At 59.8% G+C, this 57,310-nt stretch carries 52 protein-coding genes and 1 tRNA gene (1 of these 53 cut by a window edge); 28 read left to right on the forward strand and 25 right to left on the reverse strand.

Annotation, left to right across the window (positions count from 1 at the left end; genetic code table 11):
* Both O8B93_RS17880 and O8B93_RS17885 read right to left on the reverse strand, forming a co-directional pair.
* The coding region (locus O8B93_RS17880; RefSeq protein WP_269711271.1) for a hypothetical protein at positions 1-258 on the reverse strand (258 nt) is incomplete at its 3' end.
* A 142-nt stretch (positions 259-400) separates the two neighbouring features.
* Positions 401-1,639, reverse strand: coding sequence for an AI-2E family transporter (locus tag O8B93_RS17885; RefSeq protein WP_269711272.1), 1,239 nt, complete (start codon positions 1,637-1,639; stop codon positions 401-403).
* 230 nt (positions 1,640-1,869) lie between these two features.
* On the opposite strand from O8B93_RS17885, the gene O8B93_RS17890 reads away from it, so the two are divergent.
* Positions 1,870-3,603: an ABC transporter ATP-binding protein gene (locus O8B93_RS17890; RefSeq protein WP_269711273.1), complete on the forward strand. Its 1,734-nt coding sequence runs from the start codon at positions 1,870-1,872 to the stop codon at positions 3,601-3,603.
* Positions 3,604-3,618: 15 nt separating this feature from the next.
* Here O8B93_RS17890 and O8B93_RS17895 read toward each other — a convergent pair whose 3' ends face one another.
* Positions 3,619-3,846 carry a hypothetical protein gene (locus O8B93_RS17895; protein ID WP_173987046.1) on the reverse strand — a complete coding sequence of 76 codons (228 nt, stop codon included), beginning with the start codon at positions 3,844-3,846 and terminating at the stop codon, positions 3,619-3,621.
* Positions 3,847-4,046: 200 nt separating this feature from the next.
* Positions 4,047-4,412, reverse strand: a complete 366-nt coding sequence (locus tag O8B93_RS17900) for a VOC family protein (protein ID WP_269711274.1) — start codon at positions 4,410-4,412, stop codon at positions 4,047-4,049.
* A 280-nt stretch (positions 4,413-4,692) separates the two neighbouring features.
* Here O8B93_RS17900 and O8B93_RS17905 point away from each other — a divergent pair, with 280 nt between their 5' ends.
* Positions 4,693-6,018 carry an Nramp family divalent metal transporter gene (locus O8B93_RS17905; protein ID WP_269711275.1) on the forward strand — a complete coding sequence of 442 codons (1,326 nt, stop codon included), beginning with the start codon at positions 4,693-4,695 and terminating at the stop codon, positions 6,016-6,018.
* A 6-nt stretch (positions 6,019-6,024) separates the two neighbouring features.
* On the opposite strand, the gene O8B93_RS17910 is transcribed toward O8B93_RS17905, so the two are convergent.
* The 6 genes from O8B93_RS17910 to O8B93_RS17935 all read right to left on the reverse strand — a co-directional run bounded on the left by O8B93_RS17910 (position 6,025) and on the right by O8B93_RS17935 (position 14,383).
* Positions 6,025-6,312 (reverse strand): helix-turn-helix domain-containing protein, encoded by a 288-nt coding sequence (locus O8B93_RS17910; protein ID WP_269711276.1) that lies wholly within the window; start codon positions 6,310-6,312, stop codon positions 6,025-6,027.
* Positions 6,313-6,347: 35 nt separating this feature from the next.
* A complete protein-coding gene (locus tag O8B93_RS17915; RefSeq protein WP_269711277.1) occupies positions 6,348-7,013 on the reverse strand; it encodes an ImmA/IrrE family metallo-endopeptidase in 666 nt (221 codons plus the stop codon).
* Between the two features lie 337 nt (positions 7,014-7,350).
* Entirely contained in the window at positions 7,351-11,169 is a 3,819-nt protein-coding gene (locus O8B93_RS17920; protein ID WP_269711279.1) for a vitamin B12-dependent ribonucleotide reductase, read from the reverse strand.
* A gap of 677 nt (positions 11,170-11,846) precedes the next feature.
* Positions 11,847-12,344, reverse strand: a complete 498-nt coding sequence (gpt, locus tag O8B93_RS17925; RefSeq protein WP_080790571.1) for a xanthine phosphoribosyltransferase — start codon at positions 12,342-12,344, stop codon at positions 11,847-11,849.
* 300 nt (positions 12,345-12,644) lie between these two features.
* Positions 12,645-13,490, reverse strand: coding sequence for a universal stress protein (locus O8B93_RS17930; RefSeq protein ID WP_269711280.1), 846 nt, complete (start codon positions 13,488-13,490; stop codon positions 12,645-12,647).
* Between the two features lie 101 nt (positions 13,491-13,591).
* Positions 13,592-14,383: a competence/damage-inducible protein A gene (locus O8B93_RS17935; RefSeq protein WP_269711281.1), complete on the reverse strand. Its 792-nt coding sequence runs from the start codon at positions 14,381-14,383 to the stop codon at positions 13,592-13,594.
* A gap of 277 nt (positions 14,384-14,660) precedes the next feature.
* Here O8B93_RS17935 and wrbA point away from each other — a divergent pair, with 277 nt between their 5' ends.
* The gene (gene wrbA / locus O8B93_RS17940; protein WP_269711282.1) at positions 14,661-15,260 is read left to right on the forward strand and encodes an NAD(P)H:quinone oxidoreductase type IV; all 600 of its coding nucleotides are present in this window, start codon (positions 14,661-14,663) and stop codon (positions 15,258-15,260) included.
* 493 nt (positions 15,261-15,753) lie between these two features.
* Here the strand turns inward: wrbA and O8B93_RS17945 are convergent, their stop codons facing one another.
* Both O8B93_RS17945 and O8B93_RS17950 read right to left on the reverse strand, forming a co-directional pair.
* Positions 15,754-15,999 carry a DUF982 domain-containing protein gene (locus O8B93_RS17945; RefSeq protein ID WP_003495620.1) on the reverse strand — a complete coding sequence of 82 codons (246 nt, stop codon included), beginning with the start codon at positions 15,997-15,999 and terminating at the stop codon, positions 15,754-15,756.
* Between the two features lie 94 nt (positions 16,000-16,093).
* Complete coding sequence (locus O8B93_RS17950) at positions 16,094-16,399, reverse strand: hypothetical protein (RefSeq protein WP_269711283.1); 306 nt, start codon at positions 16,397-16,399, stop codon at positions 16,094-16,096.
* A 718-nt stretch (positions 16,400-17,117) separates the two neighbouring features.
* Between O8B93_RS17950 and O8B93_RS17955 the strand changes: the two genes are divergently transcribed.
* The 6 genes from O8B93_RS17955 (at position 17,118) to O8B93_RS17980 (ending at position 23,181) form a co-directional block, all read left to right on the forward strand.
* Positions 17,118-17,270, forward strand: a complete 153-nt coding sequence (locus O8B93_RS17955; RefSeq protein ID WP_080824959.1) for a DUF3309 family protein — start codon at positions 17,118-17,120, stop codon at positions 17,268-17,270.
* Positions 17,271-17,510: 240 nt separating this feature from the next.
* A tRNA-Cys gene (locus O8B93_RS17960) sits at positions 17,511-17,584 on the forward strand.
* A 75-nt stretch (positions 17,585-17,659) separates the two neighbouring features.
* Positions 17,660-17,872 carry a hypothetical protein gene (locus tag O8B93_RS17965; protein ID WP_269711285.1) on the forward strand — a complete coding sequence of 71 codons (213 nt, stop codon included), beginning with the start codon at positions 17,660-17,662 and terminating at the stop codon, positions 17,870-17,872.
* 184 nt (positions 17,873-18,056) lie between these two features.
* Positions 18,057-18,728 (forward strand): protein-L-isoaspartate O-methyltransferase family protein, encoded by a 672-nt coding sequence (locus O8B93_RS17970; RefSeq protein WP_269711286.1) that lies wholly within the window; start codon positions 18,057-18,059, stop codon positions 18,726-18,728.
* Between the two features lie 389 nt (positions 18,729-19,117).
* Positions 19,118-20,119, forward strand: coding sequence for a cell division protein PopZ (gene popZ / locus O8B93_RS17975; RefSeq protein WP_269711287.1), 1,002 nt, complete (start codon positions 19,118-19,120; stop codon positions 20,117-20,119).
* A gap of 218 nt (positions 20,120-20,337) precedes the next feature.
* Positions 20,338-23,181, forward strand: coding sequence for a valine--tRNA ligase (locus O8B93_RS17980; protein WP_269711288.1), 2,844 nt, complete (start codon positions 20,338-20,340; stop codon positions 23,179-23,181).
* A gap of 9 nt (positions 23,182-23,190) precedes the next feature.
* Here O8B93_RS17980 and O8B93_RS17985 read toward each other — a convergent pair whose 3' ends face one another.
* Positions 23,191-23,418 carry a hypothetical protein gene (locus tag O8B93_RS17985; protein ID WP_269711289.1) on the reverse strand — a complete coding sequence of 76 codons (228 nt, stop codon included), beginning with the start codon at positions 23,416-23,418 and terminating at the stop codon, positions 23,191-23,193.
* 216 nt (positions 23,419-23,634) lie between these two features.
* On the opposite strand from O8B93_RS17985, the gene O8B93_RS17990 reads away from it, so the two are divergent.
* The 3 genes from O8B93_RS17990 (at position 23,635) to exoR (ending at position 26,282) form a co-directional block, all read left to right on the forward strand.
* Entirely contained in the window at positions 23,635-24,924 is a 1,290-nt protein-coding gene (locus tag O8B93_RS17990) for an OmpP1/FadL family transporter (protein ID WP_269711290.1), read from the forward strand.
* A 268-nt stretch (positions 24,925-25,192) separates the two neighbouring features.
* A complete protein-coding gene (locus O8B93_RS17995; RefSeq protein WP_269711291.1) occupies positions 25,193-25,501 on the forward strand; it encodes a hypothetical protein in 309 nt (102 codons plus the stop codon).
* On the forward strand, positions 25,488-26,282 hold the full coding sequence (gene exoR / locus O8B93_RS18000) for an exopolysaccharide production regulator ExoR (RefSeq protein WP_269711292.1): 795 nt from the start codon (positions 25,488-25,490) through the stop codon (positions 26,280-26,282). The genes O8B93_RS17995 and exoR overlap by 14 nt, the downstream gene beginning before the upstream one ends.
* 58 nt (positions 26,283-26,340) lie before the next feature.
* Here the strand turns inward: exoR and xth are convergent, their stop codons facing one another.
* On the reverse strand, positions 26,341-27,138 hold the full coding sequence (gene xth, locus O8B93_RS18005) for an exodeoxyribonuclease III (RefSeq protein ID WP_269711293.1): 798 nt from the start codon (positions 27,136-27,138) through the stop codon (positions 26,341-26,343).
* Positions 27,139-27,450: 312 nt separating this feature from the next.
* Positions 27,451-27,783, reverse strand: a complete 333-nt coding sequence (gene erpA, locus O8B93_RS18010) for an iron-sulfur cluster insertion protein ErpA (protein ID WP_269711295.1) — start codon at positions 27,781-27,783, stop codon at positions 27,451-27,453.
* 214 nt (positions 27,784-27,997) lie between these two features.
* On the opposite strand from erpA, the gene O8B93_RS18015 reads away from it, so the two are divergent.
* From O8B93_RS18015 to O8B93_RS18075, 13 genes are all read left to right on the forward strand, one after another.
* Entirely contained in the window at positions 27,998-29,215 is a 1,218-nt protein-coding gene (locus O8B93_RS18015; RefSeq protein ID WP_269711296.1) for a deoxyguanosinetriphosphate triphosphohydrolase, read from the forward strand.
* A 75-nt stretch (positions 29,216-29,290) separates the two neighbouring features.
* On the forward strand, positions 29,291-31,048 hold the full coding sequence (gene argS / locus O8B93_RS18020) for an arginine--tRNA ligase (RefSeq protein ID WP_269711297.1): 1,758 nt from the start codon (positions 29,291-29,293) through the stop codon (positions 31,046-31,048).
* A gap of 66 nt (positions 31,049-31,114) precedes the next feature.
* Positions 31,115-34,141 (forward strand): SPOR domain-containing protein, encoded by a 3,027-nt coding sequence (locus O8B93_RS18025; protein ID WP_269711298.1) that lies wholly within the window; start codon positions 31,115-31,117, stop codon positions 34,139-34,141.
* Between the two features lie 242 nt (positions 34,142-34,383).
* Positions 34,384-35,400 carry a beta-N-acetylhexosaminidase gene (nagZ, locus tag O8B93_RS18030; protein ID WP_269711300.1) on the forward strand — a complete coding sequence of 339 codons (1,017 nt, stop codon included), beginning with the start codon at positions 34,384-34,386 and terminating at the stop codon, positions 35,398-35,400.
* A gap of 55 nt (positions 35,401-35,455) precedes the next feature.
* Complete coding sequence (locus O8B93_RS18035; RefSeq protein WP_142840015.1) at positions 35,456-36,304, forward strand: segregation and condensation protein A; 849 nt, start codon at positions 35,456-35,458, stop codon at positions 36,302-36,304.
* Positions 36,294-37,028: an SMC-Scp complex subunit ScpB gene (gene scpB, locus O8B93_RS18040; protein ID WP_269711301.1), complete on the forward strand. Its 735-nt coding sequence runs from the start codon at positions 36,294-36,296 to the stop codon at positions 37,026-37,028. The genes O8B93_RS18035 and scpB overlap by 11 nt, the downstream gene beginning before the upstream one ends.
* A 130-nt stretch (positions 37,029-37,158) precedes the next feature.
* Complete coding sequence (locus O8B93_RS18045; RefSeq protein WP_269711302.1) at positions 37,159-37,371, forward strand: twin-arginine translocase TatA/TatE family subunit; 213 nt, start codon at positions 37,159-37,161, stop codon at positions 37,369-37,371.
* A 53-nt stretch (positions 37,372-37,424) separates the two neighbouring features.
* Entirely contained in the window at positions 37,425-38,165 is a 741-nt protein-coding gene (tatB, locus tag O8B93_RS18050) for a Sec-independent protein translocase protein TatB (protein ID WP_269711304.1), read from the forward strand.
* A complete protein-coding gene (gene tatC / locus O8B93_RS18055; RefSeq protein WP_269711306.1) occupies positions 38,162-38,965 on the forward strand; it encodes a twin-arginine translocase subunit TatC in 804 nt (267 codons plus the stop codon). The genes tatB and tatC overlap by 4 nt, the downstream gene beginning before the upstream one ends.
* Before the next feature lie 99 nt (positions 38,966-39,064).
* On the forward strand, positions 39,065-40,348 hold the full coding sequence (serS, locus tag O8B93_RS18060) for a serine--tRNA ligase (protein WP_269711307.1): 1,284 nt from the start codon (positions 39,065-39,067) through the stop codon (positions 40,346-40,348).
* 212 nt (positions 40,349-40,560) lie between these two features.
* Positions 40,561-41,331 (forward strand): 5'/3'-nucleotidase SurE, encoded by a 771-nt coding sequence (gene surE, locus O8B93_RS18065; RefSeq protein WP_045023902.1) that lies wholly within the window; start codon positions 40,561-40,563, stop codon positions 41,329-41,331.
* A complete protein-coding gene (locus tag O8B93_RS18070; protein WP_269711308.1) occupies positions 41,328-41,981 on the forward strand; it encodes a protein-L-isoaspartate(D-aspartate) O-methyltransferase in 654 nt (217 codons plus the stop codon). The genes surE and O8B93_RS18070 overlap by 4 nt, the downstream gene beginning before the upstream one ends.
* A 345-nt stretch (positions 41,982-42,326) precedes the next feature.
* Complete coding sequence (locus tag O8B93_RS18075) at positions 42,327-43,895, forward strand: peptidoglycan DD-metalloendopeptidase family protein (RefSeq protein WP_269711310.1); 1,569 nt, start codon at positions 42,327-42,329, stop codon at positions 43,893-43,895.
* 259 nt (positions 43,896-44,154) lie between these two features.
* Here O8B93_RS18075 and mobB read toward each other — a convergent pair whose 3' ends face one another.
* The 5 genes from mobB to moaA all read right to left on the reverse strand — a co-directional run bounded on the left by mobB (position 44,155) and on the right by moaA (position 48,706).
* Positions 44,155-44,670: a molybdopterin-guanine dinucleotide biosynthesis protein B gene (gene mobB / locus O8B93_RS18080; RefSeq protein ID WP_269711311.1), complete on the reverse strand. Its 516-nt coding sequence runs from the start codon at positions 44,668-44,670 to the stop codon at positions 44,155-44,157.
* On the reverse strand, positions 44,667-45,323 hold the full coding sequence (gene mobA / locus O8B93_RS18085) for a molybdenum cofactor guanylyltransferase MobA (protein WP_269711312.1): 657 nt from the start codon (positions 45,321-45,323) through the stop codon (positions 44,667-44,669). Before mobA ends, mobB begins: the two co-directional genes overlap by 4 nt.
* Complete coding sequence (locus O8B93_RS18090; protein WP_269711314.1) at positions 45,320-46,519, reverse strand: multidrug effflux MFS transporter; 1,200 nt, start codon at positions 46,517-46,519, stop codon at positions 45,320-45,322. The genes mobA and O8B93_RS18090 overlap by 4 nt, the downstream gene beginning before the upstream one ends.
* A 1-nt stretch (position 46,520) precedes the next feature.
* Positions 46,521-47,489: a DMT family transporter gene (locus O8B93_RS18095; protein WP_269711315.1), complete on the reverse strand. Its 969-nt coding sequence runs from the start codon at positions 47,487-47,489 to the stop codon at positions 46,521-46,523.
* A 167-nt stretch (positions 47,490-47,656) separates the two neighbouring features.
* Positions 47,657-48,706, reverse strand: a complete 1,050-nt coding sequence (moaA, locus tag O8B93_RS18100) for a GTP 3',8-cyclase MoaA (protein ID WP_269711316.1) — start codon at positions 48,704-48,706, stop codon at positions 47,657-47,659.
* A gap of 132 nt (positions 48,707-48,838) precedes the next feature.
* On the opposite strand from moaA, the gene O8B93_RS18105 reads away from it, so the two are divergent.
* The 3 genes from O8B93_RS18105 (at position 48,839) to O8B93_RS18115 (ending at position 51,965) form a co-directional block, all read left to right on the forward strand.
* Positions 48,839-49,207 (forward strand): gamma-butyrobetaine hydroxylase family protein, encoded by a 369-nt coding sequence (locus O8B93_RS18105; protein ID WP_269711317.1) that lies wholly within the window; start codon positions 48,839-48,841, stop codon positions 49,205-49,207.
* Positions 49,208-49,495: 288 nt separating this feature from the next.
* The gene (locus O8B93_RS18110) at positions 49,496-51,307 is read left to right on the forward strand and encodes a monovalent cation:proton antiporter-2 (CPA2) family protein (RefSeq protein WP_269711318.1); all 1,812 of its coding nucleotides are present in this window, start codon (positions 49,496-49,498) and stop codon (positions 51,305-51,307) included.
* Positions 51,308-51,356: 49 nt separating this feature from the next.
* Positions 51,357-51,965 carry a pyridoxamine 5'-phosphate oxidase family protein gene (locus tag O8B93_RS18115; protein ID WP_269711423.1) on the forward strand — a complete coding sequence of 203 codons (609 nt, stop codon included), beginning with the start codon at positions 51,357-51,359 and terminating at the stop codon, positions 51,963-51,965.
* A gap of 209 nt (positions 51,966-52,174) precedes the next feature.
* On the opposite strand, the gene O8B93_RS18120 is transcribed toward O8B93_RS18115, so the two are convergent.
* The 5 genes from O8B93_RS18120 to trpD form a co-directional block, all read right to left on the reverse strand.
* The gene (locus O8B93_RS18120; RefSeq protein ID WP_269711319.1) at positions 52,175-53,245 is read right to left on the reverse strand and encodes a GGDEF domain-containing protein; all 1,071 of its coding nucleotides are present in this window, start codon (positions 53,243-53,245) and stop codon (positions 52,175-52,177) included.
* Between the two features lie 501 nt (positions 53,246-53,746).
* Positions 53,747-54,964, reverse strand: a complete 1,218-nt coding sequence (locus tag O8B93_RS18125; protein WP_269711320.1) for a molybdopterin molybdotransferase MoeA — start codon at positions 54,962-54,964, stop codon at positions 53,747-53,749.
* Positions 54,965-55,456 carry a cyclic pyranopterin monophosphate synthase MoaC gene (gene moaC, locus O8B93_RS18130; RefSeq protein WP_269711322.1) on the reverse strand — a complete coding sequence of 164 codons (492 nt, stop codon included), beginning with the start codon at positions 55,454-55,456 and terminating at the stop codon, positions 54,965-54,967.
* Between the two features lie 7 nt (positions 55,457-55,463).
* A complete protein-coding gene (gene trpC / locus O8B93_RS18135; protein WP_269711323.1) occupies positions 55,464-56,279 on the reverse strand; it encodes an indole-3-glycerol phosphate synthase TrpC in 816 nt (271 codons plus the stop codon).
* A gap of 10 nt (positions 56,280-56,289) precedes the next feature.
* A protein-coding gene (trpD, locus tag O8B93_RS18140) for an anthranilate phosphoribosyltransferase (protein ID WP_269711325.1) crosses the window boundary here: on the reverse strand, positions 56,290-57,310 show its 3' portion. It continues 8 nt past the right edge of the window; only the last 1,021 of its 1,029 coding nucleotides appear in the window; its start codon lies beyond the right edge, outside the window — the gene reads right to left on this strand; it ends in the stop codon at positions 56,290-56,292.

Genomic DNA, 57,310 nt, shown 5'->3' on the forward strand with positions numbered 1-57,310 from the left:
CGGGGCCAGCGCCATATCCAAGGCGGTCGAAAGCGTGTGCGCGATGCCCTCTACATGGCAGCCCTTGTCGCTTATAGAATGAGATCGCCATTCGCATGCCTCATTCAAACCATGCAGGCCAAAGGCAAACCGTTCAAGGTCATGATCATCGCCATCGCCCGCAAACTGCTCGTTATCGCAAACGCCATTCTCAGAGACAAAACCACCTTCAGAACAACTTGAAACAACACGGATCAATACAGTTGCCAGTGCGATCAAGTCTTTGATCGCGGAAGACTCTTAATACGGCGCAGACGCGCCGTGAGCTGGATGCCGGATCAGGTCCGGCTGACGGTAGAGTGGATTGAGATTGGCGTGTATCCGGTGTTCCAGGAAACGCCCTTCACACCGGTTTCACCAATCAAAACGCCGCTTTCCGATACGCCGTTGTTTCGTCGCTGTCGTCCGGACGCGAAACAGCCTCCGCGGCGGGATCGTTTTGCGTGGGCGGCGGCGGTGGAGCCTCAGTGCTGACGGCAGCGGAAATTTCCACTTCACGTACCCATTCGCGCCAGATTGCGACCAGCAGGGCCATCAGCACCGGTCCGATGAAAAGGCCGAGGAAACCCATGGTCTTGACGCCGCCGACGAGGCCGAAAAACGTCGGCAGGAAGGGCAGCTTGATCGGTCCGCCAACGAGCTTCGGGCGGATGGTCTTGTCGACGATGAAAAGCTCGACCGAACCCCAGACGAACAGCGCCAGCCCGTGGGCGGGAGAGCCGCTGGCAACCAGATAGATCGACACCAGCGTGAAAGAGAGCGGCGCGCCGCCCGGAATGAGGGCCATGACGCCGGTGAGCACGCCGAGCGTGACGGGCGAGGGCACGCCCGCGATCCAGTAGGCGATGCCGAGGATGATGCCTTCGCCGATGGCGATCAGCGTCATGCCGGTCACGGTGGAGCTGATGGTGGCGGGCACGACGCGGGAAATGCGTTCCCAGCGCGTCGGCAGGATACGCTCACCCACGAGATCGATCTGGCGGGTGAAGCCGGCGCCGTTGCGATAAACGAAGAACAGCGCGATCAGCATGAACAGCAGGGTCAGCACGAGGTGGAAGGCGCCGTTGCCGGCGGCGAGGATCGCCCGGTAGATATTGCCGATATTGGCGCCGCTGACGAGCTGGATCACTTCGCCGATGGCGCCCGGCGTGCCGATATATTTCACCCATTGCTCGCCGAGCCAGGAGCCCACGCCTGGCAGCGCTGCAATCCAGTCCGGCACGGGGGCGCCCGCCTTGTTGACATGCACCGCCCAGCCGAACCATTCGCGGATTTCGGTTGCCGTATAGGAGGCGGCGATGAAGATCGGCACCACGAGGAAGGCGATGATGAGGATGATGGCGATGGTAGCGCCGAGCGTGGTGTTGCCGCCCACCTGCCGCAAAAGCCGTGTGTAGACCGGCCAACTGGCGAAACCGATGACGAGGGCGGCCAGAACCGGAACCAGAAAGCCGTTGAAGAAATAGATGCCGGCAAGGACGACCAGAAGGAGCAGCCAGCGCGCAGCCGAGATGGGCGGGATCAGGGCGATCCGCGTCGGGCTGGCGGGACCAAGCCATCTCGGCTCGCCATTCTGCTTACGGCTATCAATATTACTCACGGCAGGCTCTTTCTCGCATTCTCCCCCAAAGGGGTGCATTCACTCTGTCACACCGATACATATAAGTGCAATATAATCGGATCACATTACCGTTGTGTGTGTATTGTGTAGGCTATTGAAGGATTTTGGTAAAAATAGAACATCGGTCTTGGCGCGCGCATTGAAATATGACAATTAAACTCCCGTTTTCCGCGGCGTCAGATTGCCGCGCCCGATCTCCAGGTCATGCCATGCTTCGCCGTTTCTTCGCCTATTACCGCCCCTATCGCGGTCTGTTCATTCTCGATTTTTCCTGCGCGGTCCTGTCGGGCGTGCTCGAACTCGGTTTTCCGATGGCGGTGAAGGCCTTTGTCGACGTGCTTCTGCCGGGCGGTGAATGGGGTATCATTCTGGCGGCGTCTGTCGGGTTGCTCGTCATCTATGTACTGAACACCGGGCTGATGGCGACCGTCACCTACTGGGGACACATGCTCGGCATCAATATCGAGACCGACATGCGGCGTCTGGCCTTCGATCATCTGCAGAAACTTTCCTTCCGTTATTTCGATAATCAGAAGACCGGCCATCTGGTCGGGCGGCTGACCAAGGATCTGGAGGAGATCGGCGAGGTGGCCCATCACGGCCCCGAGGACCTCTTCATCGCCATCATGACCTTCATCGGCGCTTTCCTGCTGATGATGTCGGTCAATGTGCAACTGGCGCTCATCACCGCCGCGGTCGTGCCGGTCACCGCCTGGGTGACCAGCCGTTATGGTGGCCGCATGACGCAGAATTTTCGCGCGCTTTATGGCCGGGTGGGGGATTTCAACGCCCGTATCGAGGAAAATGTCGGCGGCATGCGGGTGGTGCAGGCCTTCGCCAATGAAGACCATGAACGCTCGCTGTTCGAGAAGGACAACCAGAAATACCGCCGCACCAAGCTGGATGCCTACAAGATCATGGCGGCCAGCACCTCGCTCAGCTATATGAGCATGCGTCTGACGCAGATGATCGTGATGATCTGCGGCGCCTGGTTCGTGCTGACGGGCAGCCTGACGGAAGGCGGCTTCGTCGGTTTCCTGCTGCTGGTCGGTGTGTTTTTCCGCCCGGTGGAAAAGATCAATTCTGTCATCGAGACCTATCCGAAGGGCATTGCCGGTTTCCGCCGCTTCACCGAACTTCTGGATACCGCGCCTGATATCGTCGATGCGCCTGACGCCATCGACGCGCCGGCTCTGTCAGGCGCCATCGAATATCGCCATGTCGGTTTCGGTTATGCCGAGGGCAAACGGGTTCTCGACAATATCGACCTGAAGATCAGCGCCGGCGAGACCGTGGCCTTTGTCGGCCCTTCCGGTGCGGGCAAGACCACGCTCTGCTCGTTGCTGCCGCGCTTTTACGATGTCACCAGCGGTTCAATCACCATCGATGGCATCGATATCAGGAAAATGAAGCTCGCTTCGCTGCGCAACCAGATCGGTATCGTGCAGCAGGATGTCTTCCTGTTCGGCGGCACGATCCGCGAGAATATCGAATATGGCCGGCTTGGCGCATCCGACGAGGAGATCATGGATGCGGCACGGCGCGCACGGCTGGATGGTGTCATCGAGGCCATGCCGCTCGGGCTCGACACCGTCATCGGCGAACGCGGGGTCAAATTGTCCGGCGGGCAGAAGCAGCGTCTTGCCATAGCCCGCATGTTCCTCAAGAACCCGCCGATCCTCATTCTGGATGAGGCGACCTCGGCGCTCGACACGGAAACCGAACGGGCGATCCAGCAATCTCTGACGGAACTTGCCAAGGGCCGCACGACGCTCGTCATCGCCCACCGGCTGGCGACGATCCGCGATGCTTCGCGCATCGTGGTGGTGGATCAGACCGGTATTGCCGAGACCGGCGCCCATGCCGAGCTTCTGGCCGCCAAGGGCCATTACAGCCGGTTGCATGAGGCGCAGTTCAGCGGGCATCTCGCGGGCCTGAGTTAACGGCTACGTTTGCGCCTATCCGCCGTTTTCCGCGGCCTGTTCCTCCACGATGCCGGGGTTCGGCTCCGGCTTGCCGGGATGGCTGGTGACGAGGTAACCCATGGCCACCGCCGCGGCGACGATGAACAGCAGTACGATGCCGCTGATCGTCATCAGCCAGTCGCGCGGCCTTCGGTGCGCCATGATATATCTGGGCCATCGGCTCGGATGGTTCACCAGGCTGAATTTATGGCCGTGTCGCATGAACTTCCCCGGTTATTGAATTGCTTTCTGATCATTCAACGCGGGCAGGTTCGCAGCCGTTCCGAAATGGCCGGGCAGGGGTGATGACAAGGCCGTGAGGGGTTGCCTCTGCGTGGCCAAAGATTGACGTCAAAGGCCGGGCGCATGGAAACCGGAATGCTGCCCCGGTAGTTCCGCAATTGGCAGCGGAAACAGTCTGATCAGGTGGACTGTACGGCGATGCGATTTCCCTCGCTGTCGGAAATTTCCGCGACGAAGAGACTGTCATCGACCGGTGTCTTGGGAAACAGAATCTCGCCACCTTGCCGCAGGGCTCGCTCAAGGACAGCATCGATGTCCTTCACGCCAAGATAGATGATCGCCCCGTCTTTCGTCGGAACATAGGTCTCCCCCTCGGCGAGCGCGCCGCTGGCTCCATCTTCACCTTCCTTGAAGGGGAAATAAGCCATCCTGTTGTCGTGTATCGTAACGATCTCCGCAAAATTCACGTCAAAAACGGCGCTGTAGAAACCCATCGCTCTTTCAAGATCAAGCACGGGAATTTCGACATGGGCAATCAGGTTCACGCGGCTGCTCCTGCAATATGTCTGGAGTGTATCGAGTGTCTGTGTACACGGCAGGACATTGCTTCTGTCAATGGCCAGACGGATCATGCCGGAGGGGGCGGCGTAAAACCCGGCCGTACGGATCACATTTGAGCTCGCCCATTGTGCTGCGATGCTCGTCGGCAAAATGCTTGGCAAGGTCTTGCGGGATCACCGGGCCCAAAAGCGTGCTTGCCAGCCCATCGTGTTTATGCGAATGATTTGCAATTGCAGTAATTTGATTTCCATGAAAGCACAGAAGATGGACAAGCCAGTCTTTGGATGGCGGCGGAATGGCGATGATCTCTCGCTGTCCGACGTTCACAGTTCGATCCGCATCAAGCCGGATGCCAGCACGTTTCGCCGGGCCATGGCCTTTTTCGGCCCCGGCTATCTCGTCGCGGTCGGTTATATGGATCCCGGGAACTGGGCGACATCGCTCGCCGGCGGCTCCAAATTCGGCTACACGCTGCTGACCGTCGCGCTGGTCTCGAACATCATGGCGATTGTGCTGCAGTCACTCTGCGCTCGTCTTGCGATCGCATCCGGCCGCGATCTCGCCCAGGCCTGCCGCGATGCCTATCCGAAACCCGTGGCCTTGGTGCTGTGGCTGCTCGCGGAAATCGCCATCATCGCTACCGACATTGCCGAGGTGATCGGCACGGCCATCGGCCTCAACCTGATCTTCGGCATTCCGCTGGAACTCGGTGTCCTCATCACCGCGCTCGATGTGTTCCTGATTCTTTATCTGCAGAAGCTCGGTTTCCGCTGGGTAGAGGCACTGGTCATCACGCTGCTTGGCGTCATCGCCGTGTGTTTCGCCATTCAGGTGGCGCTGGCCGACCCTGATTGGGGGCAGGTGATCCTTGGGTTTGCGCCGACGACTGACATCGTCACCAATCCGGACATGCTGTATCTGGCACTCGGCATTCTGGGTGCGACTGTCATGCCGCATAATCTCTATCTGCATTCGGGCATCGTACAGACCCGCGAAATCGGCCCCACCATTGCCGAAAAACGCGAGGCGCTGAAATTCGCGACGCTCGATTCCACCATTGCGCTGATGTTCGCCCTGCTCATCAACGCCTCGATTCTCATCCTCGCAGCGGCGACCTTCAACAAGGCGGGGCAGACCAATGTCGCCGAACTCGGCGAAGCGCATAATCTGCTTGCGCCGCTGCTCGGCCTTGCCATTGCGCCGACGCTGTTCGGCGTGGCGCTTCTGTGCTGCGGCATCAACTCCACTGTCACGGCAACGCTCGCCGGCCAGATCGTGATGGAGGGTTTCCTCAAGATGCGGCTCGCCCCCTGGCTGCGCCGCCTGATCACCCGCGCCATCGCCATCGTTCCCGCCGCCGGCGTCACCATCTTTTATGGCGACAGCGGCACGGGCGAATTGCTGATCCTGACGCAGGTGGTGCTCAGCCTGCAACTCTCCTTCGCCGTCTTCCCGCTTGTCATGTTCACCGCCGACAAGGCCAAGATGGGTGAGTTGCGCTCGCCGCTCTGGCTATCGGCCTTTGCGTGGCTGATCGCGGTGGTGATTGCGGCGCTGAATGTGAAGTTGCTGGTGGATTTTATGGGGTGAGGTGGATCAGGCCGCGCCTTTACGGAGCGCGGCGGCCGTTCCTTCCGGATCGACGGCGATGACTTTCAGATAGGCGCGGGCCGGTTGATCTGGCTCGCTGCGGCCCTGTTCCCAATCGCGCAGGGTGCCGAGCGGAATATGATAACGGACGGAAAACTCCTCCTGCGTCAGCTTCAGCGCCCGGCGGATGATTTTGATGCGTGGCATTCTGGGGGCCGAGGCGAGCTGTTCGGCGGAAAGCGGTAGATTATCAGGGTCGGCCAGCGCATTGGCCTGCGCTTCATCGTCGGTCATGGCGTTCATATAAAAATAATCAGTTTTGAACGTCGTTATGCAAAAAAGCTCAATTGCGCCTCTCCTTCAGGTGCAAGTAATGGTGACTTTTTATAAATAGATTTTATCAATTTATTGACAGCTCTGACATCAAATATATTTCCTCGCCTTCGAATACTTTTTAATCTATTCAAAACGAATGCAGCCTGCCGAGGGGACATATTATATTTTTTGCTAATTTCAGTCTCTGGGGTGGAGCCATCAATTTGTGAAAGCGGTATCAGTAGAAGTATCGCAAATGTGTCCGCTTGCCACTCCGCGCTGTGAAAATTTTCTGTGTCACGAATCTGCTTTTTATAGCCGTCAAATGTGAAATGTTTTGTTTCGAAGCCCTTGTTGTGATGCAGAAGTACATGACCGAATTCGTGGGCGAGTATTTTTCTTGCATAAAAAAGTCCACCCACAGCATCGTTGTAGACGCTTTCAGCGACAACAATACATTTAGAGTCTTCAGTAACAAACGCTTTGCTGCCACTCATAGCGTCGTCATTTTCTATAAAAAGATAGAAGTCTGGAATTATCCGCAGGACATCAATTTCGAGGAATTTGATTATATCTAAATGCTGATCGTCGCTAATATCACAGATGGAACGCGTAGCTTTTGCAAGCGCGTTAACGGTTGTTGCTGATAAGCCAGTCGAAATAAAAATATCGCGTGCCATTAAAGCCTCCGGAATGGGAGAACATTCTCTGTGCTAGGTGTGCCGTTTAAGATATCCTCTTCAATAGCTAGTCTCACTTCGGCAGATGAAAGCCCCAAAATCCCCGTAACTCTGCAAATATACTCTTCAGATGGTCTACGTTTTCCGGATTCGACGTCTGAAACATATTTCACTGAAACATATTTGACTGAAACTACAAGTTTTCTGACCATCTCAGGCCTTGTCATGTGCATCCGAGCTCGGCCATGTTTGCATAGCTCTCCAAACTGGGTAAGTTCAAAGTTGCTTGACGTCATCATGGCCGATCTCCGGTTCCGATTTTAGCGCGTTAACTTTCTCAGCTGCAACCGCTCGTCGCACCGCAAGTATCGCACTTCTCGCAAGTGCCATTCCGCACCATCGTGAAGTTCTGGCATTCCGAGCACATATTGCCCGTATAGCCCTGTGCAATCGAGCGCATGCGGCGTTCGTTTTCCACCTTCTTGGCTTCCGTCTTGGCCGAAGCCGCATCGGCGGCGGCCTTGTCGGAGAAGAGGGCGGTTGCCGTCTGCTGGGATTCCTGAACGACTTCGTCGATCACTTCCTCGGCGATTTCTTCGGCCAGTTCCTTGGCGCGCTCTTCATAGTCCCGCTTGAAGGAGACGATTTCAGAGGTTGCGATGGAGACCGTCGGTTCCAGCTTGCGGGCGGCGGAGCCTGCAAAGGAGGTGACGTTGACTGATGCGCGGGCGGGGGCTGCCGTTGCCGAGCCCTTCGGTTCAGCAGCGGAGCGATCACCTTCATTGCTGGAAACCAATGTCGGCTTGTAACCGCGGGTCCACCCGGTGGAGAGCAGGTTGGTCTTGCCTTCCTGGATGCCCTTGCCGAGCGCCGTGTTGGAGAAGTCGGACGTATCGACATGGGCCAGATCATGGCGGCCGAGATAGGAGACGGCGAGTTCGCGGAAGACGTAGTCGAGTATCGACGTGGCGTTCTTGATCGCGTCGTTGCCCTGCACCATGCCGGCCGGTTCGAACTTGGTGAAGGTGAAGGCCTCCACATATTCTTCCAGCGGCACGCCATATTGCAGGCCGAGCGAAATGGCGATGGCGAAGTTGTTCATCATCGCACGGAAGGCAGCGCCTTCCTTGTGCATGTCGATGAAGATTTCGCCGATGCGGCCGTCACCGAATTCGCCGGTGCGCAGATAGACCTTGTGACCGCCGACCGTTGCCTTCTGGGTGTAACCCTGACGGCGGTTCGGCAGCTTTTCACGCTCGCGCGAGACACGTTCGATGACGCGCTCGACGATCTTTTCGGTGATCGTCACGGCCTGCTGGGCGAGCGGCTGCTGGATCAGTTCTTCAACGAAGTCTTCGTCATCCTCGTCTTCCACCAGCGAAGCGTTGAGCGGCTGGGAAAGCTTGGAACCATCGCGGTAAAGGGCGTTGGCTTTCAGCGCCAGCTTCCAGGAGAGCATGTAGGCTGCGCCGCAATCTTCCACCGTCGCATCATTCGGCATGTTGATCGTCTTGGAGATCGCACCCGAGATGAAGGGCTGTGCCGCCGCCATCATGCGGATATGCGATTCGACCGAGAGATAACGCTTGCCAATCTTGCCGCAGGGGTTGGCGCAATCGAACACGGCCAAGTGCTCGTTCTTCAGGAACGGTGCGCCTTCCAGCGTCATCGCGCCGCAGACGTGAACGTTCGCCGCTTCGATGTCCTTCTTGCCGAAGCCGAGATGCTCCAGCAGGTTGAAGCTCATGTCGGACAGCTGCTCGTCGGAAACCTTCAGCGTGCCCTTCAGGAAGTCGGCACCCAGCGTCCACTGGTTGAAGACGAACTTGATGTCGAAGGCGCTTTTCAGCGCGGCGTTGACGGCTTCGATCTTCTCATCGGTGAAGCCCTTGGCCTTCAGCGTCGAGGGGTTGATGGCCGGCGCCTGGTTGAGATTGCCATGGCCGACGGCATAGGCTTCGATCTCGGCGATCTGGCTTTCGGAATAGCCGAGCGAACGCAGCGCATCCGGAACGGCGCGGTTGATGATCTTGAAATAACCGCCGCCGGCGAGCTTCTTGAACTTCACCAGCGCGAAGTCGGGCTCGATGCCGGTCGTGTCGCAATCCATCACGAGGCCGATCGTGCCTGTCGGCGCGATAACGGTGGTCTGGGCGTTGCGGTAACCGTGCTTTTCACCAAGCTCCAGCGCTTTGTCCCAGGCGGCGACCGCATGGGCAACGAGATCCTGATCCGAGCAATCGGCATGGATGAGCGCGACCGGGTTCACCGACAGGCCCTCATAACCATCCGACAGGCCATGGGCGGCGCGGCGGTGGTTGCGGATGACGCGCAACATGTTGTCGCGGTTCGGTGCAAAGCTCGGGAAGGGGCCAAGCTCGCCAGCCATTTCGGCCGATGTTGCGTAGGAAACGCCGGTCATGATCGCGGTCAGCGCACCGGCAATGGCACGGCCCTCATCGCTGTCATAGGGAATGCCCGACGACATCAGGAGGCCGCCGATATTGGCATAACCGAGGCCGAGCGTGCGGTATTCGTAGGAGCGTTCGGCAATCTGGCGCGACGGGAACTGCGCCATCATCACGGAGACTTCGAGCACGACGGTCCACAGGCGGACGGCATGTTCGTAATCGGCGATATCGATGCGCTTCGTCTTGGCATCCTTGAACTGAAGCAGGTTCAGCGAGGCAAGGTTGCAGGCCGTGTCGTCAAGGAACATATATTCCGAGCACGGGTTCGACGCACGGATCGGGCCTTCGGCCGGCGAGGTGTGCCAGTCGTTCATGGTGGTGTTGAAGTGCAGGCCCGGATCGGCTGATGCCCAGGCGGCATGGGAAATCTTTTCCCAGAGATCGCGGGCCTTCAGCGTCTTCATGACCTTGCCGTCCTTGCGGGCGGTGAGGTTCCAGTCGCCGTCATTCTCGACAGCGCGCAGGAAGTCATCCTTCAGCGAGACGGAGTTGTTGGAGTTCTGGCCCGAAACCGTGAGGTAGGCTTCAGAATCCCAATCCGTGTCGTAGGTCTTGAACTGGATGTCCTTGTAACCCTGCTGCGCGAACTGGATGACGCGCTTGACGTAGTTTTCCGGCACCATGTCCTTCTTGGCAGCGCGGATTTCGCGCTTCAGGGCAGGGTTCTTGGCCGGGTCGAAGCAATCACCATTGTCAGCCTCGCAATTGACGCAGGCCTTCATGATGGCCTTGAGGTGCTTGGCGACGATCTTGGAGCCGGTCACGAGCGCGGCAACCTTCTGCTCCTCGTTCACCTTCCAGTCGATATAGGCTTCGATATCAGGGTGGTCGGCGTCAACGACGACCATCTTCGCTGCACGGCGGGTCGTGCCGCCGGACTTGATGGCGCCGGCTGCGCGGTCGCCGATCTTGAGGAAGCTCATCAGGCCTGACGATTTGCCGCCGCCGGAAAGCTTTTCGCCTTCGCCACGCAGATAAGAGAAGTTGGAGCCGGTGCCGGAGCCATATTTGAACAGGCGGGCTTCACGCACCCAGAGATCCATGATGCCGCCTTCATTGACCAGATCGTCTTCAACAGACTGGATGAAGCAGGCATGTGGCTGCGGATGTTCGTAAGCGGATTTGGACTTGGTCAGCTTGCCGGTGAAGGGGTCGACATAGAAGTGGCCCTGACCGGGACCATCGATGCCATAGGCCCAATGCAGGCCGGTGTTGAACCATTGCGGGCTGTTCGGCGCAACGCGCTGGGTCGCCAGCATGTAGGCAAGCTCATCCTTGAAGGCGGACGCATCTTCTTCGGACGAGAAATATTTGCCCTTCCAGCCCCAATAGGCCCACGTGCCGGCCAGACGGTCGAAAACCTGACGCGCATCGGTCTCGGAGCCGTAACGCTCACTCTCGGGGAGGTCTTTCAAGGCCTTTTCATCGGCAACCGAACGCCACAGGAAGGAAGGAACGTCGTTTTCCTCAACCTTCTTAAGCAGCTTCGGCACGCCGGCCTTGCGGAAATATTTCTGCGCCAGAACGTCGGTCGCGACCTGGCTGAACTGCGCGGGAACGTCGATATCCGCCAGACGGAACACGATGGATCCATCCGGGTTCTTGATTTCACTGACGGCCTTGCGGAATTCGATTTCCGCATAAGACGATTGGCCGGGCTTCGTGAAGCGGCGTTCAATGCGCATGGTTTCCTGTCCTCGTCCATTGGGCGCCCGTTGAAGGGCGCAAAAATCCGGTCCAGCCGTGCGATGCCTTCGCGCAGCCGGGTGTTGCCGATCTGTAAGGGATGTTCATCCTTGGATGCGATCCCTGTATCTCGTGGCTTATTCGGCTGCAAGCATAGTTTGGAATACTAAATATAGTATCAACAGCTTCCTGCCGCCAGTCCCCGCGTCATGTTTTTGGCGGTTTCTGCAGGGCGCACAAAACCCACCGGCAAACCGCCCCCTCATGGTCGGGACGCCGCTCTGGATCTGCGCGCTGAAGATGGAGAAGAACCGGCCTCGTTACTTTCCGGTCCGTTGCCGCCGCAACATAAGTGTCACTTTCCTCTCGTGACACAGATTCGTCAAGACATAGATTGAAACGCATTTTTAACCACAAGATATTGTGTGGAGTGCCTGTGGAAAACGGGGATAGGAAAAGCGAGTAGAAAAATCAGTGACTTGGCGGGAAAATTTGAAGCTTGCGCGAGGCTGGTTTCCGCAACGGAAAGGCAAAACCCAGCATTTCCGGGGTGAGGCATAATGGCGACACTGCGGTTTTTCCGTGTTTTCCGCAGCTGTTAAAAAAGACGTTTCTCCACAAAAAACCGCCCACGAAGGGGCGGCTTTTCATGTGCGATTTTGAATGACGGCAGCAATCAGCCGCGCGATCCCTTGGCGATCGGCTCCTGATAGGTGAAGCCCATGTCCCAGGGGAAATAGATCCAGGTGTCCTGGCTGACTTCGGTGACGAAGGTGTCAATGGTCGGCACGCCCTTCGGCTTGGCGTAAACGCAGGCGAAATGCGCTTTCGGCAACATTTCGCGCACTTCCAGCGCTGTCTTGCCGGTGTCGGTGAGGTCGTCGACGACAAGCACGCCTTCGCCGGCATCGGCCGTCAGTTCCGGGGCCACGCCTTTCAGAAGAACCGTGTCGCCCTGGTTGACGTAGTCATGACGCGTGGCGATGCAGACCGTGTCGATCATGCGGATGTTCAGTTCGCGGGAAATGATCGCCGCCGGAACGAGGCCGCCGCGGGTGATGCAGACGATCGCCCGGAACTCTTTGTCGAGGCCGGCAAGGCGCCATGCAAGCGCGCGGGCATCACGGTGGAACTGGTCCCAGGAGACGGGAAAGGCTTTATCGGGAAGGGACATGTCGTCTACCATCTGGTCAAAATTGTCGATGGCTTTGGCTAATAGCCGCAAGACCGGCAAAAAGGCAAGTGTTCCGCGTAAAGGTGAGAGCGAGAGATCGCCGCTTGTTTCTTCTCCCCGCCGGGGAGAAGGTGGCCCGAAGGGTCGGATGAGGGGGCAACGTTGCCGTATCTCACTACCCTTGCCCCCTCATCCCGCTGCCGCGGACTTCTCTCCGGCGGGGAGAAGAAACAAGCGGCATGCGCTCGTGGAATGCGGGATGCGGAGGGTATTGCGGCACTATTTGCGCCGCATCCATTTTCAACGCGAAAGCAGTGTCATCGCCGTCATGGAATCGAGCAGCGTGCGGGTGACGCCGCCGAACAGCAGTTCCCACCAGCGGGAATGGCCATAAGCGCCCATGACCAGAAGGTCGATGCTGTTGTCGGACAGGCGGTTCTCGATGGCGGCCTGCGGCGAAAGCCCGGCGATCTTTTCCTGCGAGGTGACCGTGACATTCACGCCGTGGCGGGCAAGCGTGGCGGCGAGTTCGGCACCGGCAAGGCCCGCAGACTGTGTTTCGCTTTCGGACTGGTCGACGGAGAAAATCTCGACGCTGTCGGCCGCTTTCAGGAAGGGCAGGGCATCGAAGGTGGCGCGTGTCGCCTCGCGTGAGCCGTTCCAGGCGATCAGGACGCGTTTGATCGGTTTGGCAACGGTCAGCACATGCGGCACGAGGAGAACGGGGCGGCCGCTTTCATAAAGGAAACCATCAATATCCGAGCGGCTGTCCGACAGGGCCGAAGAGTTGCTCTGGCGGGCGACGACGAGATCGGCGCAGCGGGCGCTGTCAATGGCGGAGGCGGAAGCGTAACCCACCGACGTGACGAAGCTGCGCCATTCATGCGAGATGCCATTGGCCGAGAGCGTGCGCTCGAAGAGCGTGCCGACATCGGTGGTTTCCTTGTGCGCCACGTCCTGCAGCGCCTGCACGGTGGCGGGATCGGGAATTTCCATCGGCGCGACGAGCGGAACGGCGGCGAGCGTTTCCATGTGCAGGCCGATCACATGCGAGGAAAATTGGTCGGCAAGGCTCACCACGAATTCGCCGAGCTTCTGCGTGTTCGAAACATTGTCGACCACTGCCAGTATCGTTTTGTAACCCATTTCTCTCTCCTCGGTGACATCTGGTTTCTGTGGGGAGAATGGCCGTCTTTGCCGATGGCCACCTTGATTTTGGTCAACTCCACGCCTTTGAAACTTCTGTCTCAGGCGGTTGCATCGCCCTTGCTTGCGGCCAGTTGCTTCTCCTGGCCGATCGCTTCAATCATGGCCGCCACCGCCTCGGCTGCCGCCTTCAGCACGCCGGCGTCGCGGGCGCGCACAACGATTTCGGTCGAAAAACGCTGCCCGTCATATTTCGGATAGGAGCCGATGCTGGTTTCGGGATGCGCCTTCTGGATGGCCGTCAGCGGCGTGCCGATATCGCCTTCGCCGTAGGGCGAGCGCACCGCCTGCGACATGACCTTCGCGCCGGTGCGCAGGGTCGGCAAGACATTGTCGAGCATGGCCTGGAATACCTGCGGCACGCCGGCCATGACATAAACATTGCCGATGACGAAGCCGGGAGCGACGGAAACGGGGTTGGCGATATGGGCGGCCCCTTTCGGCATGCGTGCCATGCGCTTGCGGGCCTCGGTGAATTCCATCTCGCGGACACGATACATGTCGCCAAGCAGGCGCAGCGCCTCGGCATCGTGTTCGCAGGGCAGACCGAATGCCGCAGAGACCGCATCCGCGGTGATGTCGTCATGGGTCGGGCCGATGCCGCCCGAGGTGAAGACATAATCATAACGGCTGCGCAGGGCGTTCAGCGCCTCGACGATCTGCTCTTCCTCGTCGGCGACGATGCGCACTTCCTTGAGGTCAATCCCGGACATGGTGAGCACATCCGCGAGGTGCCCGATATTCTTGTCCTTGGTGCGGCCCGACAGCAGCTCGTCGCCGATGGCAAGCATGGCGGCGGTGACAACGGAGGAGGTGGAGGAGGGATTGGACATGGGTGCACTCGTCATCTGTTTTGTCAGACGTTAGTCCCGCGCCCGGGGAATGCAAAGCGGTTTTGAAAAAATGTCTTTTAGCAAACGGTTGACGTTCCGGCTTTCCGTTCACTTATCGTGAACAGTGCGTATGCCAATCCCCGGCTGGCGGGACCAGGGTCCGTCAGCTACGTTTCCTTCAGATTTAGTTGACGGGTCAACGCCGATGATCATCGAGTTTTTGAAGAAGCTTCTGGCCGGTACGCCGGAAACAGTTCCAGCAAAGGAAACGAAGAGAATGACGAAGGTTCTGGTACTTTATTACTCCTCTTACGGCCATATCGAGACAATGGCCTATGCTGTCGCCGAAGGCGTGAAGTCCACCGGCGCGGAAGCCGTGGTCAAGCGTGTTCCCGAACTGGTTCCGGAAGAGGTCGCCAAGGCCTCGCACTTCAAGCTGGATCAGCCGGCTCCCGTGGCGACCGTGGACGAACTGGCCGAATACGACGCCATCATCGTCGGCGCCGGCACGCGCTTCGGCACGGTTGCCTCGCAGATGCGCAATTTCTGGGACCAGACCGGCGGCCTATGGTTCAGCGGCAAGCTGGTGGGTAAGGTCGGCTCGGCTTTCACCTCGTCCGCCACGCAGCATGGCGGCCAGGAATCGACCATTCTCGGTTTCATTCCCACCTTCCTGCATCACGGCATGGCCGTTGTCGGTCTGCCCTATGCCTTCCAGGGCCAGATGGGTGTCGATGAAATCAAGGGCGGTTCGCCTTATGGCGCTTCCACCATCACCGATGGTGACGGCTCGCGTCAGCCTTCCGCAATCGAGCTGGAAGCCGCGCGGTTCCAAGGCGCTCATGTAGCGAAGATCGCCGCCAAACTTTCTGCCTGAGCACAATAAAATAAAAAAAGAAATGCGGCCCAAAAGGCCGCATTTTCTTATTCAGGCGACTTCTAACCGCCAGACATGATTGATGGAGTAGTCGCTAGGGTCAGATCGGCAGATTGACCATAAAAAGGCAGCTTACCACAACGAAGCCGATCATCGAAATTTCGAGAAAACTGTTCAGACCGTCACGCATTTCAATCCTCCTTGTGATTGGCGAAAAGAGAACGGACAGAGCTTCCACGAGTTCCATAACAGCAAAATGAAATTTAGGGATTTTTAAGGCGCTGCTGGCTTACGGCGGCAGGTAGGTCATCCCGTGACGACGAAAGCGACCACCAGATGGCCGAGAATGCCGATGGCGAGGCAGGAGAGGAGGAAAATGAACAGGGCTTTTTTCATGTTTGCGGAAGCTTCCATCTGTTTTTATCCCTCGAACCCGTTGTCTTGACGTTTTTGCACCATAGAGCGCATTTCCCGGCCGAATGACCCGATGTCCTCAGGCCTTGATGTCGAGACCAGCCTCGATTGCGGCGGCGATGAAGGCCTTGCGCGCATCCTCAGGCTTTTTTTTGCCGGCATCGACGGCGGCGCAGACCAGCAGCGCCTTGTCCAGCGCATCGCCGTCTTCTATCGGCCAATCCTCGATCAAGGCCCAGGATGCCGCCTGCGTGGTCTCGATGCTCGTATAGTCGCCCGGCGTTTCAAACGCGATCAGAACGGGTTTTTGCCAGCGCGTGTTCATCGCCTATCCATATTGGTTGTTGCGCCCGGCTCTAAACGAAGCGGAAAGGATGCGCAATCCCGCTCCCGGCCCGTTTCTCGCCATTGCGGTGCGGTCAGTCGTCGCGCCCGAACAGCCATTCGCGAATGATGCGGCGGTCGATGAGTTCCAGCGAACGGTCAGGCGCGATGCGATAGGTCTCCACCGCCCTGGTGCTGCCATCGATGCGGAAATCATGGGTGAAGGTGCTGCCGATCGGCGATTTCGTCAGCTTGGTGCGCGGCTGGCCCCTATAGATGATGCTGCCGGGGATGGGTTCGACATAGGGTGCAGGTCCGGGATAGGTGCCCGGTCCGGCGGTCGTGCATCCTGAAAGTGCCAGCGAAAGCGTGATAGCAGCCGATGATAGGAGCGTTTTCATCCTGTCCTCCGAAGTGCGTCTGTAAAAACGATATGGAGGCGCAGCGGTTCCCCTCGGGCGGAAAGATCGGGCACAATGCGTCCCGTCTATTTGCCTTTTGGATTCTGAATGTCGCGCGCGACCCAGCGGAAAAAAGCGTAGACGAGGAGGCCGAAGATGAAAAGCGGGATGAGGTTCGCAAAACCGGACATATGATTCTCGTTTCTCCCTCCCGGTCCGGGGTCTAGCCGGAGTGAAACCGGCAAGGCAAGGGGAGCGCATATCACCATCGGTAAAATATCCGTGTGGCTGCTCAGAGGATTTGGGAGGGGCGGGAGAGATCCGGCGCACTGCCAGTAATGCCAGATCTCTCCGTCTCCCGCCAATTTCAGGGTACGGGGGACTGCTTTTACTATGACGGACAACGGCCAATCGACATAGGCCGAGAAATCACCTCGAATAATTCGCTGCCGTGGCCAACCCGCCGGCAGCCGGTTGCCTGAACCGAAATCCGGAAGGACTGCGCCATCCGGCACCGAATATTCTTATCCGGCAAAGTATCTTATGCGGCGGGCGGCGGGAGTACGATCTACCATATCATGTGCAGTGATGGCTTAACCCTTTGAAACAGCTGGGATGAGTTGTGCAGGATAGGTCGCGGCGAGGGGCGTGCAATGGAACTTTTCTTAGGCTGTATCATTGAAGCAGACAGACACATGCTAACAGTGGAGGGTTACACATGCTCGGCACCATCCTCGTCATCCTGCTCATCCTGTTCCTGATCGGCGCGCTGCCAAGCTGGGGATATCATAATTACGGTTATGGTCCGTCGGGCGGCCTCGGACTGGTTCTGGTCATCGTCCTTATCCTCGTCCTCATCGGGCGGATCTGATCGATCACCCCAAGGCAATACGTCATGCCCGCATCGTCGCAAACGCGCCGCATGCGGGCATTGTTTCTTCTGAAATAGGAGGAACATACAAAAAACCACGCAATCTTAAGCGCTTAGGGAATGGGTCCATTCATTGTGCCCCTACGGTTCGAAAAAACATCACATTCAGAACGAAGCCTCTTGCGCCCAAAATGGATTCGTTCTAAATGCCCGCCATCGCTTGAATAAAAGAGCGTGTGAGGCCTCGTGGCGGAGTGGTGACGCAGAGGACTGCAAATCCTTGTACCCCGGTTCAATTCCGGGCGAGGCCTCCAAATTTCTCTCACCATCGTCATCATACCATATCTGCGCTCCGTAGATCATGCGGCCGCACGCCGTTTTCAGCCAGAATGCAGGAGGAGAGCGTGGATCAGGGTCAGCCGGACAATGCGGGCAACGATAGGAAGCGAAGGCTCTGGCCATGGCTGCTTCTCGGTGTCGTTACTATTCTGGCGATCTATGCCTATGTGACGACGGTCCAGATGATCGAGGACATGGCGCGGCTCTGGAGCGATCTCGTTCAGCTTTTCTGGTGGATCATGCCGGATATTCCCGCCTCCTGACGACGTATTTCCTGCCAATCGCGAGAAATTTGCATCACCCGCCCGTGCTTTTTGGGATCGCAGCCCATGAGCGCGCTTGAAAGCGCAGCGTCTGGCAATTATGAGATTGTTTTAACGGTCGGCTGCATCTTCCGACTTCGGGCTGGTTTCCAGCCCCTATCCTTGAAATTGAGGCGATAAGGACATGATGGATTTCGAAACCGCACGCGCCAATATGGTCGACAGCCAGTTGCGCACGACCGACGTGACGTCGCATTCCGTGCTGAAGGCGTTTTTGAGCGTGCCGCGGGAGGCATTCGTGCCGGCGGGTGTGCGGCAGATTGCCTATGCGGATGAGGATCTGCAGATCTGTCCGGCGCGCGACGGTCGCCCGGCCCGTTATGTCATGAAGGCCTCGCCGCTGGCGAAGCTTTTGCAGCTTGCCGCCCTCTCCAAGGAAGAGGTGGTGCTGGAAGTCGGTGGTGGCTCCGGTTATGCGGCTGCCATCCTGTCCCAGCTTGCCGGTTCGGTGGTTTCGCTCGAAAGCGACGAAGCACTTGCCGCACAGGCGACCGAGACGCTCGCATTGCTCGGTTATGACAATGTCGCTGTCGTGACCGGCGATCTTGCCAAGGGTTATGCGGGCGAAGCGCCCTATGACCTGATTTTCATCAATGGCTCGGTCGAGGAAGTGCCGGCGGCGCTGACCGACCAGTTGCGTGATGGCGGACGTCTTGTCGTCGTTGTCGGATATGGCAATGCCGCCAAGGCCACGGTCTATCGCCGCGATGGCAACAGCACATCTGCTGCAAGCTCTTTCAACGCCTCGGTCAAGCCCGTTCCGGGTTTCGCTAAGGCGGCCGAGTTCGTTTTCTGATCCGTAAGCGATCGTTTTCTTTTGAGGGCCGGGGTGGATTTTTCACCCCGGCTTTTTTGCGGCCGGAGTTTTGGAAAAGTGTGTCGTCGCCCGCCGTTTCACAAAGCTGTGCATCACCGTGAAACTTGTCGAATCAGTGATTTAGTTCCTGACCATGCTGCCCTAGACTAAGGGTGATTCGGGGTGTGCGTATTTCTGCCCCGCATGACCCTGCAACAGGCACGGCAAAAACGCCCGGCGGTTTTGACCAAACTGTTTCAGAGCATCGGCACGACAATCGGCTTCGGTTGTCATGGGCGCGATGTAAGAATTGAACAGGTGCGAAGCGCCATGTCCGGTATCCCGAGGGATACGGCCTGAGCGCTCAAGAGTGGAAACCGGGGATTGATATGGCTCAGCCAAGTGTCGCGCGTGAACCGTCCATGGAAGAGATTCTGGCGTCTATCCGCCGGATCATCGAAAGCAACGAGACCGGACCTGCCGGTACGTTTTCCGGACAGTTGCCGCCGGTCTATGACGATGAGGACGAGGCTTCCGGGGAAGCGGCCTTCGCAGCGGAGCCCGTGAGCCCGCCGGCGCGCGTTCCCCCCGCCGCAAACCAGGCCTATGCTGCGCGCCCGGTGCCGGATTTTTCACCGGCTTTTGAAGCGGCAGCGGTTGAACGGCAGGAAAGCCAGGCCGAAAAGACCATGTCGCTTGCCGATGTCGCCGCCCGTGTGCGCGCCGCCGCAGACCGAAACGCCGCCATGGGGCCGCAGGCCTTCGCAGCACAGGCGCAACAGCGCGCGGCCGAGACCGCAGCACCGGTTGCCGCTGTATTGAATGTTTCGCAGCCTTCGGCCGTGCCGTCGCCTGAACGCGCCGCGCCGCAGCGCCCGACGGATGTTCGCCCGCTGATGGCCGCCGTGGCTGCCACAAGCGCTGTCGAGCCGCCGGCATCTTTCGCCGCCGAGGATCGTGCGGCTGCCGCCGCCATCGAAAATGCGCCTTTGGCCGAGAGCCGTTTCGAGCAGCTTTCGCTGCGCGGCGCCATCGATACGCCGGTGACGGCGGAACGTTTCGACATCGCGCTCGAACCTGTCGTCGAAAAGTCGATCTTCGATCTGCGTGAGCCGGAAGCGCCGGGTGAGACGGACGCAAAAGACGGCGTGGACATTGCGGACGGCCTGTCGCTCAATCTGCTTTCCGCCGCCGCCGGTGCTCAGATCGCCCGGTCCTTCAGCGAGCTGGCGGAGGTTTTCGACGGCGTCGAGCGGCGTTCGATTGAAGATATGGCTGCCGATATGCTGCGCCCGATGTTGCAGGACTGGCTGGAAGACAATCTTCCGACGCTGGTGGAGCGCCTCGTGCGTGAGGAAATCGAGCGCGTCGCGCGCGGCTCGCGCCGCTAAGGCCCTCCCGTCCGCGGGCGACAATCGCCGCCGATGCGAGGAAACAGGAGCCGCTCCGGCACAGGAGCGGCTTTTTTGTTGAAGATGAAGGTGTTATCGGGGCATAGTCATCCGTGGGTCCACTCAATGGTTGGCGCCCGGGTTGGTTTCTGTTGACTCTCTCCCGTCCATCCTTATTTAAAAAATCCACACAAGAACTCTAAAATTCAGGTCAGGAAATGCTCGAAAAGACCTACGATTCCGCATCCGTCGAACCGAAGATCGCCAAAGCCTGGGACGAGGCTGATGCTTTTCGTGCCGGCGCCAACGCCAAGCCGGGCGCGGAAACCTTCACCATCGTCATCCCGCCGCCGAATGTGACCGGCTCCCTGCATATGGGCCACGCACTCAACAACACGTTGCAGGATATATTGGTCCGCTTCGAGCGCATGCGCGGCAAGGACGTGTTGTGGCAGCCGGGCATGGACCATGCCGGCATCGCCACGCAGATGGTCGTCGAGCGCAAGCTGATGGAAAACCAGCTGCCGGGCCGCCGCGAGATGGGCCGCGAGGCCTTCGTGGAGAAGGTCTGGGAATGGAAAGCCGAATCCGGCGGTCTGATCTTCAACCAGCTGAAACGTCTCGGCGCCTCCTGCGACTGGTCGCGTGAGCGCTTCACCATGGATGAAGGTCTGTCCGAGGCCGTTCTCGAAGTCTTCGTCACGCTCTACAAGCAGAACCTGATTTACAAGGCCAAGCGCCTGGTCAACTGGGACCCCAAGCTCCAGACTGCGATTTCCGACATGGAAGTCGAACAGATCGAGGTCAAGGGTAACCTCTGGCATTTCCGCTATCCGCTGGAAAAGGGCGTGACCTATGAGTACCCCGTCGCGTTTGATGCCGACGGCACGCCCACCGAGTTCGAAACGCGCGATTACATCGTCGTCGCCACGACGCGTCCGGAAACCATGCTCGGCGATACCGGCGTTGCGGTGAACCCGGAAGACGAGCGTTACAAGGGCATCGTCGGCAAGCATGTCATCCTGCCGATCGTCGGCCGCAAGATCCCGATCGTTGCCGATGATTATGCCGATCCGACGGCCGGTACGGGTGCGGTGAAGATCACGCCTGCGCATGACTTCAACGATTTCGAAGTCGGCAAGCGTTGCGGCCTGCGCGCCATCAACGTCATGAATATCGATGGTACGATCTCCATCAAGGACAACGAGGATTTCCTCGAAGGCCTCAATCATCCGGCAGCCCTGCATGGCGCATGGGATCGTCTGGAGGGGCAGGACCGCTTTACCGCCCGCAAGATCATCGTCGAAATCTTCGAGGAAGCCGGGCTGCTCGACAAGATCGAGCCGCACAGGCATGTGGTGCCGCATGGTGACCGCGGCGGCGTGCCGATCGAGCCGCGGCTGACCGACCAGTGGTGGGTGGACAACAAGACGCTCGCACAGCCGGCAATCGCCTCAGTGCGCGAAGGCCGCACCAATTTCGTGCCGAAGAACTGGGAAAACACCTACTTCCAGTGGATGGAAAACATCCAGCCCTGGTGCATTTCGCGGCAATTGTGGTGGGGACACCAGATTCCGGCATGGTACGGCCCGGACGGGCAGGTCTTTGTTGAAAAGACCGAGGAAGAGGCGCTGCAGGCGGCCATCCAGCATTACATCGCCCATGAAGGTCCGTGGAAGGCCTGGGTTGAAGAGAAGCTCGAGAACTTCGCACCGGGCGAAATCCTGACGCGCGATGAAGACGTGCTCGATACCTGGTTCTCGTCGGCGCTCTGGCCGTTCTCGACGCTTGGTTGGCCCGAGCAGACGCCGGAACTGGCGCGCTATTATCCGACCAATGTGCTGGTCACCGGCTTCGACATCATCCCGTTCTGGGTGGTGAGGATGATGCAGATGGGCCTGCATTTCATGAAGGACGACGCCGGCAATCCGGTCGAACCCTTCAGCACGGTCTATATCCACGCGCTGGTTCGCGACAAGAACGGCCAGAAGATGTCGAAGTCCAAGGGCAACGTCATCGATCCGCTGGAGCTGATCGACGAATATGGTGCCGATGCGCTGCGTTTCACGCTCGCCATCATGGCGGCGCAGGGACGCGACGTGAAGCTCGATCCGGCGCGTATCGCCGGTTATCGCAACTTCGGCACCAAGCTCTGGAATGCCACACGTTTTGCCGAGATGAACGGCGTGAAGCGCGATCCGCATTTCCTGGCCGAAACCGCGTCGCTCACCATCAACCGCTGGATTCTGACCGAGCTTGCCAATACGGCGCGCGACGTGACGGCGGCGCTTGAGAATTTCCGCTTCAACGATGCCTCCGGCATCCTCTATCGTTTCGTCTGGAACCAGTTCTGCGACTGGTATCTGGAACTGCTGAAGCCTGTCTTCAGCGGCGACGACGAAGAGGCGAAGCGGGAATCCCAGGCCTGCGCAGCCTATGTTCTGGAGGAGATCTACAAGCTCCTGCATCCCTTCATGCCCTTCATGACCGAAGAGCTGTGGGCGCATACGGCCGGCGAGGGTGAGGAGCGGGACGACTTGCTTTGCCTCACCGACTGGCCGGAACCGGAATTCCGCGACGATGCGGCGGCTGCCGAAATCAACTGGCTGATCGATCTCGTCTCCGGCATCCGCTCCGCGCGTGCCGAAATGAACGTGCCGCCGGGCGCCACCGCCTCGCTGGTCGTCGTTGGTGCCAACACCTCCACCGAAGCGCGGCTTGACCGCCACGCCGCCGCCATCCGGCGCCTGGCGCGGGCGGATGAAATCCGTGGCGGCGATGTCGCGCCGAAGGGTTCCGCGCAGATCATCGTCGGCGAGGCGACCGTCTGCCTGCCGCTTGGCAATCTCGTCGATCTTGCGGCCGAACAGGCTCGGCTGGAAAAGGCGATCGGCAAGGTGGATGCGGAAATGGAACGTATCGACAAAAAGCTGTCGAACGAGAAGTTCGTGGCCAATGCCGATCCGGAAGTCGTGGCTGCGGAGCGCGAGCGCAAGGCGGAGCTGGATGTTCAGCTGGCAAGTCTGAGAACGGCTCTCACGCGGGTGAGTGAAGCCGGGTAATCTGCGACATCATTCACGACGAGAATGAACGAAAGCGCTCCGTATCAACGGGGCGCTTTTGCGTTTTGCCAGGTCCGGAATATTGCGCTGCAGCGTCGAATCGTCGTGGGTGCGCGGCAGGACGATTTCAAGGGTGAAGCGGTGGAAATGATCGCCGATGATCGAAAAAAACCAATAAAAACGGCCCGATAAGCGTGTTTTTCCGGGAAACTTTCCACTGTGGTTATTTGGCGACAATTCCCGTCGGCTGTAGGCGTTTGTTCCGTTTTATGACGGATACACCCATATAGGTTAGAAAAATAACCTAAAATGACTATTTAATGGCATACGCGTAAAATTCTTACGTAAAAAATGGAGAAGTGTCGCAGAACTGTGCCACTCTGCGGCAGATTGTCATTTGCCACGAAGCGCTTCACTCTTTTGATGATCACATTGCCTTGATTGGGGAGAGAGATGGCAAAAACTGCAATTTTTCGCGGCGCGGTATGTTTCGCAGTCAGCATCGCGGCGGTAACGCCTTCACTGGCCGGGGGGCTTGAGCGCGGCGGTTACAATATCGACCTGCTGTTCGATCCTTCCGATTATGTTCTCGACAGTTCCGCAACCTTTGTCGCTCCGCAGCGCAAGGTGGAGAATGCGCGCGACAATCCGCTGAAAAGCGGTCCTTTGCCCGCGTCGTGGTCGAACAGCGCAGATGATTCCGAAAACTTCTGGTCGACCCGTATCGGTGCCAAGGCGGCAATCGGTGATTTCGGCGACTGCATGTTCGACTATTCGCAGCCATGGGGCGCGCATCTCAATCCCGGCATCTGGCAGGGATCGAGCTACAATATCGAAACCAAGGTCAAGTCGCACAATTACGCCACCACCTGCCGGGTGAAATTCGATCTTGGCAAGGGTGACTTCTCGATCATCGGCGGTGGCTTCTATCAGGAATTGAGCGGCTATAAATATCGTCAGGTTCTCGGGCCGGCGGTTCTGGGCCTCAATCCGGCCTGGTCCAGCTTCAGCGGCGTCGGCAAACTGGAAATGGAAGGTAACGGCTGGGGCTGGCGCGCCGGCATGGCCTATGAGATTCCCGAGATCGCGTTCCGTGCCAGCCTCGTTTATAACAGCGCTGTCGATCACGATTTGACCGGCTTTGCCGATGTCAGAGCGATCCCCCAGACGCCGCCGTCCATATCTCCGACGCTGGCGAAATACGGCGGCAAGCTCGTGCCGATCTATGGCTCCGTTTCCATGCCAGACAGTATCGAGCTCAAGGTGCAATCCGGTATTGCGCCGGACTGGCTTGCTTTCGGTTCGGTCAAGTGGACGGACTGGAGCCAGATTCAGGTCATTCCTTTCTGCGCGGTCGGCACGTCGCCCTGCGTTCCAAGTGGCGCGGACACGCTGAACACGCTTGACCTTTTCTATCGCGACGGCTGGACGATTTCCGGCGGCGTTGGTCACAAGTTCAACGAACAGTGGAGCGGCGCGGTCAGCCTGACCTGGGATCGTGGAACTTCTACGGTTATCGGCACGCAGACCGATACCTGGACCCTCGGCACGCAGGTTGTCTATTCGCCCAACAAGAACATCGAGTTCAAGATTGCGGGTGCGCTTGGTCTGCTGACATCGGGTAAGTCTTCGATCAACGGCGGCCCCTGCGGCGCGGGCTTCACCTGCGGCAACGAGGCAGGCTACGACTTCGGCAACGACCTCGTGGCAGCGATCTCGACCGGTGTGAAGGTCAAGTTCTGATCCAATCCTTTCGCTTGTTCTAAAATAAAGGCCCGGTTTACCAACCGGGCCTTTTTTCATGTCCGACTATGATTCCTGCCCGATAATTTTTTCTAGCCCGAAAGTTTTGTGACGATTTGGCAACACTTTTCTGCAAGCGTGTGCGGGCGTTGGAATGTGAGCATATCTGTCCATTTCCCGCCACAAACAGGGTGCTTGGCTTATGTTTAAGGGCGCGGGAATGAAAGAACATGCAGGCGTTTGATGTGGGCCTGCGGAGTTGCGGAAAGTGAAAACGGGTTTGGATTCAGCGTTTAAGCAAGTAATACGGGAATTTCGCCCGGCTTTCTTGTTTGGCGCTGAGCGGCGGATAACGGAATGCCGTTATGTTGCCGGAAATTATGCCTATATCTGTCTCACTGGAAAATTAGGGCAATTGCCGCATGAGACCACCGGTGGTGCGCTGGAAAGTGCTGCCGGAAAGACGCAGTGTGTTCGAAAAATCGCGACCCGGCGGGGTTCGGCTTTGCAGTATTCCGCAAGTATTGGCTATATGCCGGGAAGAGTGAGAGAAGTTCGCCGAAATGCTGAAATGTGAAGCCAACGTTATAAAGCCGCTCCTCATGGGCATGTTGCTTGCGTCGCTCGCAATGCCGGTGCTGGCTTTTGACATTAATGCGGGCGTGACGAAGGAATCCGGCCCCTTTGACCTGTTCAAGTTCGGCTTCAAGGCCTACAAGAACGGCAACAAGGGTGAAGCCGTCGAGGCCTACCGTTACGCCGCGGAAAAGGGCCATACCGGCTCGCGCTGGGCGCTTGCCAATATGTATGCCTATGGCGATGGCGTCGCCAAGAACGATCTGGAAGCTTTCAAGATCTACAGCGAAATCGCCAGCCAGGGTGTGGAACCGGGTTCGGAAGATACCGGCTTCTTCGTCAACGCCCTTCTTTCCCTCGCCGATTATTATCGTCACGGCATTCCCGGCAGCCCTGTCAAAATGGACCTTTCGCAGGCCCGACAGCTTTATTTCCAGGTGGCTTCCACCTTTGGCGTAGCTGAAGCGCAGTTCCGGCTGGCGGAGATGATTCTTGCGGGCGAGGGTGGCCGCGCCGATGTGCAGCAGGCCAAGAAGTGGCTCAACCAGGCCCGCAAGCACGGCCATGCCGGCGCCATGTCGATTTTCGGCAATCTGATCTTCCAGGAAGGCCAGACGACGCAGGGGCTGGCCTTCATGACGGCGGCGCTCGACAAGTGCACGGCGGTGGACTGTACCTGGATCCAGAACCTGCAGGAGCAGGCATTTTCTCTCGCCGGCGAAAATGATCGCCGCGCCGCCATCGCCATGGCGCAGAACATGCAGTTCAACGATCCGGATTGAGAATGGGCCGGATTGAGAGTGCCGATCGGGACGGTTTCATCCGCCCGATAGAATTGGGTCAGCCGATCGGACTGAAATCGAAATAACCGCAGACCGGCACATGGTCGGACGGTTTTTCCCAAGCCCGCACATGTTTTTCGATCTCGACCGATTGCAGCCTGTCGGCCGCTTCCGCTGACAGCATCAGATGATCGATGCGGATGCCGTTGTTTTTCGGCCATGCGCCGGCCTGATAATCCCAGAAGGAATAAAGTCCTGCCGCGTCGGTCGTCGCACGCGCGGCGTCAGTGAAGCCGAGATTTTCCAGTTTGCGGAAGGCCGCCCGGGTCTTCGGCAGGAACAGGGCGTCGCCTTCCCACACGCGTGGGTCGTGGCAATCAAAGGGCTCGGGGATGACGTTGTAGTCGCCGGCGAGGATCAGCGGCTCTTCCAGGGCAAGGCGATCTTCCGCAAAGCGCCGCAGGCGCTCCATCCAGGCAAGCTTGTAAGGATATTTGACCGGATCATCAGGCGGATTGCCGTTCGGCAGGTAAAGCGAGCAGACGCGGATTACTCCACCTTCGACGGAAAACACGCCTTCGATGAAACGGGCCTGCTCATCGGCATCATCGCCGGGCAGGCCACGATTGACCTCGTCCGGCCTGACCTTTGAGAGGAGGGCGACGCCGTTGAAACCCTTCTGGCCGTGGGTCTCGACGTGATAACCGAGCGCCTCCAGCTCCAGCCGGGGAAAGCCCTCGTCAACCGACTTGATTTCCTGAAGGCAGGCGATGTCAGGCGAGGAATCCTTCAGCCACTGGCAGAGGTTTTCGATACGCGCCTTGACGCCGTTGATGTTCCAGGTGGCAATCTTCATCGGAGTTTCCCTTTTGTGGGGGTACTTTTACCCGATGCAAATGCGATTGCCACCGTTTTTGGAAGGTGCCGGTGCGTATGTGGTGGATAGACGCCGGGCGGGCGGGGTCGCTGTGTTTCTCCTCCCTCATTCCTGTGCTTGTCACAGGAATCCAGCCAGCCCCAAGTCCTTGGGCTGAAAGGACTCTTCCCGCCGCGCAGACGCACGTTGACTGGATTCCTGTGACAAGCACAGGAATGAGGAGAGGAGAGAGATGCGAGTTACTTCAAAGCTTGGTGACTGGCATGCGGATTGCGCGCCGGTATTTCCCACTCAAATAGAAAAGCTCGTGCCGCAGCCGCAGCTTGCCACCGCATTCGGGTTCTTGATCTGGAACGACTGCCCGAGCAGATTGTCGACGAAGTCGATTTCGGAGCCGGCCATGTAGATGACCGACATGCTGTCGATCAGCACCCTGGCGTCGCCGCGGGCGATCACGATGTCGTCATCGGCTTTGTCTTCGGCCAGATCGAACTTGTAGGAGAAGCCCGAGCAGCCGCCGCCTTCCACAGAGACGCGCAGCGCCTGTTTGCCGGCATCGGCGGCGACGATCTGCGCGATTCGCTTGGCCGCTGCTTCCGAAAGGGTAATGTCGCTGTTTTCCATGTCGTTTCTCCTGCCGGGGTCAAGAACCGGAGAGCAATAATCTCGTTCTCACCATTATAAACCGGTCAAATTAACGGTCTATAGCCTGTTGAAGGCGGTCAACGCGGCGATGATGCTTTGCGCTGACCTCTGCGATAGGTATGAAGGGTGAATGAAAAGGTCAATGGCCGAGGCGAAAAGGAAGCCCCGGCCGGAGAAGACAACAGGTGGATGCATGATCATAGACCAGCGCGCATTGGGTTTCGGAAGTGGGGAGAGGGCGGTTTTCGCCTCGGATCCATGGACGACGCGCGGGCGTCTTTTTCCCGAAGAGGGAAGCCTGACGCGTTCCGAATTCCAGCGTGACCGGGACCGCATCGTGCATACGACCGCCTTTCGCCGCCTGAAACATAAGACGCAGGTCTTCATCAGCCCTGACGGCGATCACTACCGCACGCGGCTTACCCATACCATCGAGGTGGCGCAGATCGCCCGCGCTCTCGCCCGTGCGCTGAAGCTGGATGAGGATCTGGCCGAAGGCGTGGCTCTGGTGCATGATTTCGGCCACACGCCCTTTGGCCATACCGGCGAAGACGCGCTCGATGCGGTGCTGTTGCCCTATGGCGGGTTTGACCACAATGCGCAGTCACTGCGTATCGTCACCAAGCTGGAGCGTCGTTATGCCGAATATGACGGCATCAACCTGACCTGGGAGACGCTGGAAGGCCTCGTCAAACACAATGGCCCGCTGGTGAATGCCAATGGCGAGGGGATAAAGGGGCCGGTTCCGCTGCCCATCCTCGAATATTGCGAGTTGCAGGATCTTGAGATCGGCAGCTATGCCAGCCTCGAGGCGCAGGTGGCGGCGATTGCCGACGACATCGCTTATAATACCCACGATATAGATGACGGTCTGCGCGCCGGTTATCTCACCTTCGAGATGCTGGAGGAGGTGCCATTCCTGAGCGGGCTGATGGCGCAGGTGCGGGGCAAATATCCCGTGCTCGACAAGGAGCGTTTCGCCAACGAGATCATGCGGCGGCAGATTACCCATATGGTGGAAGACGTGATTGGCGTAGCGCAGCAGAATCTCGCCCGGCTGAAGCCGCAGAGTGCTGCCGATATTCGCGCCGCCGATTTCACCGTCGCGACATTTTCGCCCGAGATGGCTGAAACCGACCGGCAGATCAAGAAGCTATTGTTCGGCCATATCTACCGGCATCCGGAAATCATGCGCATCCGCGCCGGTGCCACGCAGATCGTCACCGATCTTTTCCACCGTTATATGGAAACGCCGGCGGAGATGCAGAGCCACTACTGGGTGGACAGCATTTCCGGCATGAGCGTGGCCGCCAAGGCCCGGCATGTGGGCGACTATCTGGCTGGCATGACCGACAGTTATGCACTGCGCGCCCACCAGCGGCTGTTTGACCACACCCCCGATTTGCGATAGGGCAGCGGGCAACCGCGAAGCCGACCCGGTTATGATGGCCGGACTAAACAGAAGCCCTTCGCGCAGGTTGGAACGATGAACATTTTTGCTGATTTCGATACCAGGATCAAAAACGCGCTCGAGACCCTCGATCTCGTTAAAGAGAACCGCGAAAAGGTCGATTTCAGTCGAATTACCGTCGAATCCCCGCGTGATCTCAGCCATGGCGATGTCGCAACCAATGCAGCCATGGTGCTTGCGAAGCCGCTCGGCACCAATCCGCGCGCGCTTGCCGAGCTCATCGCGCCGGCCCTTCAGGCCGATGGCGATGTCGACAGCGTCAATGTCGCGGGTCCCGGTTTCATCAATCTCAAGGTTTCCGTCGGTTACTGGCAGCGGCTTCTTGCCGGCATGATCGGGCAGGGCATCGATTTCGGTCGCTCCACCGTCGGCGCCGGCCAGAAGATCAATGTCGAATATGTCTCCGCCAACCCGACCGGTCCGATGCATGTCGGCCATTGCCGTGGTGCTGTCGTGGGCGACACGCTGGCGAACCTGCTCGCATTCGCAGGTTACGGCGTCACCAAGGAATATTACATCAACGATGCCGGCTCGCAGATCGACGTGCTGGCCCGTTCCGTCTTCCTGCGTTACCGCGAGGCGCTGGGTGAGGATATCGGCACCATTCCGTCCGGTCTCTACCCCGGTGACTATCTCGTTCCGGTCGGCCAGGCGCTGGCGGATGAATTTGGCATCAAGCTGCGTGCCATGCCGGAAGAAAAGTGGATGCCTATCGTTAAGGACAAGGCAATCGACGCGATGATGGCGATGATCCGCGAGGATCTGGCGCTGCTCAATGTGCGGCACGACGTGTTCTTCTCGGAGCGCACGCTGCATGAGGGCAATGGCGGCCCGATCCTTTCGGCGATCAACGATCTCACCTTCAAGGGCCATGTCTACAAGGGCACCCTGCCGCCGCCGAAGGGCGAATTGCCTGACGACTGGGAAGATCGCGAGCAGACGCTGTTTCGTTCCACGGAAGTGGGCGACGACATGGACCGCGCGCTGATGAAGTCGGATGGTTCCTACACCTATTTCGCCGCCGACGTCGCTTACTTCAAGAACAAGTTTGACCGTGGTTTTTCCGAGATGATCTATGTGCTCGGCGCCGACCATGGCGGTTACGTCAAGCGGCTGGAAGCCGTCGCGCGCGCCGTCTCCGAAGGTAAGTCGAAGCTGACGGTTCTGCTCTGCCAGCTCGTCAAGCTGTTCCGTGACGGCGAGCCGGTGAAGATGTCGAAACGCTCCGGCGACTTCGTGACGCTGCGCGATGTTGTCGACGAAGTGGGTCGCGATCCCGTGCGATTCATGATGCTCTATCGGAAGAATTCTGAGCCGCTGGACTTCGATTTCGCGAAAGTGACCGAACAATCTAAGGATAATCCGGTCTTTTACGTGCAATATGCGCATGCCCGCTGCAAGTCGATCTTTCGTCAGGCGCAGGAGGCGTTTCCGGGCCTTGCGCCGTCTGCCGAAGACATGGTGGCGTCTGTTTCTTTAATTAGCGATATCAACGAGTTGCAGCTGGTCGCGAAGCTCGCCGAATATCCGCGTCTGATCGAATCCGCGGCCCTTTCGCATGAGCCGCACAGGCTTGCTTTTTACCTCTATGATCTCGCCGGTTCCTTCCATGGACACTGGAACAAGGGTAAAGACCATCAGGAATTACGTTTTATTAACGATAAAAACCGAGAATTGAGCATTGCCAGACTTGGGCTGGTGAATGCTGTCGCGAATGTTTTGAAGTCCGGCCTTACGCTTTTAGGAGCGGACGCACCTGACGAAATGCGATAACATATCACCATTATTTGCTCACAATACGCTGGCAAGAGCTGCAATGCGTAGATGGTGGAACACGTAATGGTCGAAAAAAATGTCGCGTATAACCGGGACGCCCGGTCCGAAGGCTTCGCTGACAACGATCCTCTGGCAGAACTGGCGCGTATCGTCGGCTTTGAAGATCGTCCTTCGCATGCGGGTTCCGAGGTCCAGCAACGCGCTGCATCGCCGGTCGTCCGCCGCGAACCCGAATTCAATCTCGAAGACGAGCTGCTTCGTGAATTCGAGGTTTACGATGCCCCCCACGCCGATCCGGTCGTTCTTGATCCGGCGAACGATGTTCGTGCCGGCATCCACCCCACCGACTTCATGCAGCGCGTCGAGGAGGTTTTCGCCCGCCGCGAGCCCGAGCCGATGGCCAAACCCGCGCCGCAGCCGCAGGTGAGGCAGGAGCCGCTTCCCGAGGTCGATCAGGCCTATATTCACAATTACGTCGAAACATCCGGGCAGCAGGATATTCGCGCGGATTTCCGCGATGACGCCGGTGCGGTGGCGGAAGTTTTCGATGTGCATTCGCGCCAGCCGCGCGCCGCCGAGCCGGTCGTCTACCAGCAGGCCGCTCCCCAATTCGCCCCACAGGTGGCATGGGAAGAGCCGCAGGCGATCGAGCCGTCCCAGCCTGAATGGCACACCATGCCGGAACTCCCGGCCGATGTTTCCAGCAATATTTCTTCCGATGCTTACGCCTATGCGCCGGAGCCGCAGGCTTTCGATCTCGCTGACGAGGTGGAGATTGCCGTTGCGGAAGAAACGCCCGCGCCGGTTTCGGTCCGTCCTCCTTCGCATGGCCGTTCCTCGCTGGAATTTTCCAGCCTGAGGCTGCCGCTCGCCAATTTTGGCGCGCGCCGCGATGTCTCGGCGGTCGATCCGCGACGGGTAGAGCCGCGTTCCGAACAGCAAATCGCTGCGGCCCGGATCGAGCCGCAGGCCGCGCCCGTTCCTGCCGTTGTTCATGCCGAAGAGGCCGTGCCATCCTTTGCGCAGTCGGTCGCCGAGGTATTCACGCCTGCCGCAGAACCGCTGGCGCCGGCAATTGCCGAGAGACCGGCAGCGAAAGATCTCTCGCCGATGGACGAGCTGATTTACGGCGTTGCCCAATATTCCATTCCCGAGCGTGGTGAGCCACCGCTCGTCAAGTCCGAGCCCGTTGCTCAGATTGCGAAAGTCGAGCCGCCTGTGGTTGCCGCAGCGCCCGCGAAGGCGGCACCGGTTGCTGCCGCTGTACCCGCGTCGCCCATCGAGGAACCGGATTTCACGGATTTCGCCGGCTTCAATGATGATGATTTCGAGCTTGCGCTCGATGATCTCGACCTTGATCTGGATCTGTCCGAAATCGCCGAAGCTGAGGTTGCACCCGCACCGCAGCCCGTGCGTCCGCAGCCTTCTGCGCCGGTTGCCGCTGTTGCGGCGCAGCCGGTGAGGCACGAGCCTGCGCCTGCGCCGCGCCCCGCGCCCGTTGTTGCCGCCGCTCCGATCGCCGCAGCGCCGGTCGCCGCCGCTCCGGTTCAGCCGCGCCCTGTTGCCGCGCAGCCGGCCGTGCCGCAGACGCTGGAAAGCCTGCCTTTCGATCCTTCGCAGATCGGCGAGACGGAAGAGCATCCGGAAACCATCGTCGAGATGGATGTACCGGAGCTGCCAGTTGGCGTTTTTGAACCCAAGCCCGCAGCTCGCCGTCACGAGGAAGATCTCGATATCGATACCGAGCTTGCGACGCTGTTTGCTCCCGCCGTTGCCGGTGGTCTTGACCGTCACAAGCATGCGGAAAATCGCGGTGCGGCTCAGGCGCGTCCTGTTCAGGCACCGGAAGAGGCTGACGAATTTGAACGGGCTCTGGAAGAAGACTTCCGCCGCTCGATGCAGGAGGCCGCTGCCTCCCGTGGCAACACGCCGCGCGAAGCTGAAGACACCTATGTCAACCCTCAAGCGGCTTATCGCGATGAGGATGAAGGTGGCGGTCGTCGCTGGATCATGCCGGTTGCCGCAGCAATCGGTCTGGTGCTGATCGGCGGCGGCGTTTATGCGCTGATGTCGGGCGGTTCGTCTGGCACCGGCTCGAATGGCGCGCCCGTCATCATCTCGGCAGACAATGATCCGATGAAGGTCGTGCCGGAAAATCCAGGCGGCCGCGTCGTACCAAATCAGGACAAGGCGGTTTATGACCGCGTGGCCGGCGGCAGTGCTGCCGATCCTAAGCAGCCGGCGCTGATCTCCAGCAACGAACAGCCGGTTGACGTGGTCCAGCGCACGCTGATCCCCGAACAATTGCCGCTGGAGGGCGAAAACGACGCGGATATGGAAGCAGCCGGCACGCCGGTTGGTGAGACCGAAGATCCGCGCCTGCTTTCGCCGGAAGAAAAGGCCGCCCAGAACGAAGGCGCTGGTGCGACAGGCGTTTCGCCGCGCAAGGTCCGTACCATGATCGTCAAGCCTGACGGTACGCTGGTGGCGCAGGAAGTCGACGCACCGGCTGCCCAGCCGCCCAAGGCCGATAAGGTTGCCGAGCTTGCCGCACCGCAGACCGCCAAGCCGGGTGAGGGCGCTCCTGCCGTCATCGCCGCTTCGCGGGTTCCGGTGGCGCCGGAGCAGGCTCAGCCGCAGGCCAACACGCCTGCCGCCGCCAAGCCGTCTACGCAATCGGCAGCACCGCTTCCGGCGGCACGTCCGTCCTCGCAGCCCGCCAATGTGGTGGCAACGGTGACCAACCAGGGCAATGTCCGCCCGGCGACGACCGCTCCTGCCCAGCCGCAGGCTGCACAGCAGCAGACGGCAGCCGCAACACCGGCTGCGACCAGCACGCCGTCTGCCGGTGGTTATTATATCCAGATCGCGTCGCTGCCGAGCCAGGCCGAAGCCCAGAAGTCCTACCAGAACATGTCGACCAAGTTCGGCTCGGTCATCGGTGGACGCGGCGTCGACATCAAGGCTGCCGAAATCGCCGGCAAGGGCACGTTCTATCGCGTCCGCATCCCGGCCGGCGACAAGAACGAAGCCGTGGCGCTGTGCGAGAAGTTCCGCTCGGCCGGTGGCAGCTGCCTGGTGGCACGCTGATAACGGCCGATCTGGCTTCGTAACGATTGGGGCTGCCGAGTGGGGCAGCCCTTGGCATATTCGGACCTTCCGGCAAACTCTACGTCATCCTCGGGCTTGACCCGAGGATCCACGGCCGCCGAAATGGATCCTCGGGTCAAGCCCGAGGATGACGCGGAGAAATTAACCGGACCTCTCCGCAGTCTCGATGGCTAAAGGCCATTCTTCCCTTACCCCTTTTGTTCTCAGACAGGCGTGACACCATGACCCATTGCAAAGCTATGATCCTCGGATGCAGCGGGCTTTCGCTGACTGCCGACGAGATCGCCCTTTACCGCGACGAGCAGCCCTGGGGTTTCATCCTGTTCGGCCGCAATATCGGCGAGCCGCAGCAGATCAGCGATCTCGTCGCATCCATGCGTGATGCCGTCGGGCGCCCAGACGCGCCGGTGCTGATCGATCAGGAAGGCGGGCGGGTTCAGCGCATCAAGCCGCCGATCCTGCAAGCCTATCCGAATGCCCGCATTCTCGGCGAAATCTACGAGCGAGACCGCGAGGAAGGCCTGCGCGCCGCCTGGCTGATGTCACGCCTGCATGCCTTTGACCTGATGAAATTCGGCATCAATGTCGATTGTCTGCCGGTGCTCGACGTGCCGGTGGAAGGCGCCAGCAACGTCATCGGCAACCGTGCCTATGGTTACACGCCGACCATGGTGGCGCAGATGGGCCAAGCGGCGGCCGACGGGCTGAAGGCGGGCGGCATGTTGCCTGTCATGAAGCATATGCCGGGTCATGGTCGCGGCATGGTCGATTCGCATCACGAACTGCCTGTGGTCGATGTGCCGCTCGATGAGCTGGACGCCCATGATTTCGTGCCGTTCCGGGCACTGAAGCATGAATTGATGGCGATGAGCGCGCATCTGGTGTTCAACGCCGTTGACCGCGAGCGGCCGGCGACGACGTCGAGGAAGGTGATCGAGGAAATCATCCGTGGCCGCATCGGCTTTGACGGGCTGCTGATGTCCGACGACAGTTCCATGAATGCGCTGAAGGGCACACTTGGCGAACGGGCTGCGAATATTGTTGCGGGTGGCTGCGATATAGTCTTGCATTGCAACGGCGTGATGAGTGAAATGCTTCAGGTCGTGAAGGAGGTTCCCGTTCTTTCCGGCCGTTCGCTGGAGCGGGTGCGGGCCGTGGAAGCGGGTTTCCCCGCCGCCGACCCGTCCGACGAGGCGGAGCTGAGAGCCGAATTCAACGCCATGTGGGCCGTTTCCTGACAGTCGGGCGGCCGCTCACTCGGGATCACAGGCCGGATATCCGGCGGATGGAACAATGGCCGCAGACAAGTCTCGCAATTCAACGCCGATGGACAAGCTCTGGCAGGATGTGACGCCGGAGCGGCTGACGGGCGAGGCCGGGCTGGTCATCGATGTCGCGGGTTTCGAAGGCCCACTCGATCTGCTGCTGCATCTTGCCCGCACCCAGAAGGTCGATCTGTCGCGCATTTCGGTACTGGCGCTTGCCGAACAATATCTGCAATTCGTTGAAAGCGCGCGGCGCGTGCGCATCGAGCTGGCCGCCGATTATCTGGTCATGGCGGCCTGGCTCGCCTTCCTCAAATCCAAACTGCTGATCCCGCAACAATCCAAGGATGACGGCCCCTCGGGTGAGGAAATGGCTGCGACGCTGGCCTTCCGGCTGAAACGCCTGGAAGCGATGCGCGAGGCGGCCGAAAGGCTCGTCAACCGCGCCCAGCTTGGCCGCGATGTTTTTGCCCGGGGTGCGCCGGAGCATATTCCACATATCAACCGTTCGGCCTATGAGGCCAACCTCTATGATCTCCTGAGCGCCTACGCCAATCTGCGCCAGCGGCAGGCCATAACCCAGGTCACCATTGAAAAACGGCAGGTCTGGTCGCTGGTGGAAGCGCGCGAGCTTCTCAACAGTCTCCTCGGAGATGTCGGTGAATGGACGGTGCTCGATCAATATCTGCTGCAATATGTGCCGGATCCCGCCATGCGGGTGACGGCGATCGCCAGCGCCTTTGCCGCCTCGCTGGAGCTGGTGCGCGAGGGATCGCTGCAAATCCGGCAAGAGGGGGCTTTCCAGCCCATCTATATGCGCCGGGGCACAAGGGACGAGCGTGCAGCCCAAGCCGGGGAGACCGATAATGACAAATGATGATGAGACCGGCGAGGCGATGATCGTGGCAGAGGGGGCGGCTCCCGAACCCACTGTTTTTTCTGAACGCCAGCTGAAGGAGGCCGAGCGGATCACAGAAGCGCTGGTTTTTGCCTCGGCCGAGCCGGTTTCGATCGGTTTCATCGCCGAGCGTCTGCCGCGCGGCATGGATGTCGTCGCCATCCTGCACCGGCTGAAAGCCGCCTATGGCGAGCGTGGTGTCAATCTCGTGCAGGTTGGCGGGCAATGGGCCTTCCGCACGGCGGGCGACCTTTCCTTCGTCATCCGCACGGAGGAGAAAGAACCGAAGAAGCTGTCACGCGCAGCGCTGGAGGTTCTGGCGATTATAGCGTATCATCAACCGGTGACACGCGCCGAAATCGAGGAAATCCGCGGTGTGCAGACCTCGCGCGGCACGCTGGACGTACTGATGGAGGCGGGCTGGGTGCGGTTCCGGGGCCGCCGGCGCACGCCTGGCAGGCCGGTGACGATCGGCACCACGGTGGAGTTTCTGGATCATTTCGGCCTTGAGGAATTGCGCGATCTGCCGGGCCTTGAGGAACTGAAGGGAGCGGGGCTGCTTTCGGGCCGAATCCCCTCCAATTTCGGTGTGCCTCTGCCGATGATGAGCGACGAGTTGCGCGAAGATGAAGACCCGATCACCCAGCTCGATCTGGAGGAACTGGGCCTGCTTGCGCCGGGTGGTGGCGATGGCGACGATTGATATCGTCATAGGCCTGCGTGATACACGCGAAAAGTTTATGGGCACGGCTCGTCTCAGCGACGATTTGTCGTTTGAAAAAGCCTTTCAAACGTCTTACATCGTCTGAAAGCGAAATTCAGGAGTTGCAGTTATGGGTTCTTTTAGTGTGTGGCATTGGCTCATCGTGCTGGTGATCGTTCTCGTGCTCTTCGGACGCGGCAAGATCCCCGAATTGATGGGTGATGTCGCCAAGGGCATCAAGAGCTTCAAGAAGGGCATGGCTGACGAAGACCAGACACCGCCGCCGGCCGATGTCAACGCGAATGCCAAGACTGTCGACCACAAGGCTGACGAGATCAAGTAAGCGGCCTGTGCCGTTTGTTTTGAGACCGGCGCTAGGGTCTCGGGAGCGTATTGATGTTTGATATCGGCTGGAGCGAGCTTCTGGTGATTGCGGTCGTTTTGATCGTGGTTGTCGGGCCGAAAGACTTGCCGCCCATGATCCGCGCCTTCGGCAAGACGATGGCCGGCCTTCGCAAGATGGCGGGAGATTTCCGCACCCAGTTCGATGAGGCCTTGAAAGAGGCCGACATGGACGATGTGCGCCAGACCATCTCCGATGTCCGCAATCTCAACCCCACCAACTCGCTGCGCGATGCGATGAACCCGCTTCGCCAGCTCGGCAACGAGATCAAGTCCGATCTGCAGAAGGCGACGAGCCCTTCCGATGGGCTGTCGTCCACCGCAGCACCGGCCACGAGTGAGCCTGTTGCACCGCTGGTCAGCGTTCCCGAGCCGGATATGAAACTTCCGGATACGCCGCCAGTCGTCGCCGCAGCACCTGCTCCAGTTGCCGCAGCCGCGGTCGCGGCAGAGAAACCGAAGCGTGCACGGGCGAAATCGATTGCGACCGTCGAGGCCGAAGCGGTTGCCGCCAAGCCGAAACGTGTGAGCCGCAGCAAGGCGGCGGCAACGCCGGAAACCGCCGTTGCCGTCAAGGCCAGCGAACCCGCCGCCCCGAAGCCGACCGTGAAGGCCGTCGCCAAAAAGGCGGCAGTCAAGAAGCTCGCAGCCGAAAAGGCGGTGGCGGTGGCTGATGCAAAGCCGGCAAGAACGGCGAGAACCAAGGCTGCAAAGCCCAAAAAGGATGAAGCATGAGCGGGGACACCGAAGATAAGCCGCAGCCGCTTATCGAGCACCTCATGGAGTTGCGTACCCGGCTGATCTGGGCGCTCGGCGCGTTCTTCATCGCCTTCATCGGCTGTTTCGCCGTTGCCAAGCATCTCTTCAACCTGCTCGTCATTCCCTATAAGTGGGCAGTCATCTGGGCGGGGCTGGATGTGGCGAAATCGTCGCTGATCTACACCGCGCCGCAGGAATTCTTCTTCACGCAGATCAAGGTCGCGATGTTCGGCGCCATGGTCATCTCCTTTCCGGTGATCGCCTCGCAGCTCTATAAATTCGTTGCGCCGGGCCTCTACAAGAACGAACGCGCCGCCTTCCTGCCGTTCCTGATCGCTTCGCCGATCCTGTTCCTCATCGGTGCGGCACTCGTTTATTTCTTCTTCACGCCCATGGTCATGTGGTTCTTCCTCGCCATGCAGCAATTGCCTGTTGATGGCGAGGTGGCGATTTCGCTGATGCCGAAGGTGTCGGAATATCTCAGCCTCATCATGACGCTGGTTCTGTCCTTCGGCCTGGTGTTCCAGCTACCGGTCGTCACCACGCTTCTGGCGCGCGTCGGGCTTCTGACCAGCGACTGGCTCAGGGAAAAGCGCAAATTCGCCATCGTCATGGCCTTTGTGGTCGCGGCCGTGCTGACGCCGCCGGACCCCATGTCCCAGATCGGTCTTGCGCTGCCCGCGATCATTCTCTACGAGATTTCCATCTACATGGCTCGACTCGTGGAGAGGAAACGTGCGGCGGAATCCAAAAGCACGGAGCTGGAAGAGACCTGATTTTTCTGAAGGTCTCACCGCTCAAAAAATCCTCGCGCCGGGTTCATGCCCGGCGTTTTGCTGTAAAACGCGACGATGCAACAACGGTCTGGAACGACGATGCACGACATTAAATGGATACGCGAAAACCCCGAAGCTTTTGATGCAGCCCTTGCAAGACGCAGCGTGGAGCCCGCTGCGGCAGGTCTGATCGCTCTCGATGAAAAGCGCCGTTCCGTCATCCAGTCCCTGCAGGACATGCAATCCCGCCGCAATGCCGCCTCCAAGGAAATCGGCGCCGCCATGGCGCAGAAGAACATGGAACTGGCGGAAAAACTGAAGGCAGAAGTCGCCGACATCAAGGAAAACATGCCGCGCGCCGAGGAGGAGGACCGTCAGGTCACCGCCGAGCTGAACGACGCCCTGTCGCGCCTGCCGAACATGCCCTTCGACGATGTGCCTGACGGCAAGGACGAGCATGACAATGTGGTGACCCGCGTCACCGGCCAGAAGCCCGGCTGGAACCACGCGGCCAAGGAACACTTCGAGATTGGTGAAGCGCTTGGCTACATGGATTTCGAGCGGGCCGCCAAGCTCTCCGGTTCGCGTTTCACAGTGCTGACCAGCCAGCTGGCGCGTCTGGAGCGGGCGCTCGGCCAGTTCATGATCGATCTGCACACCCGCGAGCACGGCTATACCGAAGTCTCTTCGCCGCTGATGGTGCGTGACGAGGCGATGTTCGGCACCGGGCAATTGCCGAAATTCGCCGAGGACCTGTTCAGGACCACCGATGGCCGCTGGCTGATCCCGACGGCGGAAGTGACGTTGACCAACCTCGTATCGGGCGAAATTCTCGAGCAGGAAAAACTGCCGCTGCGCTTCACGGCGCTCACGCCTTCCTTCCGTTCGGAAGCGGGCTCGGCTGGCCGCGACACGCGCGGCATGCTGCGCCAGCACCAGTTTTGGAAGTGCGAGCTTGTCTCCATTACCGATGCGGAAAGTGCCGTTGCCGAACATGAGCGCATGACGGCCTGCGCCGAAGAAGTGCTGAAGCGTCTGGGCTTACATTTCCGCACCCTGACGCTCTGCACCGGCGATATGGGCTTCAGCGCCCGCAAGACTTACGATCTGGAAGTGTGGCTGCCCGGCCAGAACACCTATCGCGAGATTTCCTCCTGCTCGGTCTGCAGCGATTTCCAGGCGCGGCGCATGAATGCGCGTTATCGCGGCAAGGACGACAAGGCGACGAAGTTCGTGCATACGCTGAACGGCTCCGGCACCGCCGTCGGCCGCTGCCTGATCGCCGTTCTCGAAAATTACCTGAACGACGACGGTTCCGTCACAATTCCGGACGTGCTGCTGCCGTATATGGGCGGTCTGACGCGGATCGAGAAGGCGGCTTGAGAGAGCGCGGCGTCGTGCTATTGGAATGAGAGTCTGCCAATTACGCCGACGTCATCCTCGGGCCTGTCCCGAGGATCTGCAACCTGTCGATTTATTGAGACGTGATTAGATCCTCGGGACAGGCCCGAGGATGACGTTGAGAGAACTGCACACTTCACCGCCGGAGGAGAGGATGCTCCGTCCCTGAAGACATAAAGAGCGGAGAGAGAAATATGCGGATTTTGCTGACCAATGACGACGGTATCCACGCCGAAGGGCTGGCGGTGCTGGAGCGTATCGCCCGCACGCTGTCCGACGATGTCTGGATCGTTGCGCCGGAAACCGACCAGAGCGGCCTCGCACACTCCCTGACGCTCTCCGAGCCACTGCGGCTGCGCAAGGTTTCCGACAAGCATTTCGCGCTGCGTGGCACGCCGACCGATTGCGTCATCATGGGCATTCGTGAAGTCCTACCGGAAAAGCCCGACCTCGTGCTGTCAGGCGTCAATGCCGGTGCCAACATGGCCGATGACGTGACCTATTCCGGCACCATTGCCGGCGCCATCGAAGGCACGTTGCAGGGCGTGCGTTCCTTTGCGCTCAGCCAGGCCTTCAGCCACGGCGAAGGCCGTGTCGTGCCGTGGGAGGTTGCCGAGACCTATGCGCCGGATCTTTTGCGCAAGTTGATGAATGTCGATCTGCCTGACGGCACCTTTCTCAACCTCAATTTCCCCAATTGTGCGCCAAAGGATGTGCAGGGCGTGTCCGTCACTGGCCAGGGCAAGCTCGATTTCGGCCTGACGGTGGAGGAACGCCAGGATGGTCGTGGTCTTCCTTATTACTGGCTGCGCTTCGGCGAGCGCCTCGGCACCTTCCGCGAGGGCACGGATATCCACGCTTTGAAGCACGGCAAGATTTCGGTCACACCGCTTAAGCTTGACCTGACGGACTACACGGTCAAGGATCGGGTTGCGCAAGCGCTTGGATTCGGAGTCGCCGATTGAAATCTGCCATGGTCGAAAAGGAAGGTTTTGCCGCTCTCGTTCTCCGCCTGCGGGGCGAGGGGATTTCCGATCTCGACCTGTTGACGGCGGTTGAGCAGACGCCGCGTTCCAAATTCGTGCCGCCGCAATTTGCGGCCGACGCCTATTCCAGCCGCACGATCCCGATCGACTGCGGCGCCTTCATGGAAGGCGCCGATATGGCGGTGAAAATCCTTGCCCGCCTGCAACTGAAGCCCGGCCAGCGCGTGCTTGAGATCGGCACCGGCAGCGGTTTCATGACGGCGATCATTGCGCGCCGGGTGGAGCGCGTCTTTTCGCTGGAGCGTTACAAGACGCTGGTGCAGCAGGCGCAGAACTGCCTCGACGATCTTTCCATCCGCAACGTCGTCATCCGCCAGGCGGATGGCAGCAATGGTCTGGTGGGTGAGGGTACTTTCGACCGGATTGTTTCCACCGCTGCTTTCACCACCATGCCGCGCTTCTTTGCCGAGCAGATCGTTTCCGGCGGCATGATGATCGCGCCGATCATCCTGGACGATGATCGCTGCGTTATGACGCGCTTCTCCAAGACCGGCAGCCGCTTCGAGAAGGAAGAGCTGTTCGAGACGCCGTATCTGCCACTCGGCAGCCATATTGCCCGGCATTTGTGACGAAATGAAAATTTTGAAGGCAATTCATTTTTGTCTTCTAATGTTCTGATTTGCCGCAACTATCTGATTTTCAATATCATTATTGTCTTGTCATGACGCATCCAGTTTTCGTCATGGTTATCGAAGTGTCAAAAAAGCACTGAGCGGCTTAACGTTTTAACGGCGTGGTAACACTAACGCGCTTTAATCATAAACATCGACGCATGGTTTTTCCCATCAGGGGAAATGGGCCTTGCAAGAAATGAAATTTGTGCCGGATCGATCTCGATGCGGCGCGTTGGCGTCAGTGTAGATCGAGTCATGCGTATGAGACATTCGTCTAAAATCGGAAAATCAGTCGCAAAAATGTTCGCAGCGGCATTGCTGGCAAGCGTCGCAACGGGCTGTAGCTCGGATGCAACGCGGTTCAGCGGCCTCTTTTCCAGTGGACCGGATCGGATGACAACGGCGTCAATTCCAGCGCGTCAGGGCGGCGGCGCTTATGGCCAGGCCCCGGTTCCGCAGGGCGACATGAATGGCGGTTATGCCTCTGCCGCGCCGCAGGGCGGTTATGCCAACCAGAACATGGCGGGCAATTCCTATCCGCAGCAATCCGGTGGTTATGGCGGTGTTCAGCCTTCCACGGCCCGCGCTTCGGCTTCGCCGGTGCAGCGCTCCGAGCTGTCGGCGCCGACGGCGGTAGCAAGCCGCGATCCGTCGACCCGCAACGAAGCCATGGCCCAGCCTTTCCCGTCCGCCCAGCGGCAAGCCGCTCCGTCTCTCGCTGCACCTGCCCAGCAGGCCGCCGCTCCCAACGACAATCTGACGACCGCGACGGTTCGTTCCGACAAGAATGGCTGGCACACGGATGGTGCGTCTTCGGTAACGTTGCGTCCCGGCGAAAGCATTGCGACCATTTCCAATCGCTACGGCGTGCCGGAAAAGGAACTGCTGCGGGTCAATGGTCTGAAAACCGCGTCTTCGGCGCAGGCTGGCCAGTCGATCCTCATTCCGAAATTCGGTCAGGTCCGCAACGCCGCCAAGGATGCCGCCGGCAATATCGCTCTCAACCGCAATGGCGACCAGCCGACACCGCTGCGTGCACCGGATGGGAATGTGGCCGTGCTGCCGTCGCAGGCCGCCGCCCGTGACAAGCTTTCCTCCGAAGCCGGCAAGCTGACGCCTCCGGGTGGCAAGCCGCTGCCGCCGAGCGGTGGTTACAAGGTTCAGCCGGGTGACAGCCTGGCGAAGATCGCCCGTGCAAACGGTGTGTCGGTTGCCGCACTCAAGGCCGCCAACGGCATTTCCACCGAAAGCATTCGTGTCGGCCAGACGCTTGCCATGCCGGGCGCTTCGACCGATGCCATCAAGACGGCCTCGGTTCCGGCCAAGGAAGCGGCCGCAGTCAAGGCCGTCGAAACCGCATCGGTGAAGCCAGAGCCCTATAAGGCCCCGGCTGCTGCTCCCGCCGCCTCTGCGCCGGCCACACCGGCCACGGCCAGCGTCAGCGATATCGAGAAGAAGGTCGATATGGCCTCCGTCGCGCCGGAATCCACCGGCATCGGCAAATATCGCTGGCCGGTTCGCGGCGCCGTCATCAATAATTTCGGTGACAATGTCGAAGGCAGCCGCAATGACGGCATCAACATCTCGGTTCCCGAGGGCACGCCGATCAAGGCCGCCGAAAACGGTGTGGTCATCTATGCCGGCAACGGCCTGAAGCAGCTCGGCAACACGGTGCTGGTCCGCCATGACGACGGCAAGGTCACGGTTTACGGCAACGCCGCCAATCTCGACGTACAGCGCGGCCAGAAGGTTCAGCGCGGCCAGACCATCGCCACATCAGGCATGACCGGCAGCGCCAAGCGTCCGCAGGTTCACTTCGAAGTTCGCAAGGATGCGACGCCGGTGAACCCATCAGGTTTCCTTGAATAGGTATTGCGTTCTCAAGGAATGATGAAGCCGGGTGATGAGCCCGGCTTTTTCATTTTGGGTGGTAGGTACACTGCCGTTGGAGTAGGTGCGGCTGGGAGAGGTCGAGTATTCGCAAACCTCTCGATCGTCATGCTCGGGCCTGTCCCGAGCATCTGCTACGTCTCAATTATATGAGAGGTTGGCAGATCCTCGGCACAGGGCCGAGGATGACGTCACGCCGTGAGGCGAGCTTGTCACCCTCCCTTAGGCCAAAACGAAATTACCGCTTCACCAACCCGACCGTCCTCTCGATAAAGTCCGCAATTTTCGCGGTATCATCGAGATCGAAAACGGGCAGAGCATTATCCGCCACCACATGATCGGCGGCAATTGCGATGATATGCGGATCGAGCGGCGCAAGCGGTTCGGTTTTCATCGCTTCCAGCCGGCGCGCCTCGATCTTCGGCACCGGCTCGTATTTGTAACCTTCGATCAGCACCAGATCGCAGGGGGCGAGGCGGGAGAGGATGTCCTCGAAGGATGGCTCCGGTTCACCGCGCAACTCATGCATGATGGCAAAGCGGGTGCCGGAGACGATGGTGACCTCGTGGGCGCCCGCCTGACGGTGACGCCAGCTATCGGCGCCGACCTTGTCGATATCGAAATCATGATGGGCGTGCTTGATGGTGGAGACACGGTAGCCGCGCGCCGTCAGTTCGGTGACGATGCGCACCGCAAGCCCGGTCTTGCCCGAGTTTTTCCAGCCGGCAATGCCGAAGACCTTCTGCTCGCTCATGTTTCCATAGTCTCCAGATGGCTGCGCGCCAGGGCCAGTTCGTCTGGCGTATTGATGTTGAAGAACGGGTCAAGACTGCCCCTGATCGTTTCCAGCGGCGGGAACGCCACGCCGATGGTGACGTGGCGGGCTAGGAAGGCACGGATGCGGCGGTTTGCATCGTTCTTCAGCCAGTCCTCGAGGTCGTCGGCGAGCGCCACCGGCCACAGCGCGAAGACGGGGTGAAGCTGGCCGCTGGATGCGGCGATGACAATCGCATCATCCGACAGGTGCTCGCAAAGCCGCGCCACGAGATCGTCGGGGAAAAACGGGCTGTCGGCGGGCGCGGTCAGGAAATGGCTGCCGGCGGCCTCGCGATCGCGAAAATGCCGCATGCCGGCAAGAACGCCCGCAAGCGGCCCGGCATGGCCGTTCAGCGTATCTGGCAAAAGCGGCAGGCCGAAACCCTCGGCCCAGCTGCCCTTGTCTGTCACGGCGGCATTGATGGTGACGTCTGAGACTTGCGGCGTGATGCGGCGGATGACGTGGGAAAGCAGCGGCGCATCGCCCAGCGTCACCATTGCCTTGTTGCTGCCCATGCGCCGCGAGAGCCCGCCGGCCAATATGAGGCCAGGGGGCACGAGACCGGGTATTTTTCGGGGAGGGACGATCATTGCCGCTGTTCCTGCAGCCTTACGACATAGGTGGTGAGAAGGGCGACAAGGCCGGTCGCCAGCATCACCAGAAGAAGTGGCCAGGTTCCGTCCTCCCTGGACAGGACCGAGGAGGCGAGTACCGAAAGGGCAGCACCGCCGCCGATGGTCATGGCGCCGCCGAGACCGGAGGCGGAACCTGCCAGATGCGGCTGGACGCTGACCATGCCGGCATTGGCACTCGGCAGCGTGACGCCGTTGCCAACGCCGATCAGGGCAAGCGGTACGAAAAACGCATAGGCGCTTTCGGCCCCGCCCGTTATCAGCGCGATGGCCGTGACGATGCCGGCGATGGCGATGACATTGCCCGACAGCATCATGCGGGTGATGCCGATCTGGCTGGCATAACGGCCGGAGACGAAATTGCCGAGCATGTAACCGCTGGCCATGAAAAAGAACTGCAGGCCGAGCATGGCGGGTGTCAGCCCGTAAAGCACGCTGCCAACGAAGGGCGCGCCACCGAGGAAGGAAAAGAACATGCCCGACGAGAAGGTCGAGGTCAGCGCATAACCCCAGAACAGCGGCGAGCGCAGAAGCTCCGGCCAGGCGTGGAACTGCTGCGCAAAGCTCGCCGACTTGCTTTGATTGGTTTCACCGAGATCGAACCAGGCGAGCACCAGAATGCCGGCGCCGAGAAGCGCAAGCAGCGCAAAGCTGGACTGCCAGCCGGAGAAGTCGTTCAGCAACCCGCCGACCGTGGGGCCGACCATCGGCACCACGGACATGCCCATGGTCACATAACCGATCATCGAGGCTGCCTGTTCCATCGGCACCATGTCGCGCACGATGGCGCGGGCGAGCACGAAGCCGGAAACCACGGCCGCCTGCGCCACGCGCCCGATCATGAAGACGGTGATATCGGACGCCAGCATGCAGACCAGCGTGGCGGCGATCATGATGGCGATGCTGGCCAGCATCACCGGGCGGCGGCCGAAAAGATCCGAGAGCGGGCCGATGACCAGTTGCAGCAAGGCGGTGGCGGCAAGATACCCCGACACGGCAAATTGCATCACCGCGTAATCGATCTCGAAATAGAGCGCCATGGCCGAAAGCGACGGCAAAAACAGGTTCATGCACAGCGCCGCGACGCCGGCGATGACGACAAGCGTGATGATATGGGGCGGGGTGGTCCGGTCGAGGAAACGGCTGCTCTTCATGCTATTCTCCCGCCTCTTCCGTTACGGTAGCTTTCGCAACGGAAGCTGGCCGCACGGTGGTTGCGGCCGTGGGTGTTGCGGCTGCGCGCTTGGCTATCTGCGAGCGTTTGCGCAGGCTTTCACGATAGAAGGTATAAAGGCCGGAACCGATGACGATCATGGCGCCGATGATGGTGTAGCTGTCGATCTTTTCGTTGAAGAAGAACACGCCGATCATGAAACCCCAGAGCAGGCCGGTGTAACGGAAGGGTGCGACGAAGGAAATCTCGCCCGTTCGCATCGACAGGATGATGGCCTGATAACCGACCAGCACCAGAATGGCCGAACCGGCCAGATGCGACACGATGGTAAAATTCATCGGCTGCCAGCCGCCGAATGGCACGATCAGAAGCCCGCCCACCGCCATGTTGACGAAGGCGGTGATGACGGTGATGGCGAGTGACGGCACATCGGCATACATTTTCCGGGTCAGGAGATCACGCGCGGCGGTGACGGCGAGCGATGCGACGACCAGCAGCGCCCCCGGCGTGAAGCCTTCAGGACCCGGCCTGATGATGACGAGCACACCGATGAAACCGACGATGATGGCCACCCAGCGCCGCCAGCCGACCGGCTCGCGCAGGAAAAGTGCGGCCCCCAGCGTCACCACCAGCGGCAGGGATTGCAGGATGGCCGATGCGTTGGAAAACTCGATGAGGCCGAGCGCCGTCAGATAAAGAACGGCGGCTGTCACCTCGCAGAGACAGCGCAGGATGATGATGGGCCGCAGCAGGGTCTTCAGCGGCCGCAGCGCGCCGAAATGCCGGGCGGCGATATAGATCAGCACCACGGTCATGATGCCGCGGACGAACATGATCTGGCCGGTGTTGATGTAGGGGGTGACGGACTTCGTCAGCGCATCATTGGCCGTGAAGCTTGCCATGGCGAGCGCCATGAAAAGTGCGCCGCGCGTATTGTCCGTCAATGCCATTCCCAAATATCCCAGACCATGCGCGGTATCCGCCGCCCTTGCCGGGCGATGTGGGCAACCTATCGGGCACGACCACGCATTCCTCCATGCATAGAGACGTGGCACGGTAGAGCTAGCAATTCAACCGTTTATATGGGTGGGTGGGCGAGAAAGAAGTTCAGCCGACCTCAGCCGCCGGTCACGCTCATATGGCGGGCGACGGCGGGGCGCTTGTGGGTCCGGTCGATGATGAAATCATGCCCCTTCGGCTTGCGCAGCAGCGCTTCGTCGATGGCGGCGGAAAGATAGGCGTCACTGTCGGAAGCGCGCAGCGCCGTGCGCAGATCGGCGGCATCGTCCTGGCCGAGACACATATAAAGCGTGCCGGTGCAGGTGAGGCGGACGCGGTTGCAGCTTTCGCAGAAATTATGGGTCATCGGCGTGATGAAGCCCAGCCTGCCGCCGGTTTCCTTCACCGTCACGTAACGGGCGGGGCCGCCAGTCTGGTAGTCGCTGTCGATAAGGGTGAAGTTCTGCTCGAGATCGGCGCGCAGCTTTGAGAGCGGCAGATAGCGGTCGGTGCGGTCTTCCTCGATTTCGCCCATCGGCATGGTTTCAATGACAGTCAGGTCCATGCCGCGGCCATGGGCAAAGCGCATCAGCTCGGGCATTTCGGCGTCGTTGAAATCCTTCAGCGCCACCGCATTCAGCTTGACCTTGATGCCCGCTGCCTGTGCGGCATCGAGCCCTTCCATGACCCGGTCGATATCGCCCCAGCGGGTAATCTGGCGGAATTTATCCCGGTCGAGCGTATCGAGCGAGACATTGATGCGGCGCACGCCGCAATCGGCAAGCTCGCCGGCGAATTTCGCAAGCTGCGAGCCGTTTGTGGTCAGCGTCAGTTCGTCGAGCGTGCCGCTTTGTACATGGCGGCCAAGGTTCCTCACCAGCGACATGATGTTCTTGCGCACCAGCGGCTCGCCGCCGGTCAGCCGCAATTTGCGCACGCCGCGCGTTATGAAGACGGAACAGAGCCGGTCGAGTTCTTCGAGCGTCAGCAGATCCTTCTTCGGCAGGAAGGTCATGTGCTCGGACATGCAGTAGGTGCAGCGGAAATCGCAGCGATCGGTCACGGAGACGCGCAGATAGGTGATGGCGCGGCCGAAAGGGTCCACCATCGGGGCGTTGTTTTCCGTCAGGGTTTTCGCTTTTTCAAGCAAGCCGGAAAAACCGTTCACGTCTCCATCCTCATCGCGTCACGCGCCGGACACACGGGGCCGACTATGTGGCCTATAGCTGATGTAGTGGCTTGCCTATCGTGAGGCAAGTCCGTAATTCTGACGCATATGACGAGCGTGCGGAAGTGAAAAATGAGTGATGCCTGGCCGACCGAGCTGCTTGTGTCGAAAGACCGGCGTGAATTGACCGTTTCCTTCGACGATGGAAGCATTTACCGGCTTGGTGCCGAGATGCTGCGTGTGCTTTCGCCCTCGGCGGAAGTACAGGGCCATGGGCCGGGACAAAAGGTCACGGTGCCCGGAAAACGCGATGTCACGATCCGTTCGATGGTCGCGACAGGCAATTACGCGGTGCGCATCGTTTTCGACGATGGCCACGACAGCGGCATCTACACCTGGAAATATCTGAAGGAGCTGGGTGAAACCGGCGACGCGCTGTTTGCCGATTATGAGCGGCAGCTTGCGGAGAAGGGCTTGAGCAGGGAGCCGCGCTCCCGGTAAGCGCCTACCTCCCTCATTCCTGTGCTTGTCACAGGAATCCAGCCGACGCACGTCCGTGCGGCGAAAAAGAGTCTTCTCCAGCCCAACGACTTGGGCTGACTGGATTCCTGTCACAAGCACAGGAATGAGGGAGGGAGCGCGGGACATCTGAAGCACCATGTCCCGGTAGCAACTAACCCGTTGAATCCTCGCTCTGTCCCCGACGAAAATCGTTTTCGCTTTTCACGCCGATGCGCTAGGAAGTGAGGGAGGGAACACCCTCGTATAATCAATTCAGCGGGGTGGCGTGTGGCTGTAGAAGCGAACGGAAATGATCTGGCCCAGGTGGTCGTGCTTTTGGCGGCGGGCGTTATCGCTGCGCCGATCTTCAAGCGCATCGGCCTCGGCTCGGTGCTGGGTTATCTGGCCGCCGGCCTCGTGATCGGGCCTTACGGTCTCGGTTTCTTTTCCGATTCGCAGGCGATCCTGCACATAGCCGAACTGGGCGTGGTGATGTTCCTGTTCATCATCGGCCTTGAAATGCAGCCCTCGCGGTTGTGGTCGATGCGGCAGGATATTTTCGGGCTGGGCGCATTGCAGGTGCTGGTCTGCATGGGCGGCCTGACGCTGGTGGGTGTCAGCCTCGGCTTTCCGGTCATCATGTCCTTCGTAGCCGGTACCGGTTTCGTCCTGACCTCGACGGCGATCGTCATGCAGATGCTGCAGGAACGCAACAGCATGTCGAGCCTGAAAGGGCAGCGCATCATCGCCATCCTGCTGTTCGAGGACCTCGCCATCGTGCCGCTCTTGGCGCTTGTCGCCTTTCTCGGTTCGGGCGGGGAACATGTGACCGCCTCGGAGCGCTGGCTTTCGATCGGCATCGCGCTTGCCGCCGTCGGTGCGCTCATCCTTGCCGGGCGTTATCTGCTCAACCCGTTCTTCCGCCTGCTGGCGGCCTCCGGCGCACGCGAGGTGATGACAGCCGCGGCGTTGCTGGTGGTGCTGGGCTCGGCGCTCTTGATGCAGGTCAGCGGGCTTTCCATGGCCATGGGAGCCTTTCTGGCCGGCGTGCTGCTCTCGGAATCCTCCTTCCGCCATCAGCTGGAAGCGGATATCGAGCCGTTTCGCGGCATTCTGCTCGGCCTGTTTTTCCTTGGCGTCGGCATGGCGATCGATCTTGCCGTCATCGCCGCCAACTGGCAGCTCGTGGTCGTCAGCGTCGCGGGCTACATGCTGCTGAAAGCCTTCCTGATCTATGGCGTGGCGCGGGCGCTCGGCACCACCAGGCGTGAGAGCCTGGAACGGGCGGTGCTGATGGCGCAGGGCGGCGAATTCGCCTTCGTGCTTTATTCCGCCGCCGTCAGTGCCGGCATTCTCGACCGGGAGGCCAACGCCATTCTGACGGCGACCATCATCATCTCCATGGTGCTGACGCCGCTGATGGTCATCCTGCATGACCGGCTGGTGCCGGCGGCGGTTCCCAATACCGACGATCTCGATGTGCCTGAGAATGTCGAAGGCAGCATTCTCCTGATCGGCTTCGGGCGTTTCGGCCAGATCGTCAGTCAGCCGCTTCTGGCGCGCGGTTATACGCTGTCGCTGATCGACAAGGATGCCGAGTTCGTGCGCGATGCGGCGGAATTCGGTTTCAAGGTCTATTATGGCGACGGCTCGCGGGCGGAAATCCTGCATGCCGCCGGTGCCAGCACGGCGCGGGCCGTGCTTATCTGCGTCGACGACAAGGAGGCGGCTGTCAGGATTGCGGAGATCGTCAAGCATGAGTTCCCGCTGGTTCCCGTCCTTGCCCGTGCCTATGACCGCGGCCACGCGATCGATCTTCTGAAAGCCGGCGTCGACTACCAGATCCGCGAGACGCTGGAATCGGCGCTCAATTTCAGCGAGGAAGTGCTGGGCGCCATGGGCGAGGAACGGGAAGACGCTGCCCGCCTGGTGGAGGAATTCCGCGACCGCGACGAGGAGCGTTTCGCCATGGAGGTTGTCGGCGGCATCTATGCCGGCCGTTCGCTGATCCGCGGCAATGCCCAGCCGGCCGATCTCGTTGCCGCACGCACCGCGCGCGAGCGGGCGGAACGGGAAAAGGCGGAAGCGGCGGAAGAGTAGGGGATTGCGCCTGTTGGCGGCGCAGCGTGATTTCGAGGGACTGACTGACATGACGATCATTCGCACGGTTGACGAACTGAAGGCCATTTATGACGGCACGAGCGAAGCCTCGATCGCCAAGGTGACGGCGACGCTGACGGCGGAATACCGGCAGATGATCGAGGCATCGCCCTTTCTGGCATTGGCGACGGTGGGGCCTGAAGGCATGGACTGTTCGCCGCGGGGCGACAAGGGCGGCGTGGTGCGGGTGGCCGATGACAGGACCGTGCTCCTGCCGGACTGGCGCGGCAACAACCGCGTCGATTCGCTTTTGAACATCGTGCGCGACCCGCGCGTGGCGCTGATGTTCCTGATCCCCGGTTCCAATACGACGATGCGCATCAATGGTCGCGCCGTGGTGTCCGTCGATGCCGAGCTGCTGCAGAGCTTCGAGATGGATGGCAAACATCCGCGCACGGTTATCGTGGTGACGATAAACGAGGTCTATTTCCAGTGCGCGCGCGCCTTGATGCGCTCGGAATTGTGGAACCCCGCCAATTTCGTTGACCCTGCCTCGCTTCCGACACCCGGCCTGCTGCTCAAGGCGGCGAAGGCAGAGTTCGATCAGGAGACCTATGATCGGGAATGGGCGGTGCGGGCGGCGAAGACCATGTGGTGAGGCATCAATTGCCGCACCAACAGGTTGGCACTTAAAGAGCATGCACTTGTGTCACCCCGCCCTCATTCCTGTGCTTGTCACAGGAATCCAGTCGCCGCGCGTCTGCGCGGCGGGAAGAGTCTCCTTAGCCCAAGGACTTGGTCTGGCTGGATTCCTGTGACGAGCACAGGAATGAGGGCGTCAACGGAACGGCTGCTGCCCTCTAATTTTCACGTCCGATAAATCAGCCAGTTCTTGCCGGTATAATTGTTCTGCATGCCGTCCTCGTAAAAGACGGAACGGTTCCGGCCGGTTTCCTTGGCGTGGTAGAGCGCCGTATCGGCATGGCCGTAAAGCTCGCTGGGATTGGTGGCCCGTGCGGCAGAGGCGAAGCCGATCGAGATGGTGACCGTGCCGTAATCGGCGCCTGATCGCGAATTGCGGAAGGGCGTGCTTTCCAGCGACAGCCGGATGCGTTCGCACATCACCATCACCTCTTCCGGTGTGTTGCCATCGAGAATGATGGCAAATTCCTCGCCGCCGCTTCGGGCGACGAAACCATCCTTGCGCACATTGGCGCGGATGACGGAGGCGACGGTGGCAAGAATCTTGTCGCCGACCGGATGGCCGAACGTGTCGTTGATGCGCTTGAAGTGGTCGATATCCAGGAGGACGAGCGTGGTATATTGCAGGCCGATGGAGCTGTCATAAACCGAGGCAAGTCGGTCGTCGAAGGCCCGCCGGTTGGAGAGGCGCGTCAGCGAATCCGTATTGGCGATGCGCTTGTATTCATCGAGCTCGAGGCGCACCTGATGCATTTCCTCGGCATGGCGGTTGACGTCATTGAACGTCTTTTCGCCGTCGATGATTTTCGAACCGGTGGCCTCGGCCAGCAGCGAGATCGCATTTCTCAGAATATTGTTGCTGGCAGCGTTCTTGTCGTCGATGCGCTGGCGCGTTTCGCCGAGAATGCGATTGTAGTTCTCTATGGAGGATTGTTCGCGCCTCAGCGTGCCCAGCAGCGCCTCCAGTTCGCGCCGCAGTTTCTCCTGCGCATCGTCGATGGAGCGGTTGGGATTGCCTTCGCCATAACGTGACGATAGCTCGTCCAGATCCTCCTGCGTGACCCGGTTTCCAAGTGCGGTCAGATCTTTCGTCAGCGCCGGGTTCGAGCCGATATAGGCTTCGTAAAACAGACTGTAATTACGCGGGATCGGCGAGACACCCATGCTCCGCATGGCATAGGCAATCTGCCCGGCAATGTCGGGCCCCGTGGTTTTGGGCGTGGATGCCGTGTTCATCAAGAAACTCCAGTGAGTCTGCTTATCGACTATGATTATTATTATACGAGCTGTTTTGGAAAGCTTAATTTATGGAAAACTAATTTCTGTTCCCTGAAATTTCTTTTTTGTCGATTTTTATCTTATTTAATTGATAATCATAAGTAATTTTCATTTTGTAGGATTTCCGTAGTTTTTGTCTCTACTGTTCGTCTTGGTGCCAGCATCGCATTTATTCTGTCAATCCCAATAACGGGATTCATCTGATTTATTTTGGCACAACAATATGGGAAGGTTTCCGGGTGACGGAAAGGGATGGCGCATTTTGAATTTGAGGAGACGACGCTTTCAGGTCGTTCTTTTTATCATTCGTGTCGAGATACAGGAATGTTACAGTTTTATCCGCGGTGTTCATGTCATGCGGAACGTGGTGAGTGCCTTTCTCTAAAGACGCGGCAACCATACGGTAAGATTTGGAAAAAGGGCCTGTTCATTGCGGGTCGAAATCTGGCCCGCTGACTGTCAGGGCTTCAGCCTTATAACCGGGCATATCGCCCCGGGCGCTGCCTCCGGCGCATGCGGCGGGCGCACGATCAGGCCATCGGAATGGGCCAATATCTTCATCATGGATGAATCCTGCTTCGCATAGGCTTCCGCCACCAAGGCACCATCTTCGTCCGTGCTGAAACGGGCGCGCAGATAGTCCTGCCGATGGTCATTGGCTTTCAGCGGTGTCGCGGTGCGGGCCGTCGTGCTGCGCTCCAGCGGCGCGCGGCGCGCGATCCTGCGGATCAGCGGCTCCAGAAAAAGCAGGCCGCAGACGAGGCTTGCGACCGGGTTTCCGGGCAGGCCGAGAACCTGCATGCTGCCGATCGCGCCGACCATCAGCGGTTTTCCCGGACGCATGGCGATGCGCCAGAAATCGAGCTGCATACCTTCCGCCTTCAGGGCCGCCTGCACCAGATCATGGTCGCCAACGGAAGCGCCGCCAAGCGTCACCAGCACATCCACCCCGGCCGCAACGGCCTTGCCGATGGCGGCGCGGATCAGCGTGTCGTCATCGGCGATGATGCCGAGGTCGAGAATATCGGCCCCCGCCTGACGGGCGAGGGCTGCGACGCCAAAAGTGTTGGAGGCGATGATCTGGGCCGGGTTCGGCGCGCTTCCCGGCGGCAGCAATTCGTCACCGGTGGCAAGAATGGCGATGCGTGGCCTGCGATAGACGGAGAGCGCCGCGTGGTTCATCGCCGCCGCAAGCGTCAGGTCGGTGAAACCGAGTTCACGCCCGGCTTGCAGAACCGTTTCGCCCTGCGCAAAATCCTGCCCGCGCGGGCGAATGTGTCTTCCGGCGGTGACTTCGAAGGTGGTGCGGATCTTGCCGCCTTCCAGCACTTCCGCATCTTCCTGAATGAGGATGGTATCGGCTCCCTCAGGCACGGGCGCGCCGGTGAAGATGCGCACTGCTTCGCCTTCACCTAGAATGCCGGTAAAGGCATGGCCGGCAGCCGCCTGGCCGATGACGGTCAGGACCGAGCCGATTTCAGATGCATCGACGCTGCGCAGCGCGTAACCATCCATGGCGGAGGCGTCAAAAGGCGGCTGGGTGAGGCGCGCCGCCAGATCGGCCGAGAGGACGCGGCCATCACATTCGGCAAGCGGCAGGGTCTCGCTGTCCGTTACCGGAGCTGCTGCTTCCAGAAGGCGTTTAATGGCCTCTTCCACAGGCAGCAGCGGTTTCATTCAGCTCTCCTGCCGGCGAAAATCACCGGATTTGCCGCCGCTTTTTTCGAGCAGGCGGATATTGACGATTTCCATCGCCTTGTCGGCGGCTTTCGCCATGTCGTAGATCGTCAGGCAGGCGATGGAGACGGCGGTCAGCGCTTCCATTTCCACGCCGGTCTTGCCCGACAGTTTCACCATGGCCTCGACCCGCAGGCCGGGCAGGGTGGTGTCTTCGGTGATGTCCACCGCAACCTTGGTCAGCATCAGCGGGTGACAAAGCGGGATAAGATTGGCCGTCTGTTTGGCGGCCATAATGCCGGCCAACCGGGCGGTGCCGATGACATCGCCCTTCTTAGCGTTGCCGTCGCGGATGAGCGCCAGCGTCTCCGGCTTCATCTTCACGAAACCTTCGGCGACGGCGACACGGACCGTTTCGGCCTTGTCGCCGACATCGACCATATGCGCTTCGCCGCTGGCATCGATATGGGTGAGCTTTTGGCCATCGCTCATTGGCGCATTATTCCGCGGCCAGAATGCCGGACTGGCCGGTCAGCAGGGCCTTGGTCGCCGCCGTCACATCGTCCTTGCGCATCAGGCTTTCGCCGACGAGGAAGGTGCTGATGCCGCTTTTCTCGAGACGCTGGCAATCCTCGAAGGTGAAGATGCCGCTTTCGCCGACCAGCAGCTTGTCGGCCGGCACGAGGCCCGCCAGTTTCTCGCTGGTTTCGAGGCCGACTTCGAAGGTGCGCAGGTTGCGGTTGTTGATGCCGAGAAGCGGTGAGGCGAGTTTTAGCGCGCGTTCGGTTTCCTCTGCATCATGCACCTCGACCAGCACATCCATGCCGAGCGCAAAAGCCTCGTCCTCGAGGCGCTTCGCCTCGTCATCGGAGAGAGACGCCATGATGAGCAGGATGCAATCCGCACCCCAGGCGCGGGCTTCATGTACCTGATAGGTATCGAACATGAAATCCTTGCGCAGCGCCGGCAGAGCGCAGGCATTGCGGGCGGCGGTCAGGAATTCCGGCGCACCCTGAAAGCTCGGCGTATCCGTCAGGACCGAGAGGCAGGCGGCGCCACCCGCCTCGTAAGCGGCGGCCAGCGCCGGCGGGTCAAAATCGGGACGGATGAGGCCCTTTGAGGGGCTGGCCTTCTTGATTTCGGCGATGAGGCCAAACTTGCCCTCGGCCTGCTTTGCCCGCAGCGCTTTATAGAAACCGCGCGGTGCGCTCTGGTCTGCGGCCATGGCCTTCAGATCGGCCAGAGAAACACTGGCCTTGGCGGCGGCGATTTCCTCGCGCTTGTAAATCTCGATCTTCTTGAGAATGTCGCTCATGGTCTCGCTCTCATTCCTGCCCTGAATTGGCCTCGTTGGATACGACGACGAGACGGTCGAGTGCTGCGGCGGCCTTGCCGCTGTCGAGTGCGTCGCTGGCGATCGTCATCGCCTCTGTGAGCGTCTCCGCCTTGCCGGCAATGACCAGCGCCGCAGCAGCGTTGCACAGCGATATGTCACGATAGGCGTTGCGCTTGCCGGAGAGAACCTCGCGCAGCGCCGCTGCGTTGGCAATGCCATCGCCGCCCTTGAGGTCGTTCATCTGTGCCGGCTCGACACCGAAATCCTTCGGCGTCAGGTCGAAGGTGCGGATCTTGCCGTCTTCCAGCGCGGCCACATGGGTGACGCCCGTGGTGGTGACTTCATCCATGCCATCGCCGTGCACGACCCAGATGCTTTCCGAGCCGAGATCGCGCAGCACTTCGGCAAGCGGCACCAGCCAGCGTGGCGAAAAGACGCCGAGCAATTGCCGTTTTGCGCCGGCGGGGTTGGAGAGCGGGCCGAGCAGGTTGAAGATGGTCCTTGTGCCGAGTTCGACCCGGCTCGGGCCGACATGGCGCATGGCGGAATGGTGCATCTGCGCGAACATGAAACCGAGGCCGGCCTCTGCGATGCAGCGGGCGATGAGATCGGGGCCGATATCGAGCCTCACGCCGAGCGCGGACAGCGCATCCGCCGTGCCGGATTTGGAGCTCAGCGCCCGGTTGCCGTGCTTGGCGACCGGCAGGCCCGTGCCGGCGGTGATGATCGAGGCCAGCGTCGAGATGTTGTAGGTGCCGATGCCATCGCCGCCGGTTCCGACGATATCGATGGCATTGGCGGGGGCCGAAACCGGCAGCATGCGGGCACGCATGGAAGAAACCGCGCCGACGATTTCGTCGACCGTTTCGCCGCGCACACGCAGCGCCATCAGGAAACCGCCGATCTGCGACGGGGTGGCTTCGCCCGACATCAGAATATCGAAAGCCGTGCGCGCATCTTCGCGGTTCAGGCTTTCTCCGTTCGCGACCTTGGCGATCAGCGGCTTCAGT

This window comes from Martinezella rhizogenes (genome assembly GCF_027460065.1).
GTDB lineage: Bacteria > Pseudomonadota > Alphaproteobacteria > Rhizobiales > Rhizobiaceae > Agrobacterium > Agrobacterium rhizogenes_C.

Excerpts from the sequence above, each read along its gene's own strand:
- O8B93_RS18045 (WP_269711302.1), top strand. The coding sequence starts at position 37,159 with ATGGGTTCTTTTAGTGTGTGGCATTGGCTCATCGTGCTGGTGATCGTT.
- popZ (WP_269711287.1), top strand. The coding sequence starts at position 19,118 with ATGGCTCAGCCAAGTGTCGCGCGTGAACCGTCCATGGAAGAGATTCTG.
- O8B93_RS17910 (WP_269711276.1), bottom strand. The coding sequence starts at position 6,312 with ATGACCGACGATGAAGCGCAGGCCAATGCGCTGGCCGACCCTGATAAT.
- exoR (WP_269711292.1), top strand. The coding sequence starts at position 25,488 with ATGCTGAAATGTGAAGCCAACGTTATAAAGCCGCTCCTCATGGGCATG.
- gpt (WP_080790571.1), bottom strand. The coding sequence starts at position 12,344 with ATGTCCCTTCCCGATAAAGCCTTTCCCGTCTCCTGGGACCAGTTCCAC.
- O8B93_RS17955 (WP_080824959.1), top strand. The coding sequence starts at position 17,118 with ATGCTCGGCACCATCCTCGTCATCCTGCTCATCCTGTTCCTGATCGGC.
- scpB (WP_269711301.1), top strand. The coding sequence starts at position 36,294 with ATGACAAATGATGATGAGACCGGCGAGGCGATGATCGTGGCAGAGGGG.
- O8B93_RS18115 (WP_269711423.1), top strand. The coding sequence starts at position 51,357 with ATGACGATCATTCGCACGGTTGACGAACTGAAGGCCATTTATGACGGC.
- O8B93_RS18095 (WP_269711315.1), bottom strand. The coding sequence starts at position 47,489 with ATGGCATTGACGGACAATACGCGCGGCGCACTTTTCATGGCGCTCGCC.
- serS (WP_269711307.1), top strand. The coding sequence starts at position 39,065 with ATGCACGACATTAAATGGATACGCGAAAACCCCGAAGCTTTTGATGCA.
- O8B93_RS18015 (WP_269711296.1), top strand. The coding sequence starts at position 27,998 with ATGATCATAGACCAGCGCGCATTGGGTTTCGGAAGTGGGGAGAGGGCG.
- mobA (WP_269711312.1), bottom strand. The coding sequence starts at position 45,323 with ATGATCGTCCCTCCCCGAAAAATACCCGGTCTCGTGCCCCCTGGCCTC.
- O8B93_RS17895 (WP_173987046.1), bottom strand. The coding sequence starts at position 3,846 with ATGCGACACGGCCATAAATTCAGCCTGGTGAACCATCCGAGCCGATGG.
- O8B93_RS17965 (WP_269711285.1), top strand. The coding sequence starts at position 17,660 with ATGCAGGAGGAGAGCGTGGATCAGGGTCAGCCGGACAATGCGGGCAAC.
- mobB (WP_269711311.1), bottom strand. The coding sequence starts at position 44,670 with ATGAGCGAGCAGAAGGTCTTCGGCATTGCCGGCTGGAAAAACTCGGGC.
- moaC (WP_269711322.1), bottom strand. The coding sequence starts at position 55,456 with ATGAGCGATGGCCAAAAGCTCACCCATATCGATGCCAGCGGCGAAGCG.
- O8B93_RS17950 (WP_269711283.1), bottom strand. The coding sequence starts at position 16,399 with ATGAAAACGCTCCTATCATCGGCTGCTATCACGCTTTCGCTGGCACTT.
- O8B93_RS17915 (WP_269711277.1), bottom strand. The coding sequence starts at position 7,013 with ATGGCACGCGATATTTTTATTTCGACTGGCTTATCAGCAACAACCGTT.
- trpC (WP_269711323.1), bottom strand. The coding sequence starts at position 56,279 with ATGAGCGACATTCTCAAGAAGATCGAGATTTACAAGCGCGAGGAAATC.
- O8B93_RS17930 (WP_269711280.1), bottom strand. The coding sequence starts at position 13,490 with ATGGGTTACAAAACGATACTGGCAGTGGTCGACAATGTTTCGAACACG.
- O8B93_RS18105 (WP_269711317.1), top strand. The coding sequence starts at position 48,839 with ATGAGTGATGCCTGGCCGACCGAGCTGCTTGTGTCGAAAGACCGGCGT.
- tatC (WP_269711306.1), top strand. The coding sequence starts at position 38,162 with ATGAGCGGGGACACCGAAGATAAGCCGCAGCCGCTTATCGAGCACCTC.
- xth (WP_269711293.1), bottom strand. The coding sequence starts at position 27,138 with ATGAAGATTGCCACCTGGAACATCAACGGCGTCAAGGCGCGTATCGAA.
- O8B93_RS17945 (WP_003495620.1), bottom strand. The coding sequence starts at position 15,999 with ATGAACACGCGCTGGCAAAAACCCGTTCTGATCGCGTTTGAAACGCCG.
- surE (WP_045023902.1), top strand. The coding sequence starts at position 40,561 with ATGCGGATTTTGCTGACCAATGACGACGGTATCCACGCCGAAGGGCTG.
- O8B93_RS18120 (WP_269711319.1), bottom strand. The coding sequence starts at position 53,245 with ATGAACACGGCATCCACGCCCAAAACCACGGGGCCCGACATTGCCGGG.
- erpA (WP_269711295.1), bottom strand. The coding sequence starts at position 27,783 with ATGGAAAACAGCGACATTACCCTTTCGGAAGCAGCGGCCAAGCGAATC.
- O8B93_RS18035 (WP_142840015.1), top strand. The coding sequence starts at position 35,456 with ATGGCCGCAGACAAGTCTCGCAATTCAACGCCGATGGACAAGCTCTGG.
- O8B93_RS17935 (WP_269711281.1), bottom strand. The coding sequence starts at position 14,383 with ATGTCCAATCCCTCCTCCACCTCCTCCGTTGTCACCGCCGCCATGCTT.
- O8B93_RS17890 (WP_269711273.1), top strand. The coding sequence starts at position 1,870 with ATGCTTCGCCGTTTCTTCGCCTATTACCGCCCCTATCGCGGTCTGTTC.
- argS (WP_269711297.1), top strand. The coding sequence starts at position 29,291 with ATGAACATTTTTGCTGATTTCGATACCAGGATCAAAAACGCGCTCGAG.
- O8B93_RS17905 (WP_269711275.1), top strand. The coding sequence starts at position 4,693 with ATGGACAAGCCAGTCTTTGGATGGCGGCGGAATGGCGATGATCTCTCG.
- O8B93_RS17990 (WP_269711290.1), top strand. The coding sequence starts at position 23,635 with ATGGCAAAAACTGCAATTTTTCGCGGCGCGGTATGTTTCGCAGTCAGC.
- O8B93_RS17980 (WP_269711288.1), top strand. The coding sequence starts at position 20,338 with ATGCTCGAAAAGACCTACGATTCCGCATCCGTCGAACCGAAGATCGCC.
- O8B93_RS18090 (WP_269711314.1), bottom strand. The coding sequence starts at position 46,519 with ATGAAGAGCAGCCGTTTCCTCGACCGGACCACCCCGCCCCATATCATC.
- O8B93_RS18075 (WP_269711310.1), top strand. The coding sequence starts at position 42,327 with ATGTTCGCAGCGGCATTGCTGGCAAGCGTCGCAACGGGCTGTAGCTCG.
- wrbA (WP_269711282.1), top strand. The coding sequence starts at position 14,661 with ATGACGAAGGTTCTGGTACTTTATTACTCCTCTTACGGCCATATCGAG.
- nagZ (WP_269711300.1), top strand. The coding sequence starts at position 34,384 with ATGACCCATTGCAAAGCTATGATCCTCGGATGCAGCGGGCTTTCGCTG.
- O8B93_RS17970 (WP_269711286.1), top strand. The coding sequence starts at position 18,057 with ATGATGGATTTCGAAACCGCACGCGCCAATATGGTCGACAGCCAGTTG.
- tatB (WP_269711304.1), top strand. The coding sequence starts at position 37,425 with ATGTTTGATATCGGCTGGAGCGAGCTTCTGGTGATTGCGGTCGTTTTG.
- O8B93_RS18025 (WP_269711298.1), top strand. The coding sequence starts at position 31,115 with ATGGTCGAAAAAAATGTCGCGTATAACCGGGACGCCCGGTCCGAAGGC.
- O8B93_RS18125 (WP_269711320.1), bottom strand. The coding sequence starts at position 54,964 with ATGAAACCGCTGCTGCCTGTGGAAGAGGCCATTAAACGCCTTCTGGAA.
- O8B93_RS17920 (WP_269711279.1), bottom strand. The coding sequence starts at position 11,169 with ATGCGCATTGAACGCCGCTTCACGAAGCCCGGCCAATCGTCTTATGCG.